The following is a 56400-nucleotide window of genomic DNA, read 5'->3' as shown; positions in this document are numbered from 1 at the left end:
AGCGTCCGGGCACAATCATTTTCGTCCGTCGGCACACACACGGAAGCATGAAGGTACTGCTGGGTCTCGCCGGGAGCGACGAGTCGATAAAAACGCTTCGGCGAACGATCGAGCGAACGTCGGACGTCGGCGATGACCTCACCGTCGTTGTCGTCGACAAACCCGAGTCCAAGCGATCCCAAGAAGAGATGCGCGAACAGGCGACGAAGCTCCTCACCGAGGCCGGCATCGAGACGGAGGTCAAGACCCTCGAGGGCGATCCCGGAAGCGCGCTCGTCAACTTTTCGGAACAAGGCGAGTTCGATCAGCTGGTCATCGGGGGCGGAACCGTCAGCCCGATGGGGAAGATCAGACTCGGTCCGATCGCCGAGTTCGTCCTGTTGAACGCACCGACGACTGTCAAACTGGTTCGATAACGATGGAACGAACACGAGAGTATTCGGACGAACCCTCCGGGCCGTTTCCGAAGCCGCCCGGTTCGTTCGAAGACGGCGACGGACGGACGATCGACCTCCGGGCTCCGGGCGAAGTCGACGACGAGGTGCTCGAGAACCTGGTTGGAATGTACGATGCGTTCGACCCAGTCGACCGCGCACAGGGTATCCCACCGACGGGCGAGGAGCGGATTCGCAACTGGCTTGAGTCCATCGTCGACATCGGGGTGAACGTCATCGCCAGCCACGACGGCGACGCCGTCGGTCACGCGACGCTCGTCCCGGACGCAGACGACCCCGCTGACGTCGACGATCCCGCCGATATCGAGTGGGAACTCGCTATTTTCGTCCTGCAGGACTACCAGCGAGCGGGAATCGGTACCCAGTTGCTCGAGCACCTGCTGGGCCACGCGAGCGATGTCGGGATCGGACGGGTCTGGCTCACCGTCGAACGGTGGAACGGCCCAGCGATCGCACTCTACGAACGGGTCGGGTTCGATCAGACGGGAAGCGAGAGCTTCGAACAGGAGATGACGATCCGACTCGAGTGAGCGGTGGTCCGTTTGCCAAACATCACGTTCCACGAACGCCGCAAAAATCACTTCGGAACAAACACAAGCGGGTTTTGCCGCCAGGCGTCGTAACGGTCTGCTTTTCCGGCGATTGACCAGATACTCTGGGGCCACGTTTCAAGAACGTCGTGTATTCGTCGGTAGGACAATAGATTCTCGCCAGCAAGAAGGAGTTCGAATCGATCAGCGAAATGGTCCGGATCCCAGGGCGAAGTCTCGTCCAGATACTCGTGAGGCGACTCAGCAATGGACTCGAATATCGACTGTGCGTATCGGTTGTGATACGTGAAGAGAAGATAGCCGCCAGGTGCGACCGCATCGAATAAATTCACCAGTGCCTGATCTACCTCATCAACGTAACAGAGCGTGTAAAACGCAGAAATAACGTCGAACTGCTGATCGGGATCGAACTCGGGGAGAACGGTCCGTTCGAAGGAGATGTTTCCACGCAACCCCCGGTGTGCTTTTTCGCGGTTTTCTTCGAGAATCGGTTCGGCCGAATCGTATCCGACGACGGTTGTCTCCGGATACCACTCTGCAGTTTCAAAGACTGCCGCTCCCGGTCCACAGCCGACATCTGCGTACGAACCTGGGACACCACGCTGTTCGAAAAACTCACGAAGCGGCCCGACGATTAGGTCAGCGCTTGCACTCGCATCTTTGCGGTCGTTCCTATCGGCATCTTCCCAGTATCTCGTCCAATCAATAGTGCCATCATACAGTGAGTCACTCATTTTGATATGCTCCTCCGACGACTGTAGATAGCTGGAGCTACCAGAAAATAGTTACCACTGAGAATTAACTTACTTCTTGCTTACTGTTTCAGTTTGCAAGCTTTTGTATGTTTTGGATATAGTTATATTACCACCAATTATGGACAGAGTGAGGCTCGAGCGCATTGAACAGGTAGCGTTGACTTCAATCGACGCGCAGGCGCACCGCGGATCAATCAGGCGTCCCAACGAAGTCGAAATATAATTTAGACAGACAACACGAATTCAGACAGATAACACGGGTTGACTCGCGTACGCGAGCACGTATTCGGCCGCTTTCTCGAGGATATCAGCATCCGAATCGGTGACTGACTCCCGCGGGAGGACGATGAAGTCCGCACCGATTTCGTCGGCTGCATCGAGGACGGCACTGCCCGGGTGGCGCGTCTTCTGGATTTGTGAAAAGCCGTGTGTCACCGACCGTGAGAACTGGACGTCGGAGTCGGCGGCGAGTTGGCCGATATCCTCGAGAAAGTCCTGTGTGCTTTCTGCGATATCGGACTCATCGACGGTTCCGGCGTCCATGCCGCGGACGACGCCACGTCCCAGCACGTACAGCGTGTGGACCGACGCGTCGTATCGATCGGCGACGGCGACGGCGTACTCGGAAGCGGTAGCCGACTCGACACTGCCGTCGACCGGGGCGAGGACGGTATCGACGGTGACGGGATCGCTGGCGTCCATACTCGTGAGTGCGTACCCGGACTTCAAAAAGCCCCCTCCTATTTCCCGTGCGTTGCCGCCTCCGCTTCTGCTGTACGTTTATATCGACACGGCCGTAATGTCTCCGTATGTTCGAAACGGTCGTCGTCGCAACTGACGGCTCCGAGAGCGTGAAACGTGCCGTCGACGTCGGGATCGACCTTGCGAATCGCTTCGACGCGACGGTCCACGCCCTCTCAGTCATCGACGTCGGCGAAGTCGACGCTTCGCCCGAACAGCTTCGCGAGGAACTCGAGACGGCCCTCGAGACCCACGCTGACGCCGCACTCGCCACCGTCGAAGAGCGCTCGAACCTCGAGCTCACGACCGACGTTCGCGACGGCCGTCCCGCCGCAGAAATATGTTCGTACGCGCGCGACATCGACGCCGACCTCGTCGTAACCGGAACGCGCGGTCGCCACGGCGAGAACCGTCTGCTTCTTGGAAGCGTCGCCGAGCGCGTCGTCCGAACCTCGCCCGTTCCCGTGCTCACGGTTCGACAGCTCGAGCCCTCAGAGGATCCCTCGAGTGGCGGTTCGGCCGCAAAAGACGCCGTCAACACCTGATTCTGCGGCGAAGCCGATAGTTCGTTTTCAATCCAGCTGATCAGGCTGGCCACCGCTAGACGGGGCGACAGCTCTCGGAATCGCTCGAGCGGCCGTCGCTTTAAATGAGGCGCGCATTCGCGTTCCGGGGTCGATATCCAACGTGTCGACGCTCGTCTGCGTAACGATGGTTTCGAGTTCGAACGGATCACTGGAGTCGTCCGCGGCGTCTGAGTCGAGCGCCGAATCACGAGCCCGTTCGAGCGCGAGCGTAACCCTCGCGATCCCGTCGCTCGCGTCGACCGAGGAAACCGTCCCGGTGAACTGGTTGCGGAAACTCGTCTCCCCGCCCGCAGGGGATTCCTCGAGGTCGGAGAGGACGACAGCGTCGGATCGAACGCCGACCTGGACGTCGGTCGTCCCCTCCGGAACGAGCGCCACGACGGGGCCGACGGCCGTCTCGACGGTGCCGAGGGCTCCCGTCCGCTCTCGAACCGTTCCCGGAAACACCGATTCGGTCGCTCGAGCGACGCCGTCGAGTTCCGTCTGGTGGCGCTCGAACTGCTGGCAGACCTCGAGTGCGGTTTGGGTGAGGTCGGTCCCGCCGCCGCCTTTGCCGCCGCGGCGTCGCTCCGTGAGGTCGCCGAGCGACTCCTCGAGTTCGACGACCCGGCCCTGAAGCCGGGCGTACGATCGCCCGAGGGCGTCGGCGGCCGCGTGCATCGAGCCGTGCTCGTCGATCGCCTCGAGCATCTCGATGTCGCGCCGGTCGATCGTTTTGCCGTCTACGGCCAGTTCCGTCTTGTACTCTTTCTCGAGTGTCATCGGTGTATTCGGTCGTCGGTGAGTCGTTCGTCGGTGAGTCGTTCGATGAGCCGTCGGTTCTCGCGGCTCCGCCAAACCTGGTCGGGCCGAGTTCGTCTTTCAATAAATCAACTCGCCATCAATAAATTTCTGTGTGCGCTGGTCCGACGGATCCTCGAAAATCGTCTCGGTCTCGCCGACCTCGATGATTCCGTCGCCGAGAATGACGGCGACTCGATCGGCGATCCGCTCGGCCTGGTTCATGTCGTGGGTCGCAATCGCGACGCCGATACCGCGATCTCCGGCCTCGCGGACCGCCTCCTCGATCACCGCGGTGTTTCGGGGGTCGAGGTCAGACGTCGGCTCGTCGAGCAGGAGGAAATCGGGTTCGTACGCGAGCGCGCGGGCGAACGCCACCCGCTGGGCTTCGCCGCCCGAGAGCGACTCGGCGTGTTGCTCGAGTTTCTCCTCGAGGCCGACGACCTCGAGCGCCTCCATCGCCGGGCTCGTCCCGTTTCGGAGCCCGAGGAGGTCCGCGAACTCGCGACGGAGCCGGTCTCGCCACGACCTGCGAATGTGGAGGCCGTACTCGGCGTTCCGCCGGACGTTCGCGTCAAAGAGGCTCGCCTCCTGGAACACCATCCCGATATCGCGTCTGTACTCGAGTCGGCGTTGTTCAGATGCGTCCCACACGTCGGTGCCGCCGTACTCGAGCGAGCCGCCGAGGGGCCGCTCGAACATCGCGAGCAAGCGCAGGAGCGTCGTCTTCCCGACGCCGGAGGGGCCAATGATCGCGACGATTTCACCGGGTGGAACGTCGAGCGACACGTCCTCGAGGATTGCCTCGCCGTCGTAGCCGTGCTCGACGCCGACGGTTCGAAGAGTCAGCGGTACCCACCCCCGTCGTCGCCGAGGCGAACCACGATCGCGTTTACGAGCAGGACGAGCGCGACGAGGATCGCGCCGAGGATCATCGCCGTCTCGAAGCGGCCCTGCCTGGCCTCGAGTTGGATCGCCGTCGTCAGCGTTCGGGTGACGGATTCGCCGTCCGCGCCCGCGATGTTGCCGCCGACGATGAGGACGCCGCCGACCTCGCTGATCGCCCGTCCGAAACCCGCGAGAACTGCGGTCGCGAGCCCGTACCGAGCTTCCTTGATCGTCACGAGCGCGACGTCATAGCGCGTGCCGCCCATCGCGAACGCCGCGTCCCTGACCTGCTGTTCGACGCTCGAGACTGCGGCCAGGCTCACGCCGGTGATAACCGGTACCGCGAGGACGATCTGGGAAAGGATCATCGCTTCCGTCGTGAAGACGAGATCGAACGAACCGAGCGGTCCCTCGTTCGAGACCGCAAAGAGCACGACCAGTCCTACGACGACGCTGGGGAATCCCATCCCGGTCGTGATGATCGACGTGAGGAAGTTCTTGCCGCGAAAGTCCCTGAATCCGACGAGCAACGCGATCGGGACGCTCACGATCGTGCTGAGGAAAACGGCGGTGAGGCTTACGTACAGCGAGACCTCGATGATGCTCCGAACGTAGGTCCACTCGAAGGGAAACGCGGCCACGAGGGGGAGCAAGGTGTCGGATATCATGGCGAACGCACCGGTGTTCTCGTGTCCGAATAGCTCGACTCCGTCGGGAAGTAGTGTTCGAAACGGAGCGCCGTCGCGGACGCGGCTAACAGACGTTTCTCAGCCCGGCGTCGCGATTCCTCGAAGCGCGAGATACGCGCGATCATCATCGCACAGCAACCCGACAGCTACTCACCGTCGCCTCCGGTCCACTCTTCGGGAACGTATTGCTGGAAGTTCGGATCCTCCGAGAGCGCCTCGGGGAAGAACAACCGCTCGTCCTCGATGGTGTACTCTTCGATGATCTCCTGGGCCTCGGGACTCGTGATGTAGCCGATGTAGGCCATCGCCAGATCGTACTCGACGTTGTCGTGTACCTCGGGATTGACGGCGACGATCCCGTAGGGGTTCGCGAGCAACTCGGGGCCGTCCTCGATCGGCCCCTCGACGTGAATCTCGAGGGCGATATCGCCTTGCATCGAAATGTAGGTCCCCCGATCGGCGAGCGTGTACCCGCCTTGCATGTCGGCTTCGGTCAGTATCTCTCCCATCCCGCCGCCGCCGTCTACGTACCAGTCGCCGGATTCTTCGACGGCGACCCCCGCCTCGTCCCAGAGCTCGAGTTCCTTCGTGTGCGTTCCGGAGTTGTCTCCGCGCGAAACGAACAGTTCCTCGGAGTCGGCGATCGCTTGGAAAGCCTCGACCGCGTCTTCGCCCCCGCCGATCCCCGCCGGGTCGTCGGAATCCCCGACGACGACGAAGTCGTTAAACATGATATCGCGTCGGTTCATGCCGTAGCCGTCCTGGAGGAACTCGTCTTCCTGCGATCGGGCGTGGACCATCACGACGTCCGAGTCGCCGGATCGGGCGGTTTCGAGGGCCGCACCCGTCCCCTGGGAAACGGTGTCGACGGTGACGCCGTAGCGTTCCTCGAACGGGAGGTTGATCTCGTCGAGCAAGCCCGTGTCGTAGGTGCTCGTCGTCGTCGTGAGCGTCAGCGTCGTGCCGCTGATCCCCGCTTCCCCGCCCTGGTCGTCCCCGCTGAGACAGCCGGCGAGCCCGACGCCGGCGCTACTCCCCACAGTAGCGAGAAACGCTCGTCGTTGTATCGACATAGATACCACGAAGAACGCGTTCCTGAAAAAGGTATGGGCAAGGACGTAACTAAATTAGGTTATCGAGCGCCGATATGTAATCCGAATTCGAGAATCGAAACTGGAAGTAGTTACAAGCGAGACGCCCGAAACCGCTCCCAAATGAAGGGGTTGCTGGGCCGGTCCGCTCGAGCATCGATACCGGCGGGTTCTTCCCATAGCGTCTCTCAACTGACGGTATGTACGAAGATATTATCGAGAGCGGCGAGTTATCGCTCGCTCGCAAGTCCGTCCTGCCGGGGACGGGCTTTTTTATGCCCGACACCCTCGAGGAGGACCTCGAGGAACAGGAAGCCAAATCCGCCCTCGAAGGTGCGGATGTCGCCGTCGTCGCCGACCCCGACGCGGACGGCCTCGCCTGCGTCGCGCTGTTGCGCGAGGTGTACGGCGACGTTCAAAATATTCCGGAGCCAACGGAGGACGGCGAGGGAGCGGCCGACGACGAACCAGATCTCGACGCGGAGGACGACCTTCTCGAGGAGCCCGAACCGACGCCCCACAGCGTCGCGCTCGTTCCGGGAAGCCCGCACAATCTCGAGGACTCGCTCCAGCAGGTTGCCGACCACGGAAAAGACGGGATCGACCTCTACGTCTGTGACCTCTGTCCGGACCGATACGAGTACGTCGAGGACGAACTCGAGGCGGCCAAAGAGACTGCAGGAAGCGTCGAGTGGTACGATCACCACCAGTGGGACGACAACGTTGCGGCGTCGGTTCGGGACGCTGGCGTGACACTCGTCGTCGGCGATTCGGACGAGGAGTGCACGGCGGACGTCGTCTACCGTTCGCTCGAGTACGACTTCGACGAGAAGTTCGAGGAACTTGCCGCGGTGACGCGGGATCACGACCTCTGGCTTCGGGAGGATCCCCGAAGCGACGACCTCGCCGATTACGCCTACTGGACCGACCCAGCGGAGTACGTCGAAGTCGTCCGCGAGTACGGCGCGGACTTCCCCGAGTGGGTCGAAGAGTACATCGCCGAACGTCGAGTCGAGAAAGAGGCCCTGATCGACCGAGCCGTCGCCCGCTCGGAGCTCCGGGAAGTCGGCGACTACACCGTCGGGATCACCTACGGCCGGTGCTCGCAAAACGAGGTCGCCGAAGCCATGCGTGAGCAGGGAGCCGACGCCTCCATCGTCGTCAAACCCGCCGGCTCGGCCTCGATCCGAGGGACCGACGAATTCGATCTGTGTCACGAGGTCGCCGGGAAGGTAAATGGCGGCGGTCACCCCAAGGCCGCGGGCTGTAAGCCCGACATCTACGACGACATGCTCGACTACGCCAACCACTGGACGACTCGAGGATCCGTCGCGAAGCAGGTAATCTTGGACGCGTTCGGTGCCGTCGTCGAGGACGAAGCGAGCGAAGCGGACGAAGCAGACGAGTAAGAAGGAGAACGCACCGGTCGAATTTATCGACTATTCTCGAGCGAAAAAGCGGATAACGAGCTGCAGGACGTGGACGAAGACGCCGGCGACGGCGATGTAGACGCCGATAGTCTGCAGACCGACGGACATGTTTCGCTTGTCTCGAATCCGCCAGATCTCCCAACCGAGCCGCAAGATGAACCCGAGGAAGATCAGGACGAACCCGACCGGCAGGACCGGCGCGAAGAACGTCCCGATACCGATGGCGATCACGCCGCCGATGAACGAGTAGTTGGCGTACGATCCCCAACTCTCGAAGGTCTTCGAACGCGCGTAGACGTATCCTGATATCAGTGCGGTCATGATCGCGACGATGATCGCCGTCACGCCGAGAATCGCGAGTTGACTCTCCGACGGTGCGAACGAGAGGACGCCCGCGCCGAACGTGCCGAACGCGAGTTGCAAAACCACCATTCCGACGAACGCGATACCGAAGTCACCGCCCTCGATGCCCCGTTCGGCGATCAGTTCACCGACCATGATCGCCGCGCCGTAGACGATCACGCCGATGATGGGTGCCTGAAACAAGTAGTCGTTGACCACCGCGAGGGGCGTCTCGACGAAGACGGCCATCAGAGCGATGTTGATCGCCATCAGGATGCTCGCCCCGCCGATCACGCGAGCTTCGCGACTCGAGATGCCGAATCCGCGGTCGGTCTCGTGTGGCGTTTCGAAGGAACTCATAGGCGGCCGTACCCCTCTAGGACGGATAAATATGTCCTTTATCAGGGTTCAAAAGCGGATATCGCCTCGAGCAAAGAGAAACCGTTGGGACGGCGACAAAAAACGGGAGCGACTACGGCTCGGCAACCCAGCGGTCCGAGTACGCCGTTCCGCAGGTACACTGCGCGTACGCGTGGACGACATCCCCATCGGCGTACACACCGCCGACCTCCTCGTTTTGCTCTTCAGCGAACGCGAAGATGTACTGAACGCTGTGCTCGTTCGTCTCATCGCCGGAACCGTCAGCGTCGGGACAAACGCCGTCCGTGAGATCGTCGTCGATCGGGCTCTCGGTCGCCATCGCCGATTTCGCGAAGGCCATCGCGTCCGTGCCGGTCGCGGCCTTGAACGCGTTGCGCCCGCTTTCGCCGTCGACGACAATCAACACGCCGCCTTCGACCTCCTCGCCGAACTGTTCTAACCTGTCGTCTTCGACGTAGGATTCGGCCAGAAACAGCGCGACGTCGTCGGGCCGCTCGCCCGCCAGAAACTCCGCACGTGGATCACTCATAGCTCGACAACGGGTCTCGAGTGGGAAAAAGGCCGTCATTGACCGCCAGCGAGCGCGCGTGCGACCGTCCAATCGGGCCTCGAGAATGTCCGAAAAGCTAAGAGAATCCAGTCAGTAGCAATTGCCATGGACGAGGATGTCGTCGCGGATATCACTGGTCGCTTTATCTTGAGCAACGGTGGTGAGAACGCGGGCAAACCGGTCGAGGGGCGGATCATTATGACCGAAAAACGGGTCGTGCTTGCGACGGGGAAAACGAAGGAAACGATCCCGTTGTCCAAAGTTATCGACGTGAACGTGGGAACGGTTCCCCAGCACGTCAAACGGTTCTTCGGAGACACGGCAACGATCGGTTACCGGACGGATGAGGGCACTCAAAGCGCGGTCATCGAAAGCTCGGACGAAAAGGTTGAAAAATTTGTCGGGATCCTGTTTCGCTGCCTGCTCGACGGCCGGAAAGTCGCCGTCAAACACCCGGCGCGGGTCGGCGGCCGACTAACGGACTCGAGCGTCGTTCTCGGAACCCTTCACATCAAAAACAGGCAGGTCGAAGTCAGGACGAAAAACAGCGGCTTCAGTATCGACGTCGCGACGGTGATGAACATCGACCGAACGAACCAGATCGGCGACAGCGACGACCGAGTGACCCTGGTCGTCAAACACACCGATCAGGAGTCCGGTATGACCCAAACCTCGCAGATCGCGCCCGCAAAGAGCCAGTACGTGAATCTGCTGGCACGATACTTCAGGCTCGAGTACGACGAGGTTCGCGAAGAGGTCGAAGAGATCGAACTGACCAATCCGGAAAAACGCGTGTTGGTCGGGGTCCACGCCACGGGTGGCGACATCGACTTTACGAACATGTTAGACGGCGATCCGGCCTACGTGACGAACGTCTTGAACTCGGTTCGAAACAAACAACTGGTCGTCGAGAACGGCGAGGGGCTCTCGCTGACACCCCAGGGTCGAATCGTCGTGAGTCAACGCATCGAAGACGTCAACGCTTAACAAAAGCGCAGCAGTCGATTTCTCGGACGAAAGCACTAGTTTCAGAACAGGTCGTCAGGGTCGACTTTCGTGTTACCGGAGTTTTCGATCAAGATTTCGTCCAAAGCCTCCTCGAGTTCGTCTCGACGTGGCAAGGCGAGCATCTGACAGGTGAACACCCGATCGCTGTCGGTTTCGATGCTCGAGTCGAGCATGAACGCGTGGTCGTCGGTCTGGGCGATCTGGGCGATGATCGGGCTCATGATCGACGACCCGATGTCGGCGACGAACTTCGGCGGCGAGTGTTTGATCTCCGCGTTTAACACGTTCGCCCAGCCGTCGATGAAGCCGCTGGTCATGATGTTACCCAGTTCCTGTAAGGCACCCTGTTCCATCTCGCCCCACTCGCCTTCGGTTTCCATCGGCACGAGCGAATCGACGACCGCACGGCCCGACGGCTGATCGAAGAGGATGATCAGGTAGCCGCTGAGTTTGCCCTCGAACTCCATGACGGTCCCGACGTAGCGTTTGTTGCCGACTTCGGCGGGAATGTCCTCGAGCGGAACGAGGCTCAGCCGACTGATGTTGACGCTCGTCTCGATGCCAGTCATCGAGGTGATGTTGTCGGCCGATTTCTCCGCTCCCTCCTTGGTCATCTCGTTGAACACCTCGAGTTTCTCGAAAGAGATGCTCGTCTCAGTTCGGGGCTCAAGAGCCGTCTCGAGCGATGCCTGATCGGGAACGAGGAGGATTCGGAAGTCGACGGGTTCGTTCACGCCGCCGCGGGAGGCTTCGACTCGGCTTCGGAAGACGAGCAGGTGGCTGTCACCCTCCGTCGCGGACCGCGGGAGAACGTCCGTCCCGGTTCCTTCGATATAGGTCGGCGGCGAACTCTTGATCTTCGTATTGAGGTGATTTGCCCAGCCGTCGATGAAGCCGCTGGTCATGATGTTGCCGACCTCTTTGATGCTGCTCTTTTTCATCTCGGGGTCGTCGGCCGGAACGAGCACGTCCGTAACCGCCGTCCGCGCTTGCTCGTCGAACGCGAGGACCGTCTCTCCCTGTATCTCTCCCGTCAGATCGATGCTGACACCCGCGTACTCGTTGCCAATGAACTCGTACTGGAGATCAGACGGCGACATCAACGAAACGTCGGTCACTTCGACTCGAGTGTTGATCCCCGTGAGCTGAGACAGCGATTTGACCGCCGACTGTGCGCCGTCGTGAGCGAGCTTGTTGTACGTCTCGAGGGCCTGAATATCGATTTCCATGAAAAATTACCCGGCGGTGATGCTGTTGACTTCCTCGAGCACGCTTTCCTTCTGGAACGGTTTCGTGATGTAGCCGTCCGCACCGGCTTTGATCGAGTCTTTCATCTGCTCGGCCTGCTCGACGCTCGTACACATGACGATGGTCGCATCAGGATCGAGATCGGTGATCTCGTCGGTCGCCTCGATCCCGTCTTTGATCGGCATGACGATATCCATGAAAGCGATATCCGGCTCTTCCTGTTGATACAATTCGACGGCTTCGACGCCGTTTTCGGCTTCCCCCACGATGTTGTGTTCCTCCTCGAGAATTTCCCTGAGAAGATCCCGCATGAATCCGGAATCGTCCGTAATTAATACGTCCATGCGCGGTCCGACACACTCAGTTTACTTAATAAAATTGGCCGTCTCTCGGTTCCGGTTGGAGGAAGGTCGCCAGCGCGAGTTCCGAGCAGGGCTCAGGAGGTTCGGTCGAAGAAATCGTCGCTCAATTGCGGAGATTCGATCAGGAACCTGCCGGATCCCGAACACCGTCTACTCGGTTCTCTTCCGTCCGCACCGGATCCGCTTCGTCGATATGGGAAAGCGCTTCGCGGCCGCCAAAGAGGATGACGGTAAACCCGAGTATCAACACGACGTCGGCATAAATCGCGATGCTCGAGCCGACGAACGTGTCGGTCACCTCGAGGTTGTACTCGGCCAGCACACCCGAGAGGAGCATCGCAACCCACGTGAGAATAGTGAGGTACATTATTTTCACATACAACAGCTGTCGTTCGTCAGTTCGCTGACCGGCCCGCCGTCTAAACGGCTTCGTGAGCAGATAGACCATGACCCCGATCATGGCCACCATCAGTGCCATGATAACAAGCTGGGAAAGCCCGTCGGTCAGCCAGCCGCCGAGCGTACTCCAGTTCGCCCACAACAGGGCGACGACCAGGGCGCCAGTCGTTCGAAGACCGACACCGGCTGATTGTTTCAACACGTAGGCGAACGCGAGCCACAGGATCGTGTATCCGATGAAACGGGCACCCGACGTTTCGACGCCGGGTTCGACCTCGATCATCAGGAACTCGACCGACATGAGCACGTACGAGATACCCATTCCCGCCGCGGCGAGTCCCGGAAGGTAGCCGTACTTACGAATATCCGAGGAAAGCCACTGCGATGCCCCGATGATCGCGAGAGAAGCGACTATCAACAGCAAGCCGAACCATCTGTACAGGACGAGTTCACTGATCATCGGCCCACCTCCCCGTCAGTTCGAACAACGTCGTCCGTTGCCCGTTCGTCGTCGCTTCGTGCCCCCTCGCCCCCTCGCACACCATCGTCTTCCCGCATCGCATCATCCGTCCAGCCACCGTCCGCTTCTAGCTTGGCCCGTCCGGAAGCCGACTTGGATCCGGTTCCGAGGTCGAACTCGCTCATCATCGAGGCCAGGTTCTCCGCCTGATTGCCGAGTGAATCCGCCGAGCTCGAGACCTGTTCGATCGTCGCCGTCGTTTCTTCGGACGCCGCGGCGACTTTCTCCGATTGGTTGCTCGTCTCGGCCGACACGTTCGTCACGTCCGCGAGTACCGAGGAGAGTTCCTGTGCGGCTTCGGCCTGATCGTCGGCCGTCGAATCGATTTCCTGAATTCGCATATCCACCTGCTCGATTCCCTCGTTGACCGCGGTCAGCTGTTCGTTCAACTGTCGAACCAGTTGCGAGGTCTGTTTCAATTCGCCGTCGACCGAGTGGACCTCCTCGGCGGTCATCTCCGCCTGTTCCTGAATCGCGCTAAGTCTCCGATCGATATCGTCGACGCCGTCCATCGTTTCCTCGGCCAACTGCTTGATTTCGTTCGCGACGACCGAAAACCGCTCGCCGCTCTGGCCCGCGCTCGAGGCCTCGATATTCGCGTTCAGCGCCAGCAGATTCGTCTGATCGGCAACGTCTTCGATGAGTTCCGTAATCTCGCCGATCTGTTCAGCTTCGTTGGTGAGCGCCTCGACGGTCTCGACGACCGAATCGGTCATCTCGACCAGCCGCTCGATGTTGGCTTCGACCTGTTGGGCGTGTTCCTGTCCCTCGCTCGCACTCGCGGTCACGTCTTCGGACGTTTCGGCGATGTCGCTCGTCGCGGCTGCGACCTCTTCGCTCCCCGCCGACAGCTCGCTGACGTTCGAACTCGCGATATCGAGTTGCTCGCTCTGTGTCGTTGCCCCCTCGGAGATCTCTTGCATCGATTCGGAAACGTCACCGCTCGCGTCTCGAATCTGTTCGCTCGAGGCCTCGAGATCGACCGCCATGTCGTCGACGGTCGAACTCATCGTCTGTACGTTCTCGAGGACGCCAGTGATCTCCTCGAGCATGTCGTTAAACGAGTCGGCGATCGCTTCGATCGCTTCGTTTTCGATCCGTGGTTCCAGTCGGTTGTTCAGATCTCCGTCGGCACACGCCTCCATCACCTCGGAGAACCGCTGTGCCTCGTCGATCAGCTCCTGATTGCGTCGTTTGGCCTCCTGCTGGGCCTCCCGAAGCTTTTCCTGTTGTACCTCGAGTTCTTCCGAGCGACCTCTGGCGTCTTCTTTTGCCTCCTGTGCCAGTCGTTCTTTCTCCGTCACTTCCTCGAGAGTCGTCTCGAGGGAATCGCGCATATCGGCGAGCGAGATGTACAGCGCGCCGATCTCGTCGGTTCGCTCGGTTTCCAGATCGACATCGAAGTCGCCGTTGCCGATCCGTTCCGCCCCGGACTCGAGTTGGCGCAACTCCATCCCGACGTTCCCGCCGACGACGATCCAGGCGACGCCGAGGTTGATGAACGTCACCATCATCAGGCCGGCCAACGATGCAATCGAGCGCTCGACGACGGTTTCGGTCGGGCCCGAAACGATATGAAGGCGAAAGATCAAGCCGGCTATAATTGTCGTGACGAGTATACCAGCGAAGACCACAGCGAGTTTCGCACTATACTGGCTCCGAATTCGTTCTGCCCCTAAAGACCCATAATTCATTGTTATCCTTCCGTTGATTCGCGGTTACACGCACACCGACCACGGTTCGAACACTACGTGTTAACTATCCAAATAATTCTACAAGCAGTTAATTCTTCTCGCCGTAACAGAGACGGTTTCCGTGGCCGCTCGAGCCGGCCGGATGGACACAGCCAATTCGGTCGGCGAGCACGACGAGTTTTCCTGATGCGTTCAGTCAATCCGGACGGGTGATATGGAACGGAAGCCCCTCGACGCCGTCACGCTGGAACTGATCGATCGTGGAGTTTACCTCGTGATACTCGAGGATGTTTTCCTGAATCATCCGTTCGATGATATCTGCCCGGAACTCCAGATCGTCGTAGATGTCTCGTGTGTCCGCGTACCCGAGCAGCGTCGCAATCTGTTCTTCGAGGACGTAGGAGTTGTTCATCCCCTGGAAGACGATCTCGTCCTCGACGGGGTCCCAGTAGAACACCTGCCGGGTGACGACGCCGTCCATCTGGTCGGAGTAGCCCTCGATCTCCTGAACGCTCGTGACCCGACGCAGGACGTCGTCGCCCTGTTTCACCCGGTTCTGGAACAGTGCCACGTCGGCGTTGTCCATGAACGTCTCGGGGACGTTGATCGGGTCCCCGGTAAATCGCTGAATCATCGAAACGATATCGCTCGCGTGGAAGGTAAGCATAACCGGGTGGCCGGTCTGGGCCGCCTGGAACGCCATCCGACCCTCCTCACCACGAACCTCGCCCACGACGATGTACTCCGGACGGGAACGAAGCGCCGCCTCGACCAGATTGAACATGTCGACGTCCGCACTGTCCTCGCTCCGACTCTCTCGAGTCAGTAGCTGTTGCCAGGTGTCGTGAGGGGGAAGCACCTCGGCGGTGTCCTCCGCGGTGTAAATCTTCGAGTCGCGCGGAATGAACGACATGATGCTGTTCAGCGTCGTCGTCTTCCCCGACGCCGTCTCGCCGACGACGAACACCGTTCGCTCGTTCTCGAGACACAACCAGAGATACGCCGCGAGCTGGGGCGAGAGCGTTCCCCAGTTCGTAATCTGGGTGACCGACAGCGGAACCTCGTCGCCCTGACGGATCGTGAGGCTGGGCCCTTTCACACTCACATCGTCGCTGTAAATCACGTTCAGACGGGAGCCGTCCGGAAGCGTCGAGTCGATAATCGGCTCGGCGTCCGTCATCGGGTTCCCGATCCGTTCGCCCATATTGCTCAGCCAGCTATCGAACTCCTCTTGAGTCCCGAAGTCGACGGTCGTCTCGACCATGCCGTAGGTGCCGTGATCGACATAACACTCGTTGGGGCCGATCACGTGAATGTCCTCGTTCTCCGGGTCGCGCATGACCGGTTCGAGCGGGCCGAGGCCGACGATATCGCGGTTCAACCGGTACCTAATGTTCTCGTAAGTCTCCTGTGGAATCTCCTGGATGCCCGGATGAAACTGGACCTTGAGTCGGTCGAGGAAATTGTTCAGGTCGTCGCCCTTGATATGTGTCGCCTCCTGGAGCAACTCCTCGATCTGGTCGTCGTACTCGGCGTCATTTTCGGGTGCGGTCTTGCTCGTACTCCGGCGCAACAGGGAGTCTTTGACCGCCTGAAAGACCTCTTGTTCCTCTTCTGAAAGCGTCGGCTCGACGGCGAAGTACTGCATCTTCGCGCCGACGTCGCCGTAAATGTGGCTGAAAATCGGGCCACCGACCGGGTACAGGACGTTCGGATGATCCGTCTCGTACTCTGCGGATGGCTCGTCAATCAGGACCGGAAATTCGCCCGTGATCTGTCTGAACTTCTTTAAATGTTCACGGAGGTGCGGTCGACGCGCGGCAAGTTCTCGAAGCTCGTCCGACGGCTTTGGTGTTCCCAGCTCTGTCATTGCTAACTCGCTTAGGCAACACTCCGGTTTTCGATCACGATTCCTGTGCCCGAACGGACCGAATAGCCGATGCGGTCACCGACCTGTTCACCCATCCCCGCAAACCGCTTGATGAACAACTGTCGTCGGATATCGTTCCCAACTTCGATCATCTCTAGCTCCATGAAAACGTCCGCGATCGATCTGAACGGCCCGATCGCCTCCTCGCCGACGGTCGAGGGGTCGACCGTCAACACGACGACTTTCCCCTGGGAAATGATATCCCGGAGGAACGAGATTATCTCGAGGGCGGCCTGGCGTTCCTCGTTCTGTTTGACCAGCGCTTCGAACTTCGGATCGTTTCGCAAGATCGCATCGAAGGTGTCGACGATCACAACATCGGCTGTCCAAATGGTTTCTTCTTCCATCAGGTCGGTCAGCAGATCCTGTCGGTTCTGTTCGTCGTCGCTGGCGGATAACACGCTCCCGCTGTCGAGGTCGCCGTGTAAAAACAGCATGTTCTCGAACAGGAGATGCTCTTCGACGTTGTAGTTCAACGAGTGCATCTGTTTGACAAAGCCCTGTACCTCGAGTTCGGTCGAGAGAAAGGAAACCGATTTTCCGGTTTCACAGAGGCCGTAGGCAAACCGCTGGGACAGCGCACTTTTTCCGGCACCGTAGTCCCCTTCCATGAGGACGATACTTCCGGTCGGAATGCCGCCACCAAGTTCCTTGTTCAGTCGGTCGCGATCGTCGAGGCCGATAGAGAAGATATTATTGAGTTGACTCATTGTTCCTCCGCGTCCGGCGATTCTTCGGAAACCGATACGTCGTCGTGGCTCTCGGACATCCCGTCTTGGTTTGTCTCCCAGGAGCCGTCGGCGGAAGCCGACGAATCGCCCGCTGTCTCCCACAGCGCCTGACCGCCGTCAGTGTCCACGCCCTGTGGAGCGACATCGGCCGTGTTTCGAGCGCGTGGTTCGCCGTCGGGTCCGGACGCCTCAGGCCCGTCTCCCGACTCATCTGCCGGGTTCCAGAAGCCATCGTCGTCGTCCTGAGGGGACGACTCCGTTCCGGACTCGTCCCAGAGCGCACCGTTTCCTCCGGACTCCGAGTCGCTCCAGAGATCGCCGGGATCGTCGTCGCCGTCCGACGGGTCATCGTCGGAATCGTCGAGCCAGTCGATCTCATCGTCGGAATCGTTCGCTTGCGAAGCGTCCGAATCATCGTTACCGCCGGCTTGGGAAGCATCCGATTCGTCCGATTCCTCCCAGTCGAACGCCTGTTCCACCGATTCGGAGTCGGTCGATTCGACGACATCCGCCGCCGGTTCGGTATCGGCCGGGTCGAATTCGGTCAGGTCGGCCTCGACCGATTCGGCATCAGTTGATTCGGCTTTGGCTGATTCAGTCTGGCCCGATTCGGCATCAGTTGATTCGGCCTCGACCGATTCGGGCTCGATGTGCTCGAGTCCGGTCGACCCAGCCTCGTCGACGTCGGATTCCTGCCACTCGAGTTCCTGTTCTGCCGTCTCGGACGCCGTCTCATCCCGGTCATCCGCGGGCGGTGAATCGTCCGAAACTGTCGCCGCCGGTTCGTCTACAACCGGGGCCGACGAGTCGTCCGAAGACGGCGAGTCACCTGCAACCGGAGACGGCGAGTTATCCGTAGCTGGAATCGCGTCAGTTGCACCGTTGTCGACGGCCAGCTCTTCGACGATCTCGTCTCCAACAACCTCGTCCTCAACAGCTTCGCCTTCAACAGCTTCGCCTTCAACAACCTCGTCTCCAACAACCTCGTCTCCAACAACCTCGTCTCCAACAACCTCGTCTTCAACAGCCTCAGTTTCAGCCGCAGATAGAGCTTCCCCAACGACACCAGTTTCGGTTGCGGCTGGGGTCTCCGTCTCAGGGGACGCTATCTCGGGTTCGGCTTCACCTGTCTCTAAAACCTCTTCGACAGTCCCGATGTCTCCGCGGGCAGAAGTCTCTTCTATGCTCCCGAGTGGGGTTTCCGTCTCTTCACCGGAGTCAGTCGAACCGGTAGCCATCGTCTCTTCGGCGGCGTCAGCGTCGACAGCAGTCGAGAGGGGTTCGCCACCGCTCGAGTCATCTTCGCTCGCAGTCACTTGTTCACTCGAGTCGTGAGTAGAGGACTGGTCCGCTTCGGGTTGCTCGCGCTCCGATTCGCCCTCGATAACCCACCCGTTCGAAGCCGGTGCCAGCGAGCCGTCGTCGTTCTCGACGCCGATATAACTCACAAAGGTAAACTCCGTACCGGTGCTCGGACCACCGGACCGGTCGTCACCGGCGTCCGTCGCCGCTGAAACGGCGGCAGAGGAGTCCGCCTCGAGCGGCTCTTCTGGCACCTCGCTCTCGGTCGCCGATTCGAACGCATCATCGCGGTCGAATTCGGACTCCGTTTCGGCGGCCGTCGCCCGCTCTTCGATCGCGTCGACATCCAGTTCGGTCTCCAGCCGGCTCGTCGGAATCCCCTCTTCCCGGACCCACTCGCCGAACGTCCGCTGTTTTTTCTTCGGCGATGCGACCTGACTGATCCACCACAGACTCCGGCGGTGGTCGATACCGAGCGAGGAGTTCGGCTGCGGGTCATCGACGTCGGGGCCGCCACCGAAGCCGTTGAGCATCGTCTGCAGGTACTCTTCGACGGGGTCGTCGACCCAGTGAATCGAGCCGTAGAACCGAACCGTCTGGGCTGCTCCCTCGAGGCCGACCTCCTCGACCAGATAGTCCAGCCACTCCATGACGAGAAACTCCGTATCGTATTCGGAGGGGAGCGACTCGAGGTACGGTCTGCCGCCGTCGTTCCAGGCGTTTTCGATGTGATCGTTGGCCGCGGATCCGGCCGTCTCTGGCTGGGTGACATCCGAGTCGAAGACGTCACCCGCGGTGGTCGTCTCCGCCGACTCGGTATCCATCTCCGTCCCAGTTTCGCCAGTCTCGAGGTCGTCGGACATCTCATCTCCCTCGCCGTCCCACTCCGCAGCGCCCGACTCGTATTCGTCCTTGAGGTCGTCGAACGAGAGGTCGCCGCCCCCGACATCGTCGTCCGAGCCGGTATCGTCCTCGAACTCGTCGTCAGCGTCGTCGAACTCGTCACCGAACCCGTCGTCCGTATCGTCCTCGATGACGTCCTCGTCGAGGAAGTCTTCCGCGTCTGCATCGGAGACAGAATCGTCGACTGCCGCTTCCTCCTCGTCATCGCCGTCGAAAATGCTACTATCTCCGAAATTGCCGGTTCCTTGTGCGCCGCCGCTGCCATCGTCGAACGACTCGCTCAGCGAATCTCCTTCGACGAAGGGGTTTACCCCCTGTGTAACCATCTCGTAGACTTCCAGCAGTTTCCGAATGTTCTCTTCGATATCCTCGAGCGATTCGCTGATTTTCTCGTTCTCGCTCTGGACCGTGTTCACCGTCGAGGAAAGCGACCCAACGTCGTTTTCCATCTCCTCGACGCGAGCTTCGATTTCGTTCGACGCGCCATCGCCGTCACCGCCGCCCTCGTCCATCTCGTCGAAGGACATCTCGCCACCACCGCCCATCATGTCATCGCCGCCCATCATATCGTCGCCACCGCCCATCATATCGTCACCGCCACCCATCATATCGCCGCCGCCGCCACCACCGCCGAGGAGGTCATCACCGCCTCCCATGCCGCCACCGCCATCCGTGCTTGATTCGGGCATCAAGCCGCCATCGCTCGTACTCCCGGAGATATTATCGTCTCCCATCAAACTGGAATCACCGCCTCCGGAGCCGTCGTCGTCACCGCCGCTGAACATATCTCCGATTATAGATAGCATGACCATTCATCCCTCAAGCGGGTCGTTGTGTCCCTCGTCGCCCCAGCGTTCTGGTCCGCGTGTCAAAGGAGAACCCGTCAGATCTCCGTGTTGCTCGACGACGAAGGTACCCATATGGTATGTAACTATGAACGTATGTATTAAGTTATTGTGGCCGACTATATTCAAGCTCGCCAACATACAAAATCGACCGTATAGAGCGTCTACTCCGCCATCTGTCGACCGAAACAGTCGGCACCGCGCCCTTAAATGCGTTAAAATTTATAGGAATTAATATGAGGGTTGGTCGGTCGAAGCTGGGATACTGAGATGGATCGTCGGAAACGACGAAAGAGAAACGCCAACAGAGGTTACATCTGCGCATGTAGAACTGTGAGATGACTGATAAGGGACGGGTATTCACCGAGTAACAGCGCTGATATCCCGACAGACAGTTCATATTTTCATACAATCAGATTGGGCGAAGGATTCTTTCTCCCCCGGCTCGAAGTCCAGTGTAGAGGGATGGGCCATGACAGACGGTAACACCGACGACCCGAAAGAAAACGCAGACGTTCCGCCTGTTCTGCCCGAGGAACAGCAAGCACCCGCTGATAGCGGGGGAATTCTCTCGCCCGACGATCTGGATATCTCCGAGAGCCCGTACGTGGCAGAGATTTCGGACAGTCGGTACGTCGTCTCGCCGAACAAGAGCCCGCCGAACGTGTCACAAGAAGAGTCACTCGAGCCCCGGTCCCGATCAACCGAACCAGCCCGCTCGGGGGCCAGCCACGGAAGCGGGGGAACCGACCGGTCGGGGACACGGGGAGAGATACGGAGCCCCGAAGCCGCTCGGACCGTCCTCGCCGACGAGCTCGATCGACTCGATTCGAGGTACGCGATCGATCTCATCTCGCAGTTCGACGACAACACTGTCCGACACCGGACCGCCTCGGACGATGTCGTCGGAACGTTCGACAACCTCGTCCTCTGGTACGCCCAGAGCGTCTCACAGAACACGCCGACGACTCGTGCAGTCTCGATCTTGCTCGCCAGATCCGAGTTCAACGCGCCACTGACCGAGAATCGGATCCGGCAAGCGCTCGGGAAACACGGACTCAGCGAGTCAAGTACGATCGGCGAGTTGCTCGCAGAACTCGAGTAGCGGCGATGTGCAGTTAAAACACGGCTTCTCCGCGATCAACATTCGGCCTCGGTAGCCTCGAGAACGATCTGAAACCGAGAACGTACCGGGATCGAATCGAGGGACGAGCGGCCCGTTCTACGAGCCGTTGAGGAAGATTACGCCGGCCATGAAAAACGCGAGCACGAGCGCGTAGCCGAACAACAACATTCCGCTGTGTACCGATTCGACCGCACGCGAACGCATTCCGAAGTGTCGTGGTCCCTGGGTCATTCTCTGTGCGGTTTTTTCGATGAGAAGGTTATTGCTCTTGTGGCCACCGGAATCACATATCGACTGAGATGAGCATATCGATCAATCGCTGGGTGAGCGCGCCGGTGACGCCGCCGATCCAGAGCAACGCCGTGAAGTGGAGGTAAGAGTTCCCGAAGTGACCGCCGTCGGCCAGTCGCAACACGAGCGACGAGATGAACGCATTGAAGATCAGGACGAGGACGATCAGGTACCGAAGGACGTAGACGTTGTACTGATCCGTATGAATCAACGATCCAGAAACGATGTTCTCGCCGGTGTCGATATCGAAGCCCGAGAGCATCACGGCCAGTTCCAATCCGATGAACAACGCGAACGTCGCGGCGACCGAGATCCCGTACACGACGCCGACGAGCGTCGTCACCTTCTGTTTTCGCTCCTCGCGAAGGTTGAGAATGACGTTCATGTTCGTGCTGATGAGTTCGCCGAGACGTTTCGGGCCGCCACCCATCTCCCGACCGATCAGGTACATGTTACTGAACTTCTGGATCAGGAACGAGTTCGCCTCGCCGGTGAAATACCGCCAGGACTTCTCCGTGCTCAGTCGCATGTTCAGCCGCCGATAGAGGTTGTCGATGTTCTCGGACAACGGCCCGAAATCTTTCGTTCGGAGCGTGTCGAGTACCTCTCCTGTCGTGGCTTGCTTTGCGCTCTCGGTCGTCCCGAGCGCCCGGATAAAGTTCGGGAACTCCCGATCCCGCTCGAAGGTGTTCTTCTCTTCGTACCAGAACACGAGTCCGGGAATCAACATCGGGAGCGTCGCGATAGGCATATACAACAACAGCGGAATCGACCGCACCGGGAACAGCGACGGGATCAATCGGAAGAAGACGAGCGTCATCATGACGACGAAAAAGAGGCTGAGCGAAAACCCGGCGATCGTCGACGCGAGCATCCGCTGTTTCGTTTTCGTCCGGTAGCCCTCCTCGAGGTACCAGATCGGATCGTTCGGGACGACCGCCTGAATGACGAAGAAAAAGCCAATCTGGACGAACATGAACATGACGATAACGAGCGAAACGGTCAGCGTCGGGTTCGTCCCCGACAACAGCGGGAGCACGATCGCGAACACGAGCGCGAACGTCATCGAAATAATCATCGACAGGTAGAGGTCCTTGATGACGTCTAAGTTGTTCATCGACTGCCTGTAGACCGTCGAGTACTGCTCGATCAGGACCTCCTGTTCCTCGAGCAGGAACTTGTCCAACTCCTGGCCGGCTTCCAAGGTGTAGGCCATCCGTTCGAACAGGTCCGTCACCGACTCGCTCGGGACGGCCTTGGCTCGGCGGCGGCATGCGTCCCCGAGGCTCAGGTGCCAGACGTCGACCAGGTCGACGATTCGCTGAATCTCGTCGGCCAGCTCGCCGTACTGATCCTCCCTTGCGAGCTGGCGAAGAACCTCCATCCGGTCGATGTTGGTCGTCGACAGGACCGTCATGTGAATTACGAGCAGGTGGAACCGCTGTTCCATCTCGATTCGGCGACTGTCCACGGCGAGACGCGGATAGCCGAGCGCTGTCGCGAAGACCAACAGCCCGAGAACGGGAACCAGCAACCGGACGAACAGAAAGATGTCCAGCAGGAAGGCAACGACGAACGTCCCGAGGAAAAACAGGAAGGCGGGGACCAAGACCCCCAGCACGTAGTACTTCGCCGGGAGTTCCATCTCCTCGTACGAGCGGATGATGGATCCGCTAACGTTGGCCGCCGCCGCCGTGTTATCTGCGATTCCCATAATCTTCGTCAACCGTTTTCGTCCGCCAGTTTCGTCGCGTGCGGTGTCGACACCGTAGCACTACAGCGCCCCGTAGCACTACTGCGCAGGACACCACGCTGAGACGGTCACCCGACGCATCGACGCAGTCACGGCCGCCGAGGAGGGTCCCTGACGGACACCGACCCGGTGAAAGTGATCGCCGTGTCGGAGCCGTGACCATCACCGTTCGTTATTGGTACGTGTCGGTGCGCTGTATACAAAATTACCGGCCAGTCGCCTACTGCTCCGGCTGGGTTATCGCCTCCTGGGCGGAGCCATCGGTCAGCAGCTCCGGTGCCTGCTCCGGCGTCGCGATCCAGGCGATGTACTGCAAGCTTTGCTTGTGTTCGTCGGTCTCGAGGACCGACTTCGGTTCGGGGTCCGAAGCGATCTCCGTCGCCGGCTGTGAGTCGTCGCCGAAGCCGTTGAGCATCGATTGTAAGTACGTCTCGACCGGCGGCGAGATCCAGCCGACCGACTCGTAATACGCGATCGTCTGGGCCGCACCGGGAACGCCAACCGTCTCGACGAGGAAGGTGAGCCACTCGATTGTCACCAGCTCCGCGTCGCTTCTCGAGGGCTGGACGGCGAGATACGGCGGATCGCCAACCTGGCCGTTTTCGCCGATATCGATCCCGTTGACTGCAGACTGGGCGGACGGATCGGGTTGTGTCTCTTCAGAGACATCGTCCTCGAGCGCGGATGTCTCGATTTCGTCGTCGAGTTCCGAGTCGTCTCCCGACGCATCCTCGTCGTCACCGAGCGTGTCGGAGAACGCATCGTCCTCGAGTCCGTCGTCTGTAAACTCATCGTCCTCGAGCGAGCCGTCCTCGTCGAACTCGTCGCCGAACCCGTCGTCTTCGTCCTCGTCTTCGATCTCGTCGTCGAGGAAATCGTTCGCCTCCGCGTCGACGATCTCCTCGTCGATCTCACCGCCGAGGTCGTCGTCATCGCCGCCGAACATCCCGCCCTCTTCCGTGTCGAAGGCGTTGCCGATCTCCTGGTCGGCGGCGAAGGGGTTGACGCCCTCGGTGACGATTTCATAGAGGTCGACGAGTTTGTCGACGTTCTTCTCGACGGTCGTGATGGAGTCACTGATCTGCTCGTTCTCGCCGCGAACGGTCTCGACTTTGTTCTCGAGGGATTCGACCTCCTTCTCGATTTCGTCGAGCTGATAGGTAATTTCCATCTCCGAATCGTCGTCCTCGTCGTCGGCGAACATCGTCTCGTCGCCCATCAGCCCGTCGTCGGCACCACCCATCAGGTCGTCGCCGCCGCTCACGTCGTCCGATTCGTCATCGCCACCGAGTCCGCTGAAGTCCAGTACCATGTGTGAGTCACCGCATCAGAGTTATTCTCCGCCGTTCTCGACGTGGAAGTCGATGCTATCCTCGTTGTCGTTGACGATCACCGTCGTGCTCGTGTCGCCATCGATCACGATATCGCCGTTTGCCTCCTCGAGATCGATCGTCAGTTCGACCACGTCACCCGTCTGCCAGGAGCTACTATCGGCGTAGAGGTGCTCGAGTTCCGTGTGATCGCTCGAGACGTACTGGCCGTTGACCAGGATATCGACGGCCGAATGATGGGCCTCGAGGTGCTCGGAGCCGATGTTCTTGACGTAGAGGGTTATCCGCTCGTTGGTTTCTTCGTCGCCGGCGTCGTAGATCGAATCCGGTTGGCCGGCGTCGCTAACGATATTGATCTCCGTTTCGATCTCCGTGGACGTCGCCGAGCCCTGCGTTTCGATCGCCCCGCTCAAGTTGTCGACCTCGATGACGAGCGTGCCCGCGATACCCGCCGCGACCACGATACTCGCGATAAACAGAATAAGATGTGTCGCTGAAACGCTTGCCATCTACTCACTCCCCTCGTATTCGGCGCTGTCCGTGATTCCGTACTCGGTGACGAGTTTGACACGCTCTACGTCTTCCTCGTCGATAGCGGAGACGTCGTCGAAATCGAGTACGATCTCGAGGTCCGAGCCCGGATGCCAGATATCGGTTTCGCCGTTCGATTCGGTCTCTCCGCCGGCCGTTTCGGTCACGACGGCGGTCGTATAGTGATCGTAGTGAACGTACACTCCGTTGACCAAGACGTCGACTTTCATCACGTCGATGGTCGTCGTTCCGTCGTTGCTCGCGACGACCGTCGGTTCGCCGTCGATTTCGGAGAACGTCGAGATGTCGATAGCGGTGTTTATCTGGTCTCGAGTTTGATCCGCCTGGGCCGAGAACGCACTGCCGGTATCGCTACCGGCCGCAAACACCGCCGGAAACAGAACACCCGCCGCTAGGAGAAAGCCGATGAGCATAACCGCAACCGCAGCGCTCGTGCTAAACCCCATTAGTTCTCCGAGACACAATGCACGTGCAAAAACGCTCTGGCCATCGAATGATAGCAAGTGTCAGGACAATCAGGCACAAAAGCAGGGACGGCGTCTCGGAAACGAGAGTCTACAGGGGGTAATTTCCGCTCGACCGGAGCCGCGGTGTGCTCGCGGATCGAGCGAACTCGAGCATTCGCCGCTCGAGAACGTTTATTGTGAAATGGTACCAATTAAAAGTCTGTTGACGGGGTACCTCTAGTTGGCGAACGAATGCGTAGTGAGAGGATTCTGGAGGGCAGGTAGTCGATAAACTTCAACTTAACATTTTTTCGGGGAGAATGCCCCTTTCAGCACGACTCCGTCTAGGGGTTTCGATCGGAAGGTGAATACGAGCCTATTTCCAGTAGTGCGGGCGACTTATCAGCGATTCAGAGTCCTTAATTCGACTGAACTACAGGTAGGTTGAGTTAACGGCTTGGACGATCAAACCGTATTATTCCCCCTCACAGACTCAGACTCGAGTGCAGCATGACAGAACCCACGCTTACACGACGACGGTTGACCGTACTCGCCGGATCCGGTCTCGCGGTTGCGCTGGCCGGTTGCAACGACGACGGAGAGGACCCCGAAGAAGAGGATCCAGCGGCTCCCGAAGACGAGGAACCGCCGGAGGAAGAGGATCCGGCTGAGGAGGAGGAAGATCCAGCAGAGGAGGACCCGGCTGAGGAGGAAGAGGACCCGGCTGAGGAGGAAGAGGACCCGGCTGAAGAGGAAGAGGATCCGGATGAAGAGGAAGAGGATCCGGATGAAGAGGAAGAGGATCCGGAGAATGGGAACGAAACGGACGACGACGAGGACGGGAACGAAACGGACGATGACGAGGACGGGAACGAAACCAACGGGTAACGGACAACAGCCCTGGTTCTCGAGACCGACTGGCGACTACCGCGAACTATCGGCCACCCCAACGCGTACGAGGACGGGGAACGGTGCGACTCGAGAACGGTCGTTAGTGTCGTTCGAGTAACGTCGCCGCGAGGAGTGTTGATAGTCACCCGGTAAGCGGGCGACAGCCGGTGGTAAGAGAGCGACAGTCCGATAGCAAGGAGTGATAGTTGTGTCGGAAAAAGGCCGGGGGATGGCCTTTTTGGTAGATATCAGTTCGGGGCGCTGCAGGAGTCGATTTTTGGTGCCTCTCACATCCGTAATCGGTCGCTCCCTGACCCCGTTCCGGGGTTTCGAGGATACCACTATGAAACTTATTGCTAGTTCGTGGGTTGAGTCTTCACAAGAAATGTCTTTCAAGAAATAGTTCTGCCGGTGAGACAGGCGCGAATCTCGAGGTGGTCGCGCGCTCACCGAGTGGGGTACTCGAAGAGGACAAATGAATACTCGAGGGGGAGGACAAATGAATACTCGAGGAGGGACGGGGAGGCCGCAAAATCCAAACGCAGCGGTCGAGGCGGGCGCTCAGAGGCGGATCTTCTCGCCTGCTTCGCCGTCGAGGGTGGTCGGCACGATGAGTTCCTGGCTGATCTGGGCTCCGTCGTTGGTGATGATCGTAATCGCCGCACCGTCGCCCGGCTCGAGCGGTTGGGCTTTCTCCTCGAGCTCGAGCGTGATCGTCCCGCGGTCGGAGCCGTCCTCGAGCACCGTGCCCTCGGAGCCGTCGACGGCGACGTGCTCGCCTTTGACGTAGGCGTGGTCGTTCGGCCCGAGATAGTCGATGACGATATTCCCGAGGTCGATGGGGTTGGAGCCGGGGCCTAAACTGACCGTCATATCGACTGTCTCGATGTGTCCGTTTTCGTCGAGGGTCCCGACCGAGGTGTACACCTCGAGGGTGTTCGAGACCTCCGCCGTACTCTCCTGCCCGGTCGCTTCGGCCTGTGACTGAAGGACGCCAGCAGTGTTCACGAGAACACCCGCCGCGACGACGGCGATGAGCACCATCGCTACGAACATGATGAGTGTTCCAATGCCTACTTGTGCGCGTCTATCTTCGTCAGAGGCCGTCTTGAACATCAAATAATGAAACTGAACGTGTGGTTGTTTACAGCGAGACTGCGGACTCCTGGGTCAGCGTCGACGGTGCCATCAGCAGTTCGACGGTCTGTGCACCGTCAGCCGTCGTGATCAGGAACTGAGCCGAACCGCCGGACTGGATTGGCGAGAAGTCGTCTTCGTCGCCGTTGAGGTTAATGTTGATCTCGAGGTGGTTGTCGGACTCGAGGATCGCGCCGAAGTCGTTGTCCTCGCTGAGGATACGTTGCTCACCGTCGAGTTCCTGTATCTCGAGGTCCCCGAGTTCCTCGGCGGTACCGCGTTCGGTGTGAGAGTTGACGTATTCGAACGTCGCCGCGCTCAGGTCAACCGGATCCGAACCCGGGCCGAGCGAGACCATCATCGAAGCATGCTGGACCATGTGTTCGGTTCCAGCGTTGGAAGCGATGGAGACGTCTGGGTTGTCGGCGAAATCAGATGTGGTAGTGCCATCCTGCAACGCATCGATGTCGACCACAACTTCGCCATCTTCAACATCTTCTGCAGTGATTTCAGTCGTCTCACCGCTCGCAGAATTAGTATCGTCTTGGACGTAAACAGTCCAGTCCTCACTGGACAGATCTTGACTCTCGAAGAGATCTGTCTCAGTGTCGAGGTGCTCGCTAGCTCCAATATCGATGGTTTCCACAGCATTATCGTCACTATCCTGTAGTTCGATAGTGAAGTCCAACTCTTCGATATTCTCACCGTCGGCTGCTTCGATATTGTCCTCGAAGACGACATCGACATCACTCAAGTCGCCCTCCAACTGGACCTCTTCTACCTGTCCCGTCGCCGAGTCTATCTGGACGACATTCGAGACCTGCGCTGTACTTTCTTGACCCGTTGCCTCTGCCTGCGACTGCAGCAGACCAGCGGTGTTAATCAGTACACCTGCCGCAATCGCCGCGACAAGCACCATCGCGATGAACACGATGAGTGTACCGATTCCCACCTGACCGCGCTCTTCGTCGTCTGTGATTCGTTCGAACATTGTTTGTTTGTGTATTTGCGCCCGACATTACCGTGAGTTGCACTGCACTTCCGCTGGTAACTACCGGAACGTGTCAGTCAATTCTAACGGATCCGTATTAAGTCTACTCGCCATTTCGACACTATATAAAGTTACTTGCTGTCCCGTTAAATACGAAATTACCGGTTAGACGGCTGTATGGTGTACTCTACAAAACCCATCGCACTAAAAAATGTTATGTATCTATGGAAGACATATAATTTAGATCTTCATTAGGTAGTGATGCTATGAAAGAGAGAAGCGGCCTTAGAGCGTGACTGCAGAGGACTCCGTCAGCGTCGACGGTGCCATCAGCAGTTCGACGGTCTGTGCACCGTCAGCCGTCGTAATCAGGAACTCGGCGGAGCCACCGGATTGCATCGGTGAGAAGTCGTCCTCGTCGCCTGCAAGATTAATGTTGATCTCGATCTGGTTGTCGGACTCGAGAATCGCGGCGAAGTCGTTGTCCTCACCGTAGACTTGTTCCTCGCCACCGATTTCGGCGAGGTAGAGGTCGTCGAGCTCCTCGGCGGTACCGCGCTCGGTGTGGGAGTTGACGTACTCGAACGTCGCCGCGCTCATGTCAACCGGATCCGAACCCGGGCCGAGCGAGACCATCATCGAAGCCTCGTGAACCATATGCTCAGATTCAGTGTAGCTGTCATCGTATGCTTCGACGCCAGCACTATCGGCGCTAAGTTCCGGAATTTGGTTGCCTTGAGTGTCCTCAATTACGAGTTCAACATCGCCTTCGTCAACAATGCCAATCTCGAATGCGTCAGATTCCTCACCGTGGGTATAAGTGGTCCCATCACCATCATCTGTATCAGTGACAGTGACAGTCACCTCGGATCCATTAGTGATGTCAGTTGATATGGAATCTGTAGTGGCTCCGTCAAGATCAACAATAGTGAACGTTTCACCATCTATCTCAACCTCGGCCTCCGTAATCGTAGTTTGGGCGTCACTAAATGTCACGTCCACATCTTCATAGGCGTCGTAAGTTTCGATTTCTTCAACCTGTCCCGTTGCCGAATCGATTTGGACAACGTTCGACACCTGTGCCGTACTCTCTTCACCTGTTGCCTGTGCTTGTGACTGGAGAAGACCCGCAGTGTTGATCAGAACCCCTGCCGCAATCGCTGCGACAAGTACCATCGCGATGAACACGATGAGTGTCCCAATTCCGACCTGACCGCGCTCTTCTTCGTCTGTGATTCGTTCGAACATTATTATCTGTGTTTGCGCCCGGCGTTACCGCAAGCCATACTGTACTTTTGCTGGTAACTACCGGTACGTGTCAAGTGATTCTGACGGACCTGTATTAAGTCTACTCGCCATTTCGACACTATATAAAGGTACTTGCCGATCCAGTTAAATCCGAAAATGCCGGTTTAGAGCTGTGTAGTGTTTTCTCTAAAATATATCGTACTAAAAAGCATTATATGTCTAATGAAGACATATAATTTAAACCTTCATTAGGAAGTGATGCTATGAAAGAGAGAAGCGACCTTAGAGCGTGACTGCAGAGGACTCCGTCAGCGTCGACGGCGCCATCAGCAGTTCGACGGTCTGTGCACCGTCAGCCGTCGTGATCAGGAACTCAGCCGAGCCGCCGGACATGATGGGCGAGAACTGGTCATCGGTTCCGGCGAGAGCGATGTCGATCGCAATCTGGTTGTCGGACTCGAGGATCGCACCGAAGTCGTCGTCCTCACCGTAGACTTGTTCCTCGCCACCGATTTCGAGGAGGTCGAGGTCTTCAAGCTCCTCGGCGGTACCGCGCTCGGTGTGTGAGTTGACGTACTCGAACGTCGCCGCGCTCAGGTCAACCGGATCCGAACCCGGGCCGAGCGAGACCATCATCGAGGCCTCGTAGACGACGTGTTCGCTATCTGCCTCGAGGAGACCGTTTTCGTCTTCGAACTCTTCAACGTTGGTACCTGCGACAAGTTCGATGTCGTCGTTGGCATCGTTATCCTCAATCTCGATGGTGAAGGTACTTTCATCCTGAATGTCCACGTCGAGAGATGCTGTTGCGCCACCGACATTAGTAACACTGTCAGGGACTTCAATATCAATAGTCGTAACGTTATCAATAGAGATGCCGTCTAAGGATCCGTCAGCCGAGGCATCGAGGGTAACAGTTTCATCCTCGATAGCCTCTCCACTGGAATCTTCCGCACCATTGATGGTTACATATATATCTTCACCCTGAAGATCGTCATTTTCAGTGGCTCCTGCGAAACTAACGTCGACCCCGTCATACGTTTCGGAGACGATGTCCGAAGCAGGTGCGACGTGTCCCGTCGCCGAGTCTATCTGGACGACATTCGAAACCTGCGCTGTACTTTCTTGACCCGTTGCCTCTGCCTGCGACTGGAGAAGACCCGCAGTGTTGATAAGAACCCCTGCCGCAATCGCTGCGACAAGTACCATCGCGATGAACACGATGAGTGTACCGATTCCCACCTGACCGCGCTCTTCTTCGTCTGTGATTCGTTCGAACATTATTATCTGTGTTTGCGCCCGGCACCCACCGTCAGAGATTCCCGCACGTCTGCCAGCAACCGCCGGGTCGTGTCTTGCGTTTTTTAGCGCCCCCTAATAAGACTATTCGCCATATCTGACACTATATAACTCTACTTGCCGATGACGCTACGGCTTAAATCTACTTGCCGTACCTGGGTTTTAGTATATAATTCTACTCGCCAATTGGCCAAAATCTAAGCTAGCTATCACTTGATTCGGGCGGGACACTTAAGCCCACTGGCCTGAATTTCTTCCCCATGGACATCATCGACGGGGACAAAGTCGAGTGTAGTCGCTGTGACGAACTTACATCACTTGACGACGTCAACGTACTGGGGAAACGGAACAATCGAACGTACGCGAAACCGGTCTGTGACGACTGCCTCGACGGGATCGGCGTCCCGCGCGGGTACGAACTCGAGCGCGACGTGAGCTACCTCAAGCAGAACTCGAACGAAACCCACTCCTGAGCACCGCCGGTCGACCTCCTCTTCTGGATCTCGAGTGCACGTCGACGAGCCGTCGGCTCGAGCAGTGACTCGAGCCCCCACACTACTCGAGCACTCACGAGTACTCGTCTGTGAGTGAAAGTCGTGGGAAGAGATATATAGAACGGCAGTTTCACCCCCATTTCGAACCTGAATTCCGGCGAATCGGACCTAAATTCGAACCCGTTCGCTTCGACTCGAGAATAGTTCCCAAAACACAGGACGTGAGCGTGATTCACGCCCACAAGCGCCGCGGGAGGTTCCACCCGAAACGGATGGTCGCGTGACGCCTCGAGCGTGCCTCGCGTGCAGGATCTAATATGAATCTACACGGAAAGTGGTACAGAAAAGGGAGTCTCGTCGGACGTTATTTTCACTCGATAACAGTAATTATATGACACTACAGCACATCAGCCCAAATGGAAGTCATGGACTCCGCGCACGGGGGCGTTTTGTATTGAAATGCCCCGGGTGAGCCAAGCACCCGAGACGTGGCTTCCAAACCCGAGAGGGTTTGTCAACCATGTTCGGATTTATTCTCCGCGGGCTTAAACATCCCGTCCGACACCTGAATCGAATACCAGATACCAGCGCCCTCGAGCGATTGCCAGCCCAGACCGCCCGGTCCGGAGGTCAGCCGCGATGACCGCCTCGAGTGCCCCCCTCACCGTCAAAATCGTCGAAACGCTCGAGGCCCACGGACTCTCGCGAGATGCCTACCGGCTGGCCGACGAAATCGACCCCGAGGCGATCGAGCGCGTTCTCGAGTCCGGCGGGCCACGGACCTCGGTCCGCTGTTCGGTTCGAGAAATTCCGCTGGTCGTCACCGCCGACGGTCCACGGGTGGTTTCGACGTGAGCGACTCCGAGCGCGACTCGAGTACCGATTGTGAGTCAGACCTCGAGAGCGCCCCCGATTCGGCCCCCGACTGGGCGAACGAGACGGACCTGGATCCGGCGGACTGTCCGTTCCCGCTCTGTCCCCACTGTGGCCGACCCGTTACTCGAGTGACCAGCACCGGTCCCGCCGACCACACCGCGAGTCCGTGTGGCTGTCGGGTGAGCGGGAACCTACTCGAGTAGTTCCCTTCCGACGATCCCGTTCTCACAATCTCGGCGGGTGCAGACGGACTCCGCCGCTTCGGTAAACAGATCACACCCGAAGGGGTTTGAAACCGACTCGAGTTACCGTAACCGAAGGCCGAGGAGAACGACGATCGAACCGACTGCAACGACCCCGCCGAATCCGGGTGTCCCATCAGACTCCGTCTCCTCGCCGTCGGACACCTCTTTCTCGGATTCCTCGCTCGCCGGAGCGACGACCGCTTCGAATCCGTCCAGTTCGGTCTCCGTCTCCCACAGCGCCCGTTCGCCGTCCGCGACAGTCGGTTCGGGTGTCGACGACTCGAGTGTGGACCCTGTTGGGCCCTCGAGTACGAGCGGCCGATCCGTCTCGAAACCGCTCGCAAACGGTTCGTCGACGACGAGCGAGTCACCATCGACAGCCGCCAACTCGTGCCAGGTTACCGAGAGCGACACGATACCGCGATCGTCAGCGGACCGGAGGTTGACCTCGTCCCCGGCAATCGACATATTGTCGGACGTATCGATCTCAGCCGAGACGGTTTCTATTCGATCGGTGAATCGCTCGAGTAGTTCGTCTTGTGTCTCCTCGTCCGCTCGAATCGATTCGAACGACTCGCGTTCGTCCGAGTCAGTAATGTCGTAAACCGAAACGAGCGTCACTGTTGCATCGCCGTCATCGGAAAGTTGGACGTGAAGAGACGGCTCCTCGCTACCTGCAGGGTCGGCGATGTCCTGCGTGCCGCTCGAACCGGCGACTGGTGTGGCTACTGCACTCAACAGAACCAGCGACACCAATCCCACCACAGCGACTGTTCCCCGCATGATTTAGGCGAGTGTCGGTCGCGCGTTGCCAGAGCCGCTATCCGACGGGTGAGTGTCCGAGCTGTCGTCCGAGGTGGATACATCGGATCCGCTGTTGTCTTCACTCGAAGATCCGCCGTCAGAACCGCCATCCGTGGATTCGTTCCCGTCAGCGTCTTCCGCTCCGACCGTGTCCGCATCGCTATCTTCGGCCTGCTCTCCGGGAGTTTCTTCAGCAGCTCCGTTCCCGGGGCCAGCAAAAGCAGTGTCATTAGTGCCGTTTTCTCGTTCCAGACCAGCCGGGTTCCCGGCTGCGTCTGGCGTTTCGTTCCCGTCGACGCCCTCGTTCGGAGCGTCGACTGGACCGCCTGGGGCCCGATCACTCACAACCGAGTGACCAACCGAATTGCCAGCGATTGATCGTGCGATTTCAGCCGTTTCTGGCCCACTAAGCTCGTTCGCACGGTCGCTGAGTTCCTGAATAGCGCTGGTGTTGATACCGCGTTCTTCGAGTGTGTCCGCTGGGATTTCGCTTGCATTGGTCGCCGTACTGTTAGCCAGTCGGTCGGCGGTTCGGGTTTCCGCTTCGATTGTCGCAATTGCGGCCCGGTACTCTCCCTCGCTAATGTTCCCAGCCTCACGCTCCGCTTCAAGTGATTCCTGTCGCTCCTCGAGGGACGCAAGTCGTTCGTCAACATCAGCAAGTTGCTCGCCAACAACGGCCGCTTTCGTTTCGTTGGTCTGAGCGCTCGCAATCTTGATACCGTACGCGCGATCCGAGACCTCAGCGTCGACCTCGGCCTCCTGCACTCCGATAACGCCGTTTAGCCGTTCTCCGGGGGCAATGGATTCGTTCGGTTCCTGTGCGTCCTGTGCACTTTGATCGGAATCATCCGCAAGGGCTCCCGCCGCCCCCAGTGGTAGTACAGCCAGCGAGACAACGAGTGCCACGGCCAGCACGATCGGTGTGATTTTGCTCATTGTACTCAACCCCAGACAGTCTCCACTAATAGACTATCACGATACTATCGGCGGTTCAACGACGTTTTCGACGGTTTAACTCGGTTTTCGTCCCGCCGCCTGCTGGCGATTCCGCCAGACGGACGGTGCTCTCCCCTATCCATCAATCGTATATCAGGATCTACAACGAGATACCACAAACCATCACGTCGATTGGTCGGTCGACACCTCCTCACCCTCATCGGGAAACGAAAGCACGTTCTCACGACCGAGTCGGAACGACTCGAGGGTCCCCTCCTCTCGCAACCCACTCACGACTTTGCTCGTCTTTGCGTCCGTCCACTCGAGGGATTCCACGACCGCTTGTTGTTTCATTCGCCCACCGTTTTCCTCGAGCAAATGCAGGAGTTGCTCCTCGTTGCTCATGAGTTCCGGTTGGAGGGTCGATGGTTCGCTACTGGGGTCCGAGCTATCGGACGTCTCATCTGCAGATTCAGCTGGCGCGCTGTCGATAACCGCTTGCTCGGACTCGCCTTGACGAGTTCGATACCACCAGCCGATACCGACCACGACCACACCGACGACCCCAACACTGACTGCGGCGACTATGGTGTTCAGTCCATCGTCGGCGGGCGAGACAACGAGACTCGGCTCGCCGGAGATGAAGTCGGTTTCGTCCCCGTGCCAAAGCGCTGCCTGGTGGCGTTGATCGTCTGGATCAGGAGAAATCGACTCGGGTTCGTGTTCCTCGGGCCATTCGATCAACAATCGCGTTCCGTCGTCGATGTTTATTCCGTCGATCGCATCACCGACGTGTAATCGTTCAGCTTCGACGGCGGCAAAGCCTGTCCACTGGAACGAATAGCTGATAACGCCGTACTCGCGTGCGAACGATTGACGATCAGTCTCGATGTGAAAGTCGTTCGCCGACATCTCCCGCTCCGTTGTCGCACTTGCCCCGTCGACCGTGGCCTCGATCCGGTCTGCGAACTCCTGTGTGTGTGCGGCTGGGTCCTCGTCGATATCGTCCTCGAGCGATTCGAACGCATCGACCGTCTCGGCATCGTCGAGGTGAACCCAGAGTTCGATCGTCCACTCAGCCGATCCATCGGATTCGACCGCGATATTCATTCTGACTTCGTCTGTGTCGATGTCCTCGGGTTGTGAGACCAGTGGATCTGATTGGGCGGCGTCTGCAGTCACGGTCGGTCCACCCACCACGGCCGCACCCATTACGAGAAAAACGATTACCCCTACGCGAACGTCCATACGACCACTGTGTGAAGAGCTTCGTATAAAATATTCGAAAGACAGGAACTTTCAATTGAATGGGGCCATAAGCCCTATAAGTAATGATATTGCCCATTTGAGAGAGTTGACTGATTCAAATATCAACTTAGAACAATAAATAGCGTTCTCTTAGGCGGATCCGGAACCCCTCCTCACCGAGTTCCCCAACCCAAACCGCCGATCGCGACGAGAAACCGGTGACGATTCCGTAGACAACAGGAAGCGCCCAGAGAATCGCAGAACCCCATTGGACGGCCCGATAACGGTCTCAAAGGTCAACGTCGTCATCATTTGCTATATCGTCCTCGTGAGTGTCGCCGTTCGCTTCGTCACCCGACTCGTTGGTAGACGCCCCACCGTCCGCCGCATCGAATTCTTCGATGACACTTTCCATAAGCGTGAGCACGTTCTCTTCCTCTGCGATCCGCACCGGCTCCGGATAGACACCGATAGTCACGAGGTGATCGTCGTTGCTCTCGATCGCTTCAGTCACGTGAAGATAGACATCGACATCCTCCCCGTCAAATCGCGCGTCGGCACTGAATCGCGACTGCATCGTGTCCTGATCGAGAATAGTGATGGCATCGTCTTCCTCGCGTGAGATATTACTGATGTCATCGTAGTTATCTTCGACGAGTTCGACTAACTCTTCGGCATCCATCTCCTCGACGGGATTGAACTCTCGACCGAAGACACTCACCTGTGGCGTCGTAAGCACGAGAAAGACGGCACCGCGCCGGTCGCCGAGCGGTCCCATATCAACCGATTTTTCGTATTCGGTTAGCTGATTGGTGACGGACACGCTCTCTTCGTAAAGTAGCAAATCAACCTCCTCTTCGACGGGTATCTCCTCGATACCGACGCTTTCGTACTCCGTCTCCTCGAGCACGCTTTGTTCGACACCGCCCGGTTCCGAGGAATGCTCGTCGAGTCCAGCAAGGCCCAAGCAACCTGCAAGACCTGCGAGGGACACCGTCCCAGCGCTGGCGAGAAGGGGTCTTCGATTCATTGTGAAAAGGAATCTCTGTCTCATTTATTTGAGTTTATCGGCTCCGAGAAGAACGTGTGAGCAAGGATATTCGACGACTCGCGACACTCGACGTCGTCGAATATGAAGGGGATGGGAACTGTGAGCCAAAGCGGCCAGTTCTCAAGCACAAACACGTCGTTATCGAGCCAGTTGTCTACTGACAGATGGCAACGGTCCTTCTCCATCCCGACGAACAAAAGTCATTGCAGTCACATCCAACCGACATCGAAGACCGAATTCGGTCGAAGCTAGATGAAGCTGGAATGTCTTCTGAACGATAGTTCAAACACTAAAAGAGTTCGTTCACTGAAAACGAGGGGTGTCCCGTTCGATACGTCACACTCAGCGACCCGTGAATCGCCGGGGGTCTAGCCGTTCGAGAATTTTCGATTTTCGGACAATCCTGAGGCACTCGCTTATTCCGGCTGTAGATCGACGAACGTCAGTTCCTCGAGATAAGTATCCCTTACAGAGCGTCTCCGAAGAGCAGACAGTTCCGACTCCTCACAGTTCCGCTACGGGATTTTGGCCGTCCGTACCGAACCGAATCGTATGCCCGACGACCACCGCGACAACGAACCGCTCGAGCGTGAAGACGAGGAAATCGCCGCCGAAATCGCGGGCGACGCGGAATCGCTTCTCGGTGCCCTGCCCCACTACTACCGAGGCGAAGTCGCCCACGCGACGACCGCCCAGGATCGGATCGACCAGACGACGAACTGGGCGATCACGGTTCTGGCGGCCCTCCTTTCGGTCGTCTTCTCGAGTCCGGATATGCCCGCGTACCTGCTTTTGGTCGGCATCGTCATCCTCTCGATTTTCCTCTCGTTCGAAGTTCGACGGTATCGGTTCTACGACGTCTACCGATCTCGAGTGCGCTTTTTCCAGGAAAACGTCTTCGCGAACGCCCTCGATCCGACCGGCGTCGAACATCCCCGGTGGCGCGAAGAATTGGGTGAAGATCTGCGCTCCCCGACGTTCAAAGTCACCGAGATCGAGGCGCTGTCCCGACGCGTACGGCGCATCTACGGGCTCCTGTTCGCGGTGCTCGGCATGGCGTGGGTCGCGAAAGTGACACTGTTCACCCCGGAAGCCCAGTGGACGGAAGCGGCCGAGTTGCCGGGCATTCCGGGAACTGCGGTCGCCGGGTTGCTCGGACTCTTTTATCTCGGTCTCGTCGTGCTCGCGAAGTGGCCGAACGCGCGAAAGGCCAAGGGTGAGATACACGGAACGGAGCCCGGCGAGTGGAAAGAAGAGTGACCGAGAACAGCTCGAGGCGGAACGCAACCGCGTCCGCTACTTGCTGTTCATCGACTCGCTCGCGATGTTCCGGCCGCGCGGTTTCAACGCGACCTCGCGGCGAACACGGACCTCCTCTAAGACATCAAGTTCGATCATCCGCTCGTACATCTCCTCGACGTCGTCAGTGTCGATATCGAGAAATTCCGGCACCTCGAACGGCGAGACGCCCGAGTAAATCGCCATCAGCACCTCCTGTTCCTGACTCGAGAGGTCGATCTGGGAGGCGTTCTTTTCGGCACCCCGGTCGAGAACGGACTTGAGTATCGCGCAGTTCTGCCCGCCGCCCGAGAGGTACGTCTGGACGCTGGTGCCCTCTTCAGTGTGTTCGGCTTCGATAACCGGCCGTTGCTGTCCGCGAACCCCTCGTTCGTCGTTTTCGACGGTGCCGACGTCGTCGACTTCGATCTGGACGAAGTTGCCGTTCTCGACGGCGAAGTTCGCGACGCCCTCATTGATCTTGACGCGGGCTTTCTTCCACGAGGAGTCCTGAACCACTCCGCCTTTCACCGCGGGGTGTTTGACCAGCACGATTTCGCCGTCCAGGATCGCCTTCTGGATCTGCAGTTCGAACGCCTCGACCTCGCCCATCGAGACCAGAAACACGTTCTGGCCGGCGTTGATGCTGATATAGTCCGAGACTTTCGCGATCGTCTGGTTGACGTCGTACCGGCCGCGGATCGACTGGATTTTCCCCAGCGGGATCGTTTGCTTCCCGCTGTTGCTCGCGATCACCAATCGCTTGTTCGAGAGGACGATTCGGCCGTTCGACCAGTCGGTATCGGAGAGCTTCCGGCCCTCCTTGACGACCTGGGTGAACTGGCCCGTCACGTCGGCGAGTTTCGTCTCGGATTTGCTCATGCGAAGTCACCGGTCGGTGCGCCAACACCGCCGAGTTTCGAGAGCGCGGAGAAACCGCGCTTGCGCAGTCGGTCGTTCTCTACTCGATCGACGAATCCAGAAAGCCGTTTGCGCGACGGATCGCCGCCGACCTTTCCGAGGACGAAAAGCGCCTTGACGCGGGTCTCCACGTCGACATGGCCGTTTTCGACGAGATCGAGCAGACGCTTTTCTAACCCGTTTCCGTCGAGCATCGAGAGACTCGTCGCGGCGAACTTCGAGGTCATCGTATCCTCGTCGCCCAGCGTCTCGATCAACGCGTCCTGTGCCTCGCTCCGATGTTCGGTATCCGCAACCCGACCGAGCAACCAGGCCGCGTTCCGGCGCTGGGCGGTCTCCGTGCTCTGCTCTAAGATGTCGACCAACGGTTGGACCGATTCGCTCGCGTTGGCCTGCTCTAACTCGCCGACGATCTTTTCGCGAACCTGATGGCTCGCATCCGCCGGGGCTTCAGAGAGCAACTGCACCAACGAGAACATCGCCGTCCGGCGAACCGTCTCGGAGTCGTCGCGCAACGCCTCCGCGAGGAGTGCGACCGCCTCGACGCTTCCGAGCCGTCCCAGCGCGTCAACGGCGATCCGTCGCAAGGTCTCGTCCTCAGCGTCGGTGACACTCGAGAGCTCGCGGATCGCGTTGTCGGTCCCGATATCCGCGAGCGCGTACGCGGCCTCGACGCGAACGTCGTACTGATCCTCATGGAGGAGCTGTGAGAGCCCGGGAACGCTTTCTGCGGCCCCGATGCGACCGCAGGCTCGAGCGACGCGTTTTCTCACGCTCGCGCTGGGGTCGTTCAACTGGTTGACCAGCGGCCCCACGACGTTGTCCTCGCCGATCCGGCCGAGGCCGGTCGCCGCGGCCATCCGCAGTTCTGGTCGATCGTCGTTCAGGCTCTGTGCGAGCGCCTGGGCCTTTTTCCACTCCGCAACGTCGTCGAGTTTCTGGCCGATAATCTCCCCGATAAGTTGCTCTAGAGCCTCCTGTCCGTACTGGTCGAGGGCGTCGATCGCGGCGGCGCGTACGGCTTGGCTCTCGTCGTCGTTCGCCGCCGCCACCAGCGCGTCGACGATATCCTGTCTCGGAAACCGACTGTCGGCTTCCTCGGATTCGAGACTACCGAGTATCTCCGCCGTTCGGCTCCGTACCTTGGGATTCGAGCTCGTCTCGAGATGCTCGACGAGTTTCTCGAATTCCGCGTTCCGCTCGAGTTCGAATAGCGTCATTGTTGCGTTTTCACCTTCCTCGAGGGGAATGTCCCACCATCCGATGCATGGCCAACTATCTCCCCCACCTGTACTTACTGTTTCCGTTGATTTTCAACGAACTTGGAATGTTAGGATTTCCAATTGAACGGCGAACTGCCCGAACACAGCTCGAAACGTCATTCTGCATCGGTTTCGTTCCCTTCCGAATCTGTCGTCGAATCGCTTCCGTCGTCGAATTCATCTTCGTCAGTAGACCCGTCGTCGGACTCGTCGTCATCTTCGGTTTCGGTACCGTCGCTCGATTCGCCTTCGGTCGGCTCGTCTCCATCGTCGGAAAGGTCGCCGGCGTCGTCTTCCGAGAGATCGCTCTCGTTTAGCGAATCGTCGTCACCGGTTTCACCATCACCGCCGTAATCTCTGGTTTGCATAATCGTCTGGAACAGCGCCTCCCAGGAGATTTCCTCGGCGAGATACTGGTCGGCCCACTCCGTCTGGATTCCCCACCCTTCGGCCTGCCCGTCGAAGCCGCCTCGGATTTCCGTGAACAGGTTCTCGATATCGGAGCCGTGTTCGATGAGGCCGTCGGTGTATACCTGCATGATGATGACGATCTCGTCGTTCGACTCGATCTCCTCCTCGGCAGTCGACTCATAGAAGAGGTGCAAACTGTTGTCGTCCTGGTCGAGATACAGTTCGTCGACGGCGATCCCGTTGTCCTCGAGCCAGTAGTGGAACTCTTCTGGAGTCCCGTCCGGATCGTCACCGGGGTCCGTCGGTTCGACCAATTCCTGGCCGTTACCCTCGAGACCGGGAACGGAACTCAAACAGCCGGCAACCGCTCCCAACGACAGCGTTCCGGCGGTCGCAAGTGCTTCGCGACGGCTGAACGTTCGATCCGATCGAGTCGTGCGTCTCGACTGCATCGTTCGCGTTGTTCGTGACGATCCGGAATCGAACTCCAACTCGCGATCGTCGTCGGCGTCCCTACTGGGAGAGCCGGCTTCCCGTGACATCTATACGTCAGCGTAGTACCAACTACGTGAAAAGCGCGTTGGCCGTCCGAGCCCAACATATCAATTATAATATAATAATCGCCCAGAGAGTATTTCAATACCCCATCCAAACAGTTTGAAACATACGATTGGTGTCGTTTGGATGAAAACGAATCCGCTCTCGCACTCGCTAGTCAGTTCCGATAGGTACCTCTCTTTACAGACGTGTTTCCGATTTCGGACGCACCCGGGTTGGACTGTTTTTACTCGAGGGACTCGCACTATCTTGCCAGCACTAACCGTGCTCTGTGTCGTTCTCTGTGGACTGGTCCTCGGACTGGGGGCTGGCGTGACCGTGGGAGCGGCAGATAGTGACACCGCTGGCGACCTCAAGTCGTGGGGATCACTTTCCGATGGAAACGAGACTCAGACTGAGATAATGCTCGCTGAATCTACCTTCGACGACTCGGATTATGACGATCCCGATATCGTCGTGACGTTTCATGGGAACGTGATACCTGGTGAACAGGCAAGCGCTGAAGAAACACCAGTTGAGCCAACAATAACGGCCGATGGAGAGCCCGTTAGAATTTTTAGCGGAGGGGTGGCAAAGATAGAAAGCGATGTTCCAGTCACTGTCGACGGTGATCCGGTCGAAATATCCAATGACGGGACGACAATGGTAACATCCGGCGAAAACGGTGGCCAGGAACTATTCGTTGGCGACGATGGGACCATCCAGGCCGAAGACGAAAACGGGGATCCTGTGTCAGCCGAAGCTGATGGAACGCTAGTAGAATACGAACACTACGATGAGAGTGAGTTCGTGGTCGAATTCGACGGCACCGATAATATTTCCGAGGGAGAACGGCTCTCGGCCAACATTGAGGTGACGAACGTCGGTTACGATGATACAGAAACTGGGGGGAAACTCTATGGCGTCGATACCGACGGAAGTTACGATAATGTACGGATTGGTGGAGTAGAGATGTTCAACATACCTGGTGGTGAATCAGCCGGCCCTGAAACGTTCGAACGCAACCTCGAGGAGGGAGACCACCAAATAGACGAGCTCCGATTCGATCTCGACAGCGAGCAGTTCACGGAATCGATCAACGTGACCGAGGCCGAAATCGCGATCACGGAGTTCGAGACGAACGAACCGATCGAGGGCGAAGATCTCGTGGTCGAAGCCGAGTTCGAGCGGTTCGGTGAACTGGACCTTGGCTATCGGGAGGCGACGTTCTCGGTCGATGGCGAGGAACAAGAATCGACGGCTCTGAATCTCGTTCCCACCGAAACGACGAGCGAGGAGTTCGTCTACGAGACGAGCAGCGACGACGGCTCGGCACTCGACATCGAAGTCGAAGTTCCAGGGGACTCAAATGTGGAACGAACCGACGTTCCCCTCGTCTCTCAGGAAGAGCACAACGAGAGCATGTCCGCAAACATCACCAACGAGCCGGCAGCCAACCTCTCCGAAGAACTCGAGGTCGAGACGGAAATCGACTACCACGGGGACGTTCCGGACGGCGAAACCGTCGTTCCGACGACGTTCCTCGTCGACGGTTCGGTCGCGAACGAAACGAACGTGACGGTCGAGGACGGCGCGCCGACGGACGTGACGTTCGCGACGGAACTCGACGAGGATACCGTTCCGGTGACGAGCGTAACTGTCGAAACGCCCGGCCGGAGTGACACGGTCGAGTTCGCTCGAGCGGTTACGACCGATGTCAGCGTGAACGATCCGTTCGCGTCGAACGAATCCCTCGAGGCGATAGTCGAGATCGAAAACGACGGCGACACGCCGGAGGTGGTGAACGTCACGGTGTCCGTCGACGATCCGGCCAGTGTGAAATCGGATGGAAGCGAATCCCGGGAACTATCGGTGAACGCATCCGAAACGATCGAGGCGGAATTTACCTTCGAACCGACCGATCACGCCTCCTCCCAGATCGAGGTGACGGCGGAGACGGATGACTCGAGCGAGACGGCGACGACGAATCGTCCAATGTTCAAGATCGAAACCGTCGAACTCGAGGGAGCGGACGACGCCGGATCGGGGCTCACCATGAGCGGAAACGTAACGAACACGGGCGAGATTCCGGACACCCAGACCATCCAGTTCACGCTGGACGGAGAACTGGTCACCGAGAAGAACGTGACGCTCGACCCCGACGAGTCTGAAACGGTCTCGGCCGATATCGACCCGCCCGAAGAAGACGGTGAGTACGGGTTTGGAATGACGGCGAACAACGAAACTGCGACCGCGGGCGAGTCCGCCGAAGGAAGCGCAGAGATCAACGTCTCCGGAACGTCGCTCCTCGATCGACTCTCGTCGTTGGCGCTCCCGCTCTTGCTTCTCGGACTCCTGGTGATCGGCGTTATTGCTCTCAAATACCGGGATGATCCGCAGGCGTTCAAACGCCGCATCGCGACGGCGAAATCGACCGTTCAGAGTACCGTCCAGGGTGTTGTCGGCGGCGGCGGATCGGTCATCGTCGAAAACGGACTGCCGAGGGACTCGACGGTTCGAATACAGGTAAAGGACGCCAACGGCGTCGTCTTTCAGGAGGATCTCCAGCTCGCGGACGGCGAACAGCGGGAGTTCCCGTCGCTCCCCGACGGCGGTCAGTTCGAGGTCGGCGTCGGCGTCGACGATGTCGCCTCGCACTCGGAAGTCTTCCAGGGGCCAATCGACAGCGTGGGAGTCGTGCTCCAACCGGATGGCATTACGATCGCAGAACTCTGATATCGGGACGAACCGGTCCGAAACAGCGCGAGATCCCGAGAAAGCTCACTCGAGGACGATCCGTTCGCGCTCGAAGTATCCCTCGTCGCCGAACTCACCCCTGTCGCTGGACCCATTCTTATCGTCAGATACACTACCATCAATAACTTCGGCGTCAGGAGCTTTGGCGTCGGCTCCGTCGCGCCATCGCCAGGAACCGAGCCGTGTTCGCCGCGTGTCGTCAGCGCTCGAGTCGCCCTCACCGGTCAAGTCGTCATCCCCATTCGACTCCCCGCCGTCGTCACCCGAACCGTCCGCCTCAAGCGAGACGATGAGATACGACCGATCGGGCCAGGTCGCCCACGCCGCGTCCGTCTCGCTCGGCTCGAGCGGGCCGCGCGGGTGGGAGTGATAGAACCCGACGATTTCTTCGCCCCGCGCTTCCAGTTGATCGAAAATCTCGAGCTGTTCCTCGGGATCGAGTCGGTACCGCGTCCGGGTGTTCCGGGCGGCGTTTTCGGCGGGGTAATGGGATCGGACGCGACTCTCGTCGACGCCGAACGACCCGCCCAGAACGCCACAGATTTCGTCCGGCACGCCGGCTCGAGCGGCCGCCACGATTTCCTCGCGGATGTCGGCTGGGAGTTCGATCATTCGTCTCGAAGAAAACCGATTTCGTTCATGAGTAGCGACTCACGCCGGAACTCCCTCGAGGCGCTCGAGCGGCAGTGCAACTGATTCCTCGGGCGATCCCTCGAATGGGTCGGGCGAAATAATCTGGGCGAGCGCCTCGAGCGTGTCGACCAGCCGCGGGCCGGGTCGGTTGAGGTAGTGATTGCCGTCCATCGCCCAGACTTGCCCCGCTTTGACGGCCGAAAGCTCCGCCCACCCCTCGAGAGCCGTCAGATCCTCGAGGTTCGCGGCCGTCTGCTCGAGGTCGAATCCGCAAGGAGCAACGACGATAACCTCGGGATCATACGCGCGGATCTCCTCCCACTCGCGGGGTCTCGAGCGCTCGCCGGGATCGGCCAGTCCGTAGGAGCCCCCGGCCCACTCGACGAGTTCGGCCGTCCAGTGGCCGGCGATCATGACGGGATCGGTCCAGTCGAAGATGGCGACGCGGGGACGCGAACCCGCATCGGCGAGGCCCTCCCGCGTTCGGGATCGAACCGATTCGATTCGGTTCTCGAGGCCATTGACGACCGTACTCGCTCGCCGACCGCGACCCGTTGCCTCGCCGACGCGCTCGATATCGTGCAGAACGTCACCCGCGGTGTGGGGGTCGGTCGTCAGCACCGCCGGCTCGGCGGGGATATGCTCGACGGCTTCCTCGATCACCACCTCGTCGACCGCACAGACGTCGCAGATCCCCTGGGTCAGGACGAGATCGGGGTCGAGTTCCGCGAGCGTCTCGAGGTCGACGTCGTAGACGCCGTCGCCGTCCGCCACCGACTCGAGCACCTGTCGGTCGATCTCGGAACTCGCGGCGTCGACGTCGACGCTCGAGGCCGTAATCGACGGAATGTCCCGTACTGACGGTGGATAATCGCATTCGTGGGAAACCCCGACCGGCTCGAGATCGAGCGCGGAAACGATCTCGGTCGCCGACGGAAGGGTCGTGACGATTCGCATAACTGGCTAGTCGGGCTGGAAGATTAAAAACGGAGTCGCTCGAGGTGGCTTCGGGCGTAATTGGCTACTACCAAACAGCTTCGCTCCTCGAGAGCGATCTACCGCTTGCCGGACTCCTCGTCGGTGTCGAACTCGTTGGCTTCCTCATCGATATCGAATTCGTCGGTCTCGAGTTCGTTACCGTCGACGTCGACGGTGCCGTCTTCGATTTCGATGATAGTTCCGTCCTTCGACGGGTCGTCGCGTCCGAAGACGCGCTTGGCCGCGGCCTCGGTTTCCGCGTTTACCTCCCAGACGAATCGCAGAACGGTCTCGAAGTCGGTGCCGGCGGCGCGCCCGGCGTGGTCGTCCGCGAGTTCGGCGAGACTCTGTGCACCCTCCGGATGGAGATACTGAATGGGGTGGTTGTTCGGAACCTCCTGCAAGTCGACATCGAACGACCACAGGTACGGCAGCAGTTGGACGGCGTAGCCGTGGGGTTTCGGCGCTCGCCGCCCGGCGGCCGTTAGCGCGACCGTCGCAGCCGTGTTCTCGGCGCTTGTGTCGTAGTAGACCCCCTTGAAGCCCGGAATTGGTACTTTCATGGGACGATCCTAGGGGGCTCCGCTCGAGAGTGTATACCCGGCACATCCAACCCCGTTTTAGCGGGGGGAGTACGACGCTCGAAGCGATCGACTCGAGCGAGCGGCTCAAAAGCCGCTGAACTTGTCCCGCCTGAAGAGGTCGATCTCGCTCACGCTCGAGGACTCGCGCGTCGCCGCGAAGGCGATTGCCTCGGCGATCTCCCGCGGCTCGGTCGCCTCGTCGGGATCGAAGCGCTCGGCGAAGGTGTCGCCGTCGGTCGTCTCGAACTCCGAGCGAACTTCGGAGGGATTGACGATCGTGACGCCGATATCGTCGTCACCGACCTGTGCGGCGACGCTTTTGGCGAATCCCCGAACCCACCATTTCGTCGCCGCGTAGACGGGGTTGAACGGACGGGGATACTGCCCCGCGAAGCTCCCGACGAAGATCAGGTGGCCGTCGCGCTCTCGAACGTGGGGGATCGCTGCCCGCGTCGCGTAGAAGACGCCCTCGACGTTGGTCTCCTGCATCGTCTCGAACGCCTCGGTCTCGAGGTCCTCGACGGCGCTCCCGCGAGCGAGACCCGCATTGTTCACCAGCACGTCGATCCCGCCGAAGCGGTCGACGGTCTCCGAGATGAGCGAGTCAACTTGAGACTCCTCTCGGACGTTCGTCGGTGCGACGAGCGTTTCAACGTCGTGGTCGCCCTCGAGTTCGCCCGCCAACTCCTCGAGTCGGTCCTCGCTCCGGGACGCGAGGACGACGTTCGCACCCTCAGCCGCGAGCGCTCGAGCCGTCGCCGCTCCGATTCCCGCGCTCGCTCCGGTGACGATCACCGTCTGTCCCTCGAGTCTGGCGGCCGATCCGTCGATTTCCGTGGACGATTCCTTGGTGTCCGCGGTCGGCTCCTGAGCGTGTCGATCAGGCGTCATGGGTACGCTCTCGAGGGGAAACGAGTTGTACCTTTTCCCGACAAATTCAGCAAAAACGGATGAGCTCGGTGGAGTCTACCTAACTCAACGAAGACAGGTTACTCGAGATCGTACAGCGCGCCGTACTTCGAATCGACGTACTCGAGGAAGTAGTCGGCCGTGAACGACTCGCCCGTCGCTTCCTCGATCAGGTCGGGCGTCGTATAGCGTTTGCCGTGGGCATGGACGTTCTCGCGGAGCCAGCCGTTCAGGTCGTCGAACTCGCCGTCTCGAGTGCGGTCGTCGAGATCTCCCAGCTCGTCCTCCGCGGCCGCGTACAGCTGTGCGGCCAGGACCGAGCCAAGCGAGTAGGTCGGGAAGTAGCCGAACGAGCCGTGGCTCCAGTGGATGTCCTGCAGACAGCCCTCGGCGTCGGTTTCGGGTCGCACGCCGAGGTACTCCTCGTACTTGTCGTTCCAGACCTCGGGAACGTCTTCGACCTCGAGGTCGCCCGAGATGAGCGCGCGCTCGATCTCGAAGCGGATCACGATGTGGAGGTGGTAGGTCAACTCGTCGGCTTCGACCCGAATCAGGTTGTCGTCGTACACCTGATTCGCGGCCTCGTAGGCCTCCCGCGGGGACACCTCCTCGAGTTCGGGGAACCGCTCTCGAGCCGTCGGGAGGAAGTGCTCCCAGAACGGCCGGGAGCGCCCGACGTGGTTCTCCCAGAGACGGGATTGGGATTCGTGGACCGAGAGGTCCCGCGATTCGCCAAGCGGCGTGCCGTACTCCTCGTCGGGCAGGCCGATGGTGTAGTTGGCGTGGCCGAACTCGTGGATGACCGACGTGATCGAGCCAAGCAGGTCCTCCTCGTCGAAGCGGGTCGTAACCCGGGCGTCGAACTGGGTCCCCGAGGAGAACGGATGCGGCGCGGTGTCGAGTCGACCGCGGCTCCAGTCGTAGCCCAGCGCGTCGAGGACGTCACGGGCCAGCGCCTCTTGATCGTCGTCGTCGAACTGCCCGGAGAAGGCGGCGGTCGCGAGGGCAGCATCGCTGTCGTCGATCGCCTCGATCAACGGCACGAGTTCGTCCCGCAATCGCTCGAGGATCTCCTCTGCGGTCTCGAGGTCGAGGTACGGTTCGTACTCCGCGAACAGAACCGCGTATGGGTCCGCGTCGGGATCGATGTGTTCGGCGTACTCACGTTTGAGTTCGACGAGTGTCTCCAGAGTCGGCGCGAACTGCTCGAAGTCGTCTTCCTCGCGGGCCTGGGTCCACGTTGGGTGCGCGTTGGAAGTCGTCTCCGAGATTTCTTCGACGAGCTCCTGTGGGACGCTCATCGCGCGGTCGTGCGTCCGGCGAACCTCGCGGACGACCGCCCGCTGATCCCCGGAGAGTTCGTCGCTCACGGCTTCTAACTCCTCGAGAAGCTGTCCCGTCTCCTCGGCGGTCAGCAGTTCGTGGCTGAGCGAGGACAGCGTTGAGAGCTGTTTCGCCCGCGCCGGCGTCCCCGCTTCGGGCATGATGACTTCCTGATCCCAGCGCAAGATGCCCGCGGCGTTGCCGACGTTCGAAATCCGCTCGACGCGTTCCTCGAGGCGGCCGTAGGCCTCGGCCGCGTCAGTCGTCTGTGTCTGATCCGTTGCCATTAGAATGGGGTACTCGAGCCGGACCCATCAACGTCCGGGTTCCGGAGAGCAAAAAGTGGGATAGCGTTTCGTTCTCAGTCGTCGATCTCGTGCTGGTAGATCGCCAGATAAATCGAGGCGATGGCACAGATGATCCCGCCGGCGAAGACCAGCGAGTACGGCGACTCCTCGGGGGTGAGCCACGTATCGGTGACCGTGAGACCGATGAAGCCGACCGGGAGCAAGACGAAGGCTCCGTTACGCAACGCCATCGCGATCCGCCAGCTCCAGCCTCGAGAACTCGAGGAGTCGCCGGATTCGTCTGCGTCGGTCTCCGTGACATCGTCCGTGTCGGAACCGCCGTTCGTCATTCCCTTGGTTTTCGGCCGATCGGTCCCCGAATCGGGCGTTTCAGTCGGTTCGGAGCCACCCTGTGTCGGTAACTCGCCCCGATCCGCGCGCTCGCGGCGGCGGGTCCGCTCGAGGTCGTTGCCTCCGGAATCCATTAACCGAACTGACAGTCCGGAGGCTCGTAAGTCCACCGCTGGCAGCGTCGCCAGACCCGAAGACCGAACTCTTGTGGGGCGCGTTCGAATCCGGACTCAGATCAACTGTTCCGCAGTTCGTCGGTAGGTCTCGAGACAGCGCTCGAGGACCGAAATCGAGACGCTTTCGGTCTTCGTGTGTGCCTCGCCGGGTTCGGAGGGGCCACAGATCACACACTCCGTGCCGGCCTGGGAGAGCCAGCCCGCATCCGTCGCATGGGGTTTCGTCACGAGTTCCGGAACGCCTGATTGGGACCGGTCCGCGGCTTCGAGGACGACCTCGGCGAATGCGTGATCACCACATTGCATCGGCGGGAGATCCTGGTCGATCGTCCACTCGACGCCCTCGCGGTCCGCGACGGTCTCGAGGGCCGCCCGTTCGCCCGGAACCGTGCGCTCGTCGATCGTGATCGTACACACCTCGGGGACGACGTTCCACGCCGACCCGCCGTCGATTTCGGTGACGACCAAGCTCCCGGCGAGTTGGTCCCCTGCGACCTCGAGGGTTGGGACCTCGAGGTCCCGAATCGCATCGACGGCATCCGCGGCGCGGTATATTGCGTTCTCTCCCGCCTCGGGTTCACTCGCGTGTGCGGCGGCTCCGCGGGCGGTGATCGTACTCGCGCGCCGGCCCTTGTGGGCGACGGCGACATCTGTCACGTCCGGCCCGGAGTAGTTCGTCGACCCTTCGCCGACGACGGCGTAATCGGGGGCGAAGCCGTTTTCGATCGCGTGGCGAGCGCCCGTCCCGCCGACCTCCTCGCCGACGAAACTCGCAAAGACGAGTTCGCCGGGGCGAGCGTCGGCGTCAGCGTGGGCGCTCGAGTTGGAGTCACTGCTCGAATCAGAGTCGGTACTCGAGTCGAAATAGCCGCCCGAGGCCGACCCGAGGTCACAGTCCCGGAACGCGATCGCCGCGGCGGCCACGGCTCCTTTCATGTCCGCGGCTCCGCGGCCGTAGATTCTGCCGTCGCGTTCCTCGACGACGTACTCGCCGTCTGCGACCTGGGACTCGTCCGGAGGGACGACATCGTGGTGGCCGACGAACGCGAGCGATTCGGGCTCGAGGCTATCGGTACCGTCGACCGCACTGCTCGAAAATCGTTCGTCCAGTCCGACACCTCTCCGGCGCTTTCGTGCGATGACGTTCCCCGCCTCGTCTCGGGTCACCGCCGCGTCAGTTTCGGCTCGAAGCCACTCCTCGAGAAAATCACCCGCCGCAGTCTCGTCCTCGTGGCTCGGGATGGAGGCCAGTTTTCGCGTGAGATCGACGACAGTCATACCGAGCGGTTCGGCCTCGAACGTGTTTGTTCCACCGGAAGCGGACGAGCGATCGGGGCGAAACCACGTCGAGAACTCGTGAACGGCACCGTCATCCGTCGGTGGCGCGACTCCGATGATCCGTCAGTACCGCTCGAGCGCGCCCCAGCGGACGATCTCGGAGTAGTCGAGGATGAGTCCGTCGACGCCCGCCTCGAGAAGCCGTTCTGCCTCGTACCACGTGTTGATCGTCCACACGTTGACCGGCAGATCCCGGTCGTGCGCTTCGGCGATGAGATCGATCGATTCGTACGCGCCGTCGTCGAAGAACGGAGTTCTACAGATCATGTCAAGCGGCGGATTGATCGCATCAACGTCGTACTCGTCGGTTACTGCGATCCCCTCCTCGATTGAGGCCGAGAGGAGGTAAGCGACCGGAACGTCGGGAGCGATCTCCGTCAGAGTTGCGAGAGCGCCCTCCCAGAACGTCGAGAACAGGAGTTCGTTCTCGTAGTCGGTCGCGATCTCGACGACCGTCTCGAGCCATTCCCACTCCTCCCGTTCGGTCGCCGGGTCCTCGACTCGACCGAACTGGACGTCCGGAGACCCCTCCTTTAGGTCGATATTGACCCCCGTTTCGGCCGGAATGGCGTCCATGGCTTCGTCCAGTGACGGGACTGTCTGCCCGCTCTCGAGGACCTCCGCCTCGAACACCGTTTCCGCGGGCGTCTCGTAGACCGCGCCCTCGATATCGGTCAGGTCGTCCAATTCGGTGTCGTGAAACACAGCGATATCGCCCTCGAGCGTCGGATAGACGTCGAGTTCGACCCAATCAGCCCGTCGCCGATTGGCGGCATCGTCGGTTCCACCTTGAGTCGCGAGTTCGAACGCCCCGACGGTGTTTTCGGGATACGCACCGGCGAACCCTCGGTGGGCGATGACCGTCGCACGGTCGTCGCGAGCGTTCGGATCCGCGCCGTCAGCACCGCTCCGATCCCAGCACTCACTGTCTTCCGCTGCCGCGATACCGGTCGATGATGTGACAGCGCCGCCCGTTACCGCCGCGCCAGTTCCGATTACGAATTGCCGTCGGTTCAGCATACTTGTCGTGTCTCGCATGACAGTTGAATTCTGGTTGCCGTCCGGTTGATATTTTATATTTTTGATAAATATACAGAGGGACAAATTAAGTAGCGTATAGAGATGACAGTATCGGAATGACGACTCGTGAGTTGAAATGGGTCCGCTGATTCGTTGACGTGACGGACGGCCAGTCGGTGCCGTCGCAGACGACACATACAGGGCCAATCGTTTTCCGTGATTTCGTGATAGAGTGCCCATGACATCGAATGCGGAGACGATATGGGAATACGAGACGGCCCGACCGCCTCGAGGGGCCACCAGAGAAGAGGCCGATGATCCGGAAGACCTGTTGAACGAGTACGGGAGCGAGGGGTGGGAGTTCGTCGACACGATCGACTACAGCGGCGGCGGAACGAAGTTCCTCGTGTTCAAGCGTCCCGTTCGCGGTAACGATAACGGAAACCGACTCGCGGGAGAGAGTCAATGAGCGACGATCAGGTCAGTACACAGGATACGATGCGCGAGCGGGCCGACGAAAGCCGGCTCAAGCTCTGGCTGCTCGTCGGCGCGAATCGACTGCTCGTCACCGCCGTCCTCTCTACCACCTTTTTCGTGCTGTTCATGCTCGGCGCCCTCGCCGACCCGACGCTCTCGGATCTGCTCGAGGACCGCGGCGTCATCGAGTCGCTGTTTTCCTCGATGGTCAGCGCGCTCATCACCGGCGTCACCCTCGTCGTCACCATCAGCCAGTTGATCGTCTCCCAGGAGAACGGCCCGCTGGGCGAACAACGAACCCGAATGAGCGAGACGATGGACTTTCGGGATTACGTCAAGGAACTCGTCGGGAAACCCGCGCCCGCGGATCCGTCGACGTTCCTTCGGGACATCGTCGGTGCCACCCAGACTCGCGCCGAAGACGTCCGAGAGCGCGTGCAATCGACGAACGATCCGGAGCTTCAGGACGAAGTCGACGAACTGGTCGACAGCATCATCGGCAACTCCGAAACCGTTCAGGAGAAACTCGACGGCGCCCAGTTCGGCACCTTCGACGTCGTCTACGCGTCGATGGACTACAACTACGCCTGGAAGATCTTCCAGATCGAGCGGATCGAAGACGACTACGAGGACGTCCTCGAGGACGAACACTTCGACGCGTTCGACGAACTCCGAACCTCGCTGATCATGTTCGCCCCCGCCAGAGAGCACATTAAGACGCTGTATTTCCAGTGGGAACTCATCGACCTCTCGAGGATGATTCTCTACGCGGCGATTCCGGCGTTGCTCGTCTCGGGGATGATGCTGACCTTCGTCGACGCCTCGACGCTCCCCGGAACGACCCTCGGCGCGGAGAACGTCCTCTGGGCCGTCGGCATCGCGTTTACGTTCACGCTGGTGCCGTTCCTCATGTTAACCGCGTACGTACTTCGGATCGCGACGGTCGCGAAACGGACCCTGGCGATCGGAGCGCTGATCTTGCGGGACTCTCAGCGCTGAGGAGGTCTCGAGGGCGGTAGCTCCACTCGTATTCGTTAGCTCTACTCGAGGTCCGAGCTCCAGCAGAAAACCTCGGGAAGCTTCCCGAACCCGTCTTCCTCGTATCGGTGGGTCGCCCAGCCGACCTGCGCCGCCCCCTCTATATCGTCGTCGGAGTCCCCGACCATCGCGTACTCGTCGGCCGGGAGGCGTCGCTCGGCGAGCGCGAACGGCTCCGGGTCGGGTTTGTGCACACCGGCGTCGTAGGACGAGACGATCGCGTCGAAGTGCGCGTCGAGATCGTACGCCTCGAGCTTGCGCAGTTGCCAGGAGCGAACCCCGTTCGTCAGCACGCCCAGTTTGAACTCCTCGCTCAGCGCCTCGAGGTGGGCGTGGACGCGTTCGGGCGGTTGGCAAGCCTCGACTTCGCGCTCGCGGAGTTCCTCGAGAAGTTCCTCGGGGTTCTCGCTGACGGTCGCGAACGCGTTTCGGGACGGGTTGGGCTCGCACGCGGAGAATACATCGTAGAACCTCTCGTTGTAGGTCTCGAGCCACTCGTCTCGAACCTCGCCCTCGACCGTTCGGAACGCGTCGGCAAGCAGGTCGTCGTAGGCTCGAGTGAAGTGCAAGAGCGTTCCGTCTACGTCGAAATAGATCGCTTTCATGTCGTGGATAACACTTTCTGTCGGATTCGTATAATATCCATTGACGGTCCTGGTTCGGTCGAAGCGTTCGACGACTCTCCATCGGACCGCCTCCAACGACCAGCGGTAGAAACGACCCCAAAACAGCGCTCGAGCCCACCAGAACCCATCCCGCTCGTTGAACACCCTTATTGGCGTCGGCAACCCTATGTTGATACATGAACGTCGTGCCGGACACGAGCGTGGTCATCGACGGCCGCGTCTCGAAGACGATCGAAGACGGGCAGTTCGAGGGAGCGACGATTTCGGTACCCGAAGCCGTCGTCGCGGAACTCGAGGCGCAGGCAAACGACGGCTACGATAGCGGCTGGGACGGCCTCTCGGAGCTCAAACGGCTCGCCGACCTCGCCGACGACGGCGTCATCGACGTGGAGTACGTCGGCGAGCGCCCGAACGCCATCGAGCGGGGCCACGCCTCCGAAGGCGAAATCGACGCCCTGATCCGGGATCTGGCCGAGGATCTCGAGGCGACCTTCCTCACGAGCGATATTGTGCAAGCCGAAGTCGCCCAGGCGAAAGGCCTCGAGGTCGAGTACCTCTCCCCGAAGGTTCGCGAGGTCGGTACCCTCACCGTCGAGGACTACTTCGACGAGGAGACGATGAGCGTCCACCTCAAGACGGACACCGTACCGATGGCCAAACGCGGCGCGCTCGGCGAGATGCGCTACGAGGAGATCGCCGACGAACCGCTCGATGAGGAGACGATGGACGAGTACGCTCGCGAGGTCGTCGATGGAGCCAAGGAGTCGAGCGACGGCTTCATCGAACTGAAGGAGTCCGGGATGCAGATCGTCCAGTTCCGTGACTTCCGGATCGCTATCGCCCGACCGCCCTTCGCGGACGGGATCGAGATCACCGCGGTTCGCCCGATCGCCCAGACCGACATCGAGGACTACGAGCACGCCGACGAGTTGAAAGATCGCCTGCTCGAGCACCAGCGCGGCGTCCTCATCTCCGGCGCGCCCGGGGCTGGCAAGTCCACGTTCGCCCAGGCGGTCGCCCGGTACATCTCGGACAACGACTACTCGGTGAAGACGATGGAAAAGCCCCGAGACCTGCAGGTCGGGCCCGAGATCACCCAGTATACGGAACTCGGCGGCGAGATGGAGAAAACTGCTGACGCCCTGTTGATGGTTCGGCCCGACTACACCATCTACGACGAGGTCCGCAAAACCAACGACTTCGAAGTCTTCGCAGACATGCGACTCGCGGGCGTCGGGATGCTCGGCGTCGTCCACGCCACGCGGCCGATCGACGCCCTCCAGCGGCTCATCGGTCGGGTCGAACTCGGAATGATTCCGCAGGTCGTCGACACCGTGGTCTACATCGAAGCCGGGGAGGTCGCGAAGGTCTACGACGTCCAGACGGAGGTCAAGGTCCCCGCGGGACTCACCGAGGAGGACCTCGCCCGACCGGTTATTCAGGTCAAGGAGTTCGAAACCGGCGTTCCCGAGTACGAAATCTACACCTTCAACCGCCAGGTCGTCACCGTTCCGCTCGACGGCGACGAGGACGGCGGACCGGGTTCGGAATCCGGCGTCGACCGCATCGCCAAACAGGAGATCGAACGGGAGATTCGATCGATCGCCCACGGCTACGTCGACGTCCAGCTCAAGAGCCAGGATCGTGCGGTCGTCTACGTCACCGACGACGACATCTCGAGCGTGATCGGGAAAGGCGGCGGCCGGATCAACGACGTCGAGAACCGACTCGGCATCGACATCGACGTTCGCACCCACGACGAAAACCCCCACTCCGGGGCGGGCGGTGCGAGCGGTGGCACCCAACACGCCGGCGGCGGTTCCGCAAGCGGCGGGAATGCGGGCGGTGGAAACAGCGGCGGCCAGCAGGCCGGCCAGATCGTCCAACCCGAGATCACCTCGAGACACATCGTCATCCCCGTCGACGGTCACCAGAGCGAAACCGTCGAACTGCAGGCAAACGGCGAGTACCTGTTTACGGCGACGGTGAGCCGCGGCGGCGAAATTCAGGTCTCTCGAGGGAGTGCGATCGCCGACGAACTCGAGCAGGCAATCGATCGGACGGAGCCGATTACCGTCGTGCCCTCGTAAGCGATTGCACCGCGAGCGAGCGGCCTTTTTAGCGGGGATAAGCGACCCGTGAGGCCGAGGGTTCGACAGGTCAATTGAACCGTTTCCGAGTGAGAGAGAGGATGACCGCGGTGACGAGGAGAATACCGAAGTAGGCTGTTGCTTCTTCCCAGCCGAATACGATACTGTCGAGTGTCCCCTGTGAACTTCCGATAGCCCACAGGATCGGCCAGAGAACGAGGAGGTTCCGGTCGAACGCACGAAAGAGTGCCGCATGAATAGTCCCGAAAAACAAGAGGACAAGTAATCCGGCCAGTGTCGTCGTTCCCACGTGAAACAATGCGAAGGCGGCGCCAGCGAGTACGATACCGAGGCCAGCACCGAACGCCTGCTCGAACCGAATCTGAAGCCATCCGTGGACGAAAAACGGTTCCCAGATCATCAGCCCGACCGTGACGATATGGGGGACTAAAACGGCGGCAGGTTCGTTCACAAAGATAAGGCCGGGAAGGAGTACCAGC

At 59.7% G+C, this 56400-nt stretch carries 56 protein-coding genes and 1 pseudogene (1 of these 57 cut by a window edge); 16 read left to right on the top strand and 41 right to left on the bottom strand.

Features of this window, described 5'->3' with window-relative positions:
• Nucleotides 1-47 precede the first annotated feature (47 nt).
• Entirely contained in the window at nucleotides 48-416 is a 369-nt protein-coding gene (locus tag QNM96_RS09000; RefSeq protein WP_283835815.1) for a universal stress protein, read from the top strand.
• A 2-nt stretch (nucleotides 417-418) separates the two neighbouring features.
• Nucleotides 419-985 (top strand): GNAT family N-acetyltransferase, encoded by a 567-nt coding sequence (locus QNM96_RS08995; protein ID WP_283835813.1) that lies wholly within the window; start codon nucleotides 419-421, stop codon nucleotides 983-985.
• A 47-nt stretch (nucleotides 986-1032) separates the two neighbouring features.
• Here the strand turns inward: QNM96_RS08995 and QNM96_RS08990 are convergent, their stop codons facing one another.
• Both QNM96_RS08990 and QNM96_RS08985 read right to left on the bottom strand, forming a co-directional pair.
• Nucleotides 1033-1740, bottom strand: a complete 708-nt coding sequence (locus QNM96_RS08990; protein WP_283835811.1) for a class I SAM-dependent methyltransferase — start codon at nucleotides 1738-1740, stop codon at nucleotides 1033-1035.
• 264 nt (nucleotides 1741-2004) lie between these two features.
• The gene (locus QNM96_RS08985; protein ID WP_283835809.1) at nucleotides 2005-2463 is read right to left on the bottom strand and encodes a universal stress protein; all 459 of its coding nucleotides are present in this window, start codon (nucleotides 2461-2463) and stop codon (nucleotides 2005-2007) included.
• Between the two features lie 107 nt (nucleotides 2464-2570).
• Between QNM96_RS08985 and QNM96_RS08980 the strand changes: the two genes are divergently transcribed.
• Nucleotides 2571-3047 (top strand): universal stress protein, encoded by a 477-nt coding sequence (locus QNM96_RS08980; protein WP_283835807.1) that lies wholly within the window; start codon nucleotides 2571-2573, stop codon nucleotides 3045-3047.
• Between the two features lie 27 nt (nucleotides 3048-3074).
• Here QNM96_RS08980 and QNM96_RS08975 read toward each other — a convergent pair whose 3' ends face one another.
• From QNM96_RS08975 to QNM96_RS08960, 4 genes are all read right to left on the bottom strand, one after another.
• A complete protein-coding gene (locus QNM96_RS08975) occupies nucleotides 3075-3851 on the bottom strand; it encodes a LysR family transcriptional regulator (RefSeq protein WP_283835806.1) in 777 nt (258 codons plus the stop codon).
• Between the two features lie 99 nt (nucleotides 3852-3950).
• Nucleotides 3951-4718, bottom strand: a complete 768-nt coding sequence (locus QNM96_RS08970; protein ID WP_283836357.1) for a phosphate ABC transporter ATP-binding protein — start codon at nucleotides 4716-4718, stop codon at nucleotides 3951-3953.
• On the bottom strand, nucleotides 4715-5425 hold the full coding sequence (locus QNM96_RS08965; RefSeq protein ID WP_283835805.1) for an ABC transporter permease: 711 nt from the start codon (nucleotides 5423-5425) through the stop codon (nucleotides 4715-4717). Before QNM96_RS08965 ends, QNM96_RS08970 begins: the two co-directional genes overlap by 4 nt.
• A 167-nt stretch (nucleotides 5426-5592) precedes the next feature.
• Nucleotides 5593-6519, bottom strand: coding sequence for a substrate-binding domain-containing protein (locus QNM96_RS08960; RefSeq protein ID WP_283835803.1), 927 nt, complete (start codon nucleotides 6517-6519; stop codon nucleotides 5593-5595).
• Between the two features lie 218 nt (nucleotides 6520-6737).
• Between QNM96_RS08960 and QNM96_RS08955 the strand changes: the two genes are divergently transcribed.
• Complete coding sequence (locus QNM96_RS08955) at nucleotides 6738-7946, top strand: phosphohydrolase (RefSeq protein WP_283835802.1); 1209 nt, start codon at nucleotides 6738-6740, stop codon at nucleotides 7944-7946.
• A gap of 30 nt (nucleotides 7947-7976) precedes the next feature.
• On the opposite strand, the gene QNM96_RS08950 is transcribed toward QNM96_RS08955, so the two are convergent.
• Both QNM96_RS08950 and QNM96_RS08945 read right to left on the bottom strand, forming a co-directional pair.
• Nucleotides 7977-8669, bottom strand: coding sequence for a hypothetical protein (locus QNM96_RS08950; RefSeq protein ID WP_283835801.1), 693 nt, complete (start codon nucleotides 8667-8669; stop codon nucleotides 7977-7979).
• 112 nt (nucleotides 8670-8781) lie between these two features.
• Nucleotides 8782-9219, bottom strand: coding sequence for a DUF5807 family protein (locus tag QNM96_RS08945; RefSeq protein WP_283835800.1), 438 nt, complete (start codon nucleotides 9217-9219; stop codon nucleotides 8782-8784).
• 126 nt (nucleotides 9220-9345) lie between these two features.
• Here QNM96_RS08945 and QNM96_RS08940 point away from each other — a divergent pair, with 126 nt between their 5' ends.
• Nucleotides 9346-10227 (top strand): CheF family chemotaxis protein, encoded by an 882-nt coding sequence (locus QNM96_RS08940; RefSeq protein ID WP_283835799.1) that lies wholly within the window; start codon nucleotides 9346-9348, stop codon nucleotides 10225-10227.
• Nucleotides 10228-10268: 41 nt separating this feature from the next.
• Here QNM96_RS08940 and QNM96_RS08935 read toward each other — a convergent pair whose 3' ends face one another.
• The 7 genes from QNM96_RS08935 to QNM96_RS08905 all read right to left on the bottom strand — a co-directional run bounded on the left by QNM96_RS08935 (nucleotide 10269) and on the right by QNM96_RS08905 (nucleotide 20143).
• Nucleotides 10269-11477: a chemotaxis protein CheC gene (locus QNM96_RS08935; RefSeq protein WP_283835798.1), complete on the bottom strand. Its 1209-nt coding sequence runs from the start codon at nucleotides 11475-11477 to the stop codon at nucleotides 10269-10271.
• A gap of 6 nt (nucleotides 11478-11483) precedes the next feature.
• Nucleotides 11484-11840 (bottom strand): chemotaxis protein CheY, encoded by a 357-nt coding sequence (gene cheY, locus QNM96_RS08930; RefSeq protein WP_283835796.1) that lies wholly within the window; start codon nucleotides 11838-11840, stop codon nucleotides 11484-11486.
• Between the two features lie 139 nt (nucleotides 11841-11979).
• On the bottom strand, nucleotides 11980-12717 hold the full coding sequence (locus tag QNM96_RS08925; RefSeq protein WP_283835795.1) for a bacteriorhodopsin: 738 nt from the start codon (nucleotides 12715-12717) through the stop codon (nucleotides 11980-11982).
• Nucleotides 12714-14369 (bottom strand): methyl-accepting chemotaxis protein, encoded by a 1656-nt coding sequence (locus QNM96_RS08920; RefSeq protein ID WP_345782529.1) that lies wholly within the window; start codon nucleotides 14367-14369, stop codon nucleotides 12714-12716. Before QNM96_RS08920 ends, QNM96_RS08925 begins: the two co-directional genes overlap by 4 nt.
• 298 nt (nucleotides 14370-14667) lie before the next feature.
• Nucleotides 14668-16341: a type II/IV secretion system ATPase subunit gene (locus tag QNM96_RS08915; protein WP_283835792.1), complete on the bottom strand. Its 1674-nt coding sequence runs from the start codon at nucleotides 16339-16341 to the stop codon at nucleotides 14668-14670.
• Between the two features lie 11 nt (nucleotides 16342-16352).
• A complete protein-coding gene (locus QNM96_RS08910) occupies nucleotides 16353-17111 on the bottom strand; it encodes an ATPase domain-containing protein (protein ID WP_283835790.1) in 759 nt (252 codons plus the stop codon).
• The gene (locus QNM96_RS08905; protein ID WP_283835788.1) at nucleotides 17108-20143 is read right to left on the bottom strand and encodes a FlaD/FlaE family flagellar protein; all 3036 of its coding nucleotides are present in this window, start codon (nucleotides 20141-20143) and stop codon (nucleotides 17108-17110) included. The genes QNM96_RS08910 and QNM96_RS08905 overlap by 4 nt, the downstream gene beginning before the upstream one ends.
• A gap of 511 nt (nucleotides 20144-20654) precedes the next feature.
• Here QNM96_RS08905 and QNM96_RS08900 point away from each other — a divergent pair.
• Nucleotides 20655-21287 carry a flagella cluster protein gene (locus tag QNM96_RS08900; RefSeq protein ID WP_283835787.1) on the top strand — a complete coding sequence of 211 codons (633 nt, stop codon included), beginning with the start codon at nucleotides 20655-20657 and terminating at the stop codon, nucleotides 21285-21287.
• A 117-nt stretch (nucleotides 21288-21404) separates the two neighbouring features.
• On the opposite strand, the gene QNM96_RS08895 is transcribed toward QNM96_RS08900, so the two are convergent.
• The 5 genes from QNM96_RS08895 to QNM96_RS08875 form a co-directional block, all read right to left on the bottom strand.
• Nucleotides 21405-21539, bottom strand: coding sequence for a hypothetical protein (locus QNM96_RS08895; RefSeq protein ID WP_283835786.1), 135 nt, complete (start codon nucleotides 21537-21539; stop codon nucleotides 21405-21407).
• A 52-nt stretch (nucleotides 21540-21591) separates the two neighbouring features.
• Nucleotides 21592-23313 (bottom strand): archaellar assembly protein FlaJ, encoded by a 1722-nt coding sequence (flaJ, locus tag QNM96_RS08890; protein ID WP_283835785.1) that lies wholly within the window; start codon nucleotides 23311-23313, stop codon nucleotides 21592-21594.
• A 259-nt stretch (nucleotides 23314-23572) separates the two neighbouring features.
• Nucleotides 23573-24664 carry a FlaD/FlaE family flagellar protein gene (locus tag QNM96_RS08885; RefSeq protein ID WP_283835784.1) on the bottom strand — a complete coding sequence of 364 codons (1092 nt, stop codon included), beginning with the start codon at nucleotides 24662-24664 and terminating at the stop codon, nucleotides 23573-23575.
• A 21-nt stretch (nucleotides 24665-24685) separates the two neighbouring features.
• Complete coding sequence (locus QNM96_RS08880; RefSeq protein ID WP_283835783.1) at nucleotides 24686-25192, bottom strand: flagellin; 507 nt, start codon at nucleotides 25190-25192, stop codon at nucleotides 24686-24688.
• Complete coding sequence (locus QNM96_RS08875) at nucleotides 25193-25681, bottom strand: flagellin (protein WP_283835782.1); 489 nt, start codon at nucleotides 25679-25681, stop codon at nucleotides 25193-25195.
• Between the two features lie 510 nt (nucleotides 25682-26191).
• Here QNM96_RS08875 and QNM96_RS08870 point away from each other — a divergent pair.
• Nucleotides 26192-26569 carry a hypothetical protein gene (locus tag QNM96_RS08870; protein ID WP_283835781.1) on the top strand — a complete coding sequence of 126 codons (378 nt, stop codon included), beginning with the start codon at nucleotides 26192-26194 and terminating at the stop codon, nucleotides 26567-26569.
• Between the two features lie 564 nt (nucleotides 26570-27133).
• Here the strand turns inward: QNM96_RS08870 and QNM96_RS08865 are convergent.
• The 4 genes from QNM96_RS08865 to QNM96_RS08850 all read right to left on the bottom strand — a co-directional run bounded on the left by QNM96_RS08865 (nucleotide 27134) and on the right by QNM96_RS08850 (nucleotide 31229).
• Nucleotides 27134-27688: an archaellin/type IV pilin N-terminal domain-containing protein gene (locus tag QNM96_RS08865; RefSeq protein ID WP_283835780.1), complete on the bottom strand. Its 555-nt coding sequence runs from the start codon at nucleotides 27686-27688 to the stop codon at nucleotides 27134-27136.
• A gap of 28 nt (nucleotides 27689-27716) precedes the next feature.
• Nucleotides 27717-28700, bottom strand: a complete 984-nt coding sequence (locus QNM96_RS08860) for an archaellin/type IV pilin N-terminal domain-containing protein (protein WP_283835779.1) — start codon at nucleotides 28698-28700, stop codon at nucleotides 27717-27719.
• A 285-nt stretch (nucleotides 28701-28985) separates the two neighbouring features.
• A complete protein-coding gene (locus QNM96_RS08855) occupies nucleotides 28986-29948 on the bottom strand; it encodes an archaellin/type IV pilin N-terminal domain-containing protein (RefSeq protein ID WP_283835778.1) in 963 nt (320 codons plus the stop codon).
• 282 nt (nucleotides 29949-30230) lie between these two features.
• Nucleotides 30231-31229, bottom strand: coding sequence for an archaellin/type IV pilin N-terminal domain-containing protein (locus tag QNM96_RS08850; RefSeq protein ID WP_283835777.1), 999 nt, complete (start codon nucleotides 31227-31229; stop codon nucleotides 30231-30233).
• A 278-nt stretch (nucleotides 31230-31507) separates the two neighbouring features.
• Between QNM96_RS08850 and QNM96_RS08845 the strand changes: the two genes are divergently transcribed.
• From QNM96_RS08845 to QNM96_RS08835, 3 genes are all read left to right on the top strand, one after another.
• Entirely contained in the window at nucleotides 31508-31720 is a 213-nt protein-coding gene (locus tag QNM96_RS08845) for a hypothetical protein (protein ID WP_283835776.1), read from the top strand.
• Nucleotides 31721-32380: 660 nt separating this feature from the next.
• Nucleotides 32381-32596 (top strand): hypothetical protein, encoded by a 216-nt coding sequence (locus tag QNM96_RS08840; RefSeq protein WP_283835775.1) that lies wholly within the window; start codon nucleotides 32381-32383, stop codon nucleotides 32594-32596.
• The gene (locus QNM96_RS08835) at nucleotides 32593-32820 is read left to right on the top strand and encodes a hypothetical protein (RefSeq protein ID WP_283835774.1); all 228 of its coding nucleotides are present in this window, start codon (nucleotides 32593-32595) and stop codon (nucleotides 32818-32820) included. The genes QNM96_RS08840 and QNM96_RS08835 overlap by 4 nt, the downstream gene beginning before the upstream one ends.
• A gap of 102 nt (nucleotides 32821-32922) precedes the next feature.
• On the opposite strand, the gene QNM96_RS08830 is transcribed toward QNM96_RS08835, so the two are convergent.
• The 4 genes from QNM96_RS08830 to QNM96_RS08815 form a co-directional block, all read right to left on the bottom strand.
• Nucleotides 32923-33645 carry a hypothetical protein gene (locus QNM96_RS08830; protein ID WP_283835773.1) on the bottom strand — a complete coding sequence of 241 codons (723 nt, stop codon included), beginning with the start codon at nucleotides 33643-33645 and terminating at the stop codon, nucleotides 32923-32925.
• Nucleotides 33646-33648: 3 nt separating this feature from the next.
• Nucleotides 33649-34605, bottom strand: a complete 957-nt coding sequence (locus tag QNM96_RS08825) for a hypothetical protein (protein ID WP_283835772.1) — start codon at nucleotides 34603-34605, stop codon at nucleotides 33649-33651.
• 183 nt (nucleotides 34606-34788) lie between these two features.
• Entirely contained in the window at nucleotides 34789-35853 is a 1065-nt protein-coding gene (locus QNM96_RS08820) for a hypothetical protein (RefSeq protein WP_283835771.1), read from the bottom strand.
• Nucleotides 35854-36142: 289 nt separating this feature from the next.
• Nucleotides 36143-36883, bottom strand: coding sequence for a DUF6517 family protein (locus tag QNM96_RS08815; protein WP_283835770.1), 741 nt, complete (start codon nucleotides 36881-36883; stop codon nucleotides 36143-36145).
• Between the two features lie 56 nt (nucleotides 36884-36939).
• Between QNM96_RS08815 and QNM96_RS08810 the strand changes: the two genes are divergently transcribed.
• Nucleotides 36940-37065 (top strand): hypothetical protein, encoded by a 126-nt coding sequence (locus QNM96_RS08810; RefSeq protein WP_283835769.1) that lies wholly within the window; start codon nucleotides 36940-36942, stop codon nucleotides 37063-37065.
• A 391-nt stretch (nucleotides 37066-37456) separates the two neighbouring features.
• Nucleotides 37457-38164: a DUF2270 domain-containing protein gene (locus tag QNM96_RS08805; RefSeq protein WP_283835768.1), complete on the top strand. Its 708-nt coding sequence runs from the start codon at nucleotides 37457-37459 to the stop codon at nucleotides 38162-38164.
• 36 nt (nucleotides 38165-38200) lie between these two features.
• Here QNM96_RS08805 and QNM96_RS08800 read toward each other — a convergent pair whose 3' ends face one another.
• The 3 genes from QNM96_RS08800 to QNM96_RS08790 form a co-directional block, all read right to left on the bottom strand.
• Nucleotides 38201-39064: a CheF family chemotaxis protein gene (locus QNM96_RS08800; RefSeq protein ID WP_283835767.1), complete on the bottom strand. Its 864-nt coding sequence runs from the start codon at nucleotides 39062-39064 to the stop codon at nucleotides 38201-38203.
• Nucleotides 39061-40323 (bottom strand): HEAT repeat domain-containing protein, encoded by a 1263-nt coding sequence (locus tag QNM96_RS08795; RefSeq protein ID WP_283835766.1) that lies wholly within the window; start codon nucleotides 40321-40323, stop codon nucleotides 39061-39063. Before QNM96_RS08795 ends, QNM96_RS08800 begins: the two co-directional genes overlap by 4 nt.
• Before the next feature lie 158 nt (nucleotides 40324-40481).
• A complete protein-coding gene (locus tag QNM96_RS08790; protein ID WP_283835765.1) occupies nucleotides 40482-41318 on the bottom strand; it encodes a hypothetical protein in 837 nt (278 codons plus the stop codon).
• Nucleotides 41319-41583: 265 nt separating this feature from the next.
• On the opposite strand from QNM96_RS08790, the gene QNM96_RS08785 reads away from it, so the two are divergent.
• A complete protein-coding gene (locus QNM96_RS08785; RefSeq protein ID WP_283835764.1) occupies nucleotides 41584-44049 on the top strand; it encodes a hypothetical protein in 2466 nt (821 codons plus the stop codon).
• 297 nt (nucleotides 44050-44346) lie between these two features.
• On the opposite strand, the pseudogene QNM96_RS08780 reads toward QNM96_RS08785, so the two are convergent.
• The 8 genes and pseudogenes from QNM96_RS08780 to QNM96_RS08745 all read right to left on the bottom strand — a co-directional run.
• Nucleotides 44347-44682, bottom strand: a pseudogene (locus tag QNM96_RS08780) (desampylase); the annotation flags it as partial.
• Nucleotides 44683-44721: 39 nt separating this feature from the next.
• Entirely contained in the window at nucleotides 44722-45660 is a 939-nt protein-coding gene (locus QNM96_RS08775) for a cobalamin-binding protein (protein WP_283835763.1), read from the bottom strand.
• A gap of 98 nt (nucleotides 45661-45758) precedes the next feature.
• Nucleotides 45759-46244 (bottom strand): hypothetical protein, encoded by a 486-nt coding sequence (locus QNM96_RS08770; RefSeq protein ID WP_283835762.1) that lies wholly within the window; start codon nucleotides 46242-46244, stop codon nucleotides 45759-45761.
• Nucleotides 46245-46349: 105 nt separating this feature from the next.
• Nucleotides 46350-47156 carry an SDR family oxidoreductase gene (locus QNM96_RS08765; protein ID WP_283835761.1) on the bottom strand — a complete coding sequence of 269 codons (807 nt, stop codon included), beginning with the start codon at nucleotides 47154-47156 and terminating at the stop codon, nucleotides 46350-46352.
• A 98-nt stretch (nucleotides 47157-47254) separates the two neighbouring features.
• Nucleotides 47255-48784: a carboxypeptidase M32 gene (locus QNM96_RS08760; protein WP_283835760.1), complete on the bottom strand. Its 1530-nt coding sequence runs from the start codon at nucleotides 48782-48784 to the stop codon at nucleotides 47255-47257.
• A gap of 74 nt (nucleotides 48785-48858) precedes the next feature.
• Nucleotides 48859-49269: a hypothetical protein gene (locus QNM96_RS08755; RefSeq protein WP_283835758.1), complete on the bottom strand. Its 411-nt coding sequence runs from the start codon at nucleotides 49267-49269 to the stop codon at nucleotides 48859-48861.
• A 96-nt stretch (nucleotides 49270-49365) separates the two neighbouring features.
• Nucleotides 49366-50589: a M20/M25/M40 family metallo-hydrolase gene (locus QNM96_RS08750; RefSeq protein WP_283835757.1), complete on the bottom strand. Its 1224-nt coding sequence runs from the start codon at nucleotides 50587-50589 to the stop codon at nucleotides 49366-49368.
• 123 nt (nucleotides 50590-50712) lie between these two features.
• Nucleotides 50713-51669: a glycerophosphodiester phosphodiesterase gene (locus tag QNM96_RS08745; RefSeq protein WP_283835756.1), complete on the bottom strand. Its 957-nt coding sequence runs from the start codon at nucleotides 51667-51669 to the stop codon at nucleotides 50713-50715.
• A gap of 238 nt (nucleotides 51670-51907) precedes the next feature.
• On the opposite strand from QNM96_RS08745, the gene QNM96_RS08740 reads away from it, so the two are divergent.
• The gene (locus tag QNM96_RS08740) at nucleotides 51908-52138 is read left to right on the top strand and encodes a DUF4177 domain-containing protein (protein ID WP_283835755.1); all 231 of its coding nucleotides are present in this window, start codon (nucleotides 51908-51910) and stop codon (nucleotides 52136-52138) included.
• Nucleotides 52135-53145: a hypothetical protein gene (locus QNM96_RS08735; RefSeq protein ID WP_283835754.1), complete on the top strand. Its 1011-nt coding sequence runs from the start codon at nucleotides 52135-52137 to the stop codon at nucleotides 53143-53145. The genes QNM96_RS08740 and QNM96_RS08735 overlap by 4 nt, the downstream gene beginning before the upstream one ends.
• Nucleotides 53146-53186: 41 nt before the next feature.
• On the opposite strand, the gene QNM96_RS08730 is transcribed toward QNM96_RS08735, so the two are convergent.
• Nucleotides 53187-53789 carry an HAD family hydrolase gene (locus QNM96_RS08730; RefSeq protein WP_283835751.1) on the bottom strand — a complete coding sequence of 201 codons (603 nt, stop codon included), beginning with the start codon at nucleotides 53787-53789 and terminating at the stop codon, nucleotides 53187-53189.
• Between the two features lie 197 nt (nucleotides 53790-53986).
• Here QNM96_RS08730 and QNM96_RS08725 point away from each other — a divergent pair, with 197 nt between their 5' ends.
• Nucleotides 53987-55900: a PINc/VapC family ATPase gene (locus tag QNM96_RS08725; protein WP_283835749.1), complete on the top strand. Its 1914-nt coding sequence runs from the start codon at nucleotides 53987-53989 to the stop codon at nucleotides 55898-55900.
• Between the two features lie 70 nt (nucleotides 55901-55970).
• Here the strand turns inward: QNM96_RS08725 and QNM96_RS08720 are convergent, their stop codons facing one another.
• A protein-coding gene (locus tag QNM96_RS08720) for a hypothetical protein (RefSeq protein WP_283835748.1) crosses the window boundary here: on the bottom strand, nucleotides 55971-56400 show its 3' portion. 320 nt of this gene lie beyond the right edge of the window; 430 of the gene's 750 nt are visible here — the last part of the coding sequence; its start codon lies beyond the right edge, outside the window; the stop codon is at nucleotides 55971-55973.

This window comes from Halostagnicola sp. A-GB9-2 (assembly GCF_030068615.1).
Lineage (GTDB): Archaea > Halobacteriota > Halobacteria > Halobacteriales > Natrialbaceae > Halostagnicola.
This window is presented reverse-complemented; position numbering and strand designations above follow the sequence as displayed.

Coding starts and splice junctions, on each gene's coding strand:
- QNM96_RS08795 (WP_283835766.1), bottom strand. CDS start 40,323: ATGACGCTATTCGAACTCGAGCGGAACGCGGAATTCGAGAAACTCGTC.
- QNM96_RS08905 (WP_283835788.1), bottom strand. CDS start 20,143: ATGCTATCTATAATCGGAGATATGTTCAGCGGCGGTGACGACGACGGC.
- QNM96_RS08730 (WP_283835751.1), bottom strand. CDS start 53,789: ATGAAAGCGATCTATTTCGACGTAGACGGAACGCTCTTGCACTTCACT.
- QNM96_RS08900 (WP_283835787.1), top strand. CDS start 20,655: ATGACAGACGGTAACACCGACGACCCGAAAGAAAACGCAGACGTTCCG.
- QNM96_RS08895 (WP_283835786.1), bottom strand. CDS start 21,539: ATGACCCAGGGACCACGACACTTCGGAATGCGTTCGCGTGCGGTCGAA.
- QNM96_RS08885 (WP_283835784.1), bottom strand. CDS start 24,664: ATGGTACTGGACTTCAGCGGACTCGGTGGCGATGACGAATCGGACGAC.
- QNM96_RS08760 (WP_283835760.1), bottom strand. CDS start 48,784: ATGGCAACGGATCAGACACAGACGACTGACGCGGCCGAGGCCTACGGC.
- QNM96_RS08925 (WP_283835795.1), bottom strand. CDS start 12,717: ATGATCAGTGAACTCGTCCTGTACAGATGGTTCGGCTTGCTGTTGATA.
- QNM96_RS08800 (WP_283835767.1), bottom strand. CDS start 39,064: ATGAGCAAATCCGAGACGAAACTCGCCGACGTGACGGGCCAGTTCACC.
- flaJ (WP_283835785.1), bottom strand. CDS start 23,313: ATGGGAATCGCAGATAACACGGCGGCGGCGGCCAACGTTAGCGGATCC.
- QNM96_RS08850 (WP_283835777.1), bottom strand. CDS start 31,229: ATGTTCGAACGAATCACAGACGAAGAAGAGCGCGGTCAGGTGGGAATC.
- QNM96_RS08815 (WP_283835770.1), bottom strand. CDS start 36,883: ATGAATCGAAGACCCCTTCTCGCCAGCGCTGGGACGGTGTCCCTCGCA.
- QNM96_RS08740 (WP_283835755.1), top strand. CDS start 51,908: ATGACATCGAATGCGGAGACGATATGGGAATACGAGACGGCCCGACCG.
- QNM96_RS08845 (WP_283835776.1), top strand. CDS start 31,508: ATGGACATCATCGACGGGGACAAAGTCGAGTGTAGTCGCTGTGACGAA.
- QNM96_RS08935 (WP_283835798.1), bottom strand. CDS start 11,477: ATGGAAATCGATATTCAGGCCCTCGAGACGTACAACAAGCTCGCTCAC.
- QNM96_RS08950 (WP_283835801.1), bottom strand. CDS start 8,669: ATGAGTTCCTTCGAAACGCCACACGAGACCGACCGCGGATTCGGCATC.
- QNM96_RS08770 (WP_283835762.1), bottom strand. CDS start 46,244: ATGAAAGTACCAATTCCGGGCTTCAAGGGGGTCTACTACGACACAAGC.
- QNM96_RS08825 (WP_283835772.1), bottom strand. CDS start 34,605: ATGAGCAAAATCACACCGATCGTGCTGGCCGTGGCACTCGTTGTCTCG.
- QNM96_RS08990 (WP_283835811.1), bottom strand. CDS start 1,740: ATGAGTGACTCACTGTATGATGGCACTATTGATTGGACGAGATACTGG.
- QNM96_RS08870 (WP_283835781.1), top strand. CDS start 26,192: ATGACAGAACCCACGCTTACACGACGACGGTTGACCGTACTCGCCGGA.
- QNM96_RS08945 (WP_283835800.1), bottom strand. CDS start 9,219: ATGAGTGATCCACGTGCGGAGTTTCTGGCGGGCGAGCGGCCCGACGAC.
- QNM96_RS08860 (WP_283835779.1), bottom strand. CDS start 28,700: ATGTTCGAACGAATCACAGACGACGAAGAGCGCGGTCAGGTGGGAATC.
- QNM96_RS08995 (WP_283835813.1), top strand. CDS start 419: ATGGAACGAACACGAGAGTATTCGGACGAACCCTCCGGGCCGTTTCCG.
- QNM96_RS08750 (WP_283835757.1), bottom strand. CDS start 50,589: ATGACTGTCGTCGATCTCACGCGAAAACTGGCCTCCATCCCGAGCCAC.
- QNM96_RS08915 (WP_283835792.1), bottom strand. CDS start 16,341: ATGACAGAGCTGGGAACACCAAAGCCGTCGGACGAGCTTCGAGAACTT.
- QNM96_RS08955 (WP_283835802.1), top strand. CDS start 6,738: ATGTACGAAGATATTATCGAGAGCGGCGAGTTATCGCTCGCTCGCAAG.
- QNM96_RS08805 (WP_283835768.1), top strand. CDS start 37,457: ATGCCCGACGACCACCGCGACAACGAACCGCTCGAGCGTGAAGACGAG.
- QNM96_RS08745 (WP_283835756.1), bottom strand. CDS start 51,669: ATGCTGAACCGACGGCAATTCGTAATCGGAACTGGCGCGGCGGTAACG.
- QNM96_RS08910 (WP_283835790.1), bottom strand. CDS start 17,111: ATGAGTCAACTCAATAATATCTTCTCTATCGGCCTCGACGATCGCGAC.
- QNM96_RS08755 (WP_283835758.1), bottom strand. CDS start 49,269: ATGGATTCCGGAGGCAACGACCTCGAGCGGACCCGCCGCCGCGAGCGC.
- QNM96_RS08790 (WP_283835765.1), bottom strand. CDS start 41,318: ATGTCACGGGAAGCCGGCTCTCCCAGTAGGGACGCCGACGACGATCGC.
- QNM96_RS08830 (WP_283835773.1), bottom strand. CDS start 33,645: ATGCGGGGAACAGTCGCTGTGGTGGGATTGGTGTCGCTGGTTCTGTTG.
- QNM96_RS08765 (WP_283835761.1), bottom strand. CDS start 47,156: ATGACGCCTGATCGACACGCTCAGGAGCCGACCGCGGACACCAAGGAA.
- QNM96_RS09000 (WP_283835815.1), top strand. CDS start 48: ATGAAGGTACTGCTGGGTCTCGCCGGGAGCGACGAGTCGATAAAAACG.
- QNM96_RS08965 (WP_283835805.1), bottom strand. CDS start 5,425: ATGATATCCGACACCTTGCTCCCCCTCGTGGCCGCGTTTCCCTTCGAG.
- QNM96_RS08840 (WP_283835775.1), top strand. CDS start 32,381: ATGACCGCCTCGAGTGCCCCCCTCACCGTCAAAATCGTCGAAACGCTC.
- cheY (WP_283835796.1), bottom strand. CDS start 11,840: ATGGACGTATTAATTACGGACGATTCCGGATTCATGCGGGATCTTCTC.
- QNM96_RS08820 (WP_283835771.1), bottom strand. CDS start 35,853: ATGGACGTTCGCGTAGGGGTAATCGTTTTTCTCGTAATGGGTGCGGCC.
- QNM96_RS08960 (WP_283835803.1), bottom strand. CDS start 6,519: ATGTCGATACAACGACGAGCGTTTCTCGCTACTGTGGGGAGTAGCGCC.
- QNM96_RS08940 (WP_283835799.1), top strand. CDS start 9,346: ATGGACGAGGATGTCGTCGCGGATATCACTGGTCGCTTTATCTTGAGC.
- QNM96_RS08735 (WP_283835754.1), top strand. CDS start 52,135: ATGAGCGACGATCAGGTCAGTACACAGGATACGATGCGCGAGCGGGCC.
- QNM96_RS08875 (WP_283835782.1), bottom strand. CDS start 25,681: ATGGGGTTTAGCACGAGCGCTGCGGTTGCGGTTATGCTCATCGGCTTT.
- QNM96_RS08775 (WP_283835763.1), bottom strand. CDS start 45,660: ATGCGAATCGTCACGACCCTTCCGTCGGCGACCGAGATCGTTTCCGCG.
- QNM96_RS08880 (WP_283835783.1), bottom strand. CDS start 25,192: ATGGCAAGCGTTTCAGCGACACATCTTATTCTGTTTATCGCGAGTATC.
- QNM96_RS08865 (WP_283835780.1), bottom strand. CDS start 27,688: ATGTTCAAGACGGCCTCTGACGAAGATAGACGCGCACAAGTAGGCATT.
- QNM96_RS08975 (WP_283835806.1), bottom strand. CDS start 3,851: ATGACACTCGAGAAAGAGTACAAGACGGAACTGGCCGTAGACGGCAAA.
- QNM96_RS08985 (WP_283835809.1), bottom strand. CDS start 2,463: ATGGACGCCAGCGATCCCGTCACCGTCGATACCGTCCTCGCCCCGGTC.
- QNM96_RS08855 (WP_283835778.1), bottom strand. CDS start 29,948: ATGTTCGAACGAATCACAGACGAAGAAGAGCGCGGTCAGGTCGGAATT.
- QNM96_RS08725 (WP_283835749.1), top strand. CDS start 53,987: ATGAACGTCGTGCCGGACACGAGCGTGGTCATCGACGGCCGCGTCTCG.
- QNM96_RS08980 (WP_283835807.1), top strand. CDS start 2,571: ATGTTCGAAACGGTCGTCGTCGCAACTGACGGCTCCGAGAGCGTGAAA.